This is a genomic window from Pseudomonas sp. B329 (assembly GCF_023127835.1).
Classification (GTDB): Bacteria; Pseudomonadota; Gammaproteobacteria; order Pseudomonadales; family Pseudomonadaceae; genus Aquipseudomonas; species Aquipseudomonas synxantha_A.
In genome coordinates, this window is the sequence record NZ_SPKP01000001.1 from 1 (window position 1) to 57,671 (window position 57,671).

The window sequence follows — 57,671 nt, forward strand, 5'->3', positions numbered from 1 at the left end:
GGCATTCCGGGCTCTTTTCCAAAAGTGACCCGCTGTAAAAGCGGAACCAATATCAGCCGTTACCGCAGCAATGGATATGTACTCGGTATAACTGTGTCGGCTGCCTGGCCGCCTTCGCGAGCAAGCCCCACATTTTGCCCCCGGAACATCAGGCAGAAAACGTTACGCCAGGCTCTTGCTGACCACCTCATACACATCGCTGGACAGCTCGCCACACGCAAGAATGCGCTCCAGCTGCGCCTTCATCAGCGCCTGGCGTGCGCTGTCATACTTGCGCCAGCGCGTCAGCGGCGCCAGTTGGCGCGAGGCGATCTGCGGGTTCAAGGTGTTGAGCTCGATCACCAGATCCGCCAGGAAGCGATAACCCGAGCCATCCGCCGCATGGAAGTTGACCAGATTCTGGCCGGCGAATGCGCCGATCAAGGCGCGCACCTTGTTCGGGTTCTTGATGGTGAACGCCGGGTGTCCCATCAACGCCTTGACCCGCGCCAGCCCGCCCGGCAACGTGCTGCCGGCCTGAACACTGAACCACTGGTCCATTACCAACGGGTTGTCCTTGAAGTTCTCGGCAAACACCGCCAGCGCCTGGGCCTTTTCCGCTTCGAACGGCGAGTTCACCAGCACCGCAAGGGCCGTCAGGCGTTCGGTCATGTTATCGCTGGTGTCGAACTGATCCAGGGTGGCCGCCAATACTTCTGGCTTGCCGCTGAGCATCAGGTACGACAACGCGATGTTCTGCAAGGCACGGCGGGCAAAGTGCTCGGCCTCTGCCACGTACGGCGTTTGCTTGGACAGCTCACGATTGGCCTGGTAGCGCAGCCACAAGCCTTCGAACAGGTTCTCGGCCAGTTGCTTGCGGGCATATTCACGGGCCGCGTGGATCGCATCCACATCCGCCACTTCGCTGATTTCCGTCAGGTAGGCTTCACTTGGCAGCGAGAGCATTTCCGCGACCATGGCCTGGTCGAGACTTTCGTCGCTCAATACCGTGCGCAGCGCATCGATCAGGCGCTGGTCCAGCTTCAGCGGCTGGCCTGCCTGATGCTGGGCGATCAGTTCCTGCAACACCTGCACCGACAGCTGCTGGCCGGCATCCCAGCGGTTGAAGCCGTCGCTGTCGTGCTGCATCAGGAACATCAACTGATCGCGGTTATACGGGAAGCTCAATTTCACCGGCGCCGAAAACCCACGCAACAGCGAAGGCAACGGCTTTTCAGCGACATCGACGAAGGTGAACGTCTGCTCGGCTTCAGTCACCGAGATCACTCGTGAGGTGCCTGCAGCTGTAGCCTCACCGGCCAGGCGCAAGTTGATTGCGGCGCCCTGCCCGTCCAGCAGGCCCAATTCCACCGGGATCACGAACGGCAGTTTTTCGACCTTGTCCGGCGTTGGCGGGCAGCTCTGGCGGAAGGTCAGGCTGTAGGTCCTGGCCGCCGCGTCGTAGGACTCGCTCACCGCCAAGCGTGGCGTACCCGCCTGGCTGTACCAGCGTTTGAACTGGCTGAGGTCGGCGCCATTGGCGTCTTCCATGGCCTTGATAAAGTCGTCGCAGGTCACGGCCTGACCGTCATGGCGTTCGAAGTACAGGTCACTGCCTTTGCGGAAGCCTTCGGCGCCGAGCAAGGTGTGGATCATGCCGACTACTTCCGAGCCCTTTTCGTAAACGGTCAGGGTGTAGAAGTTGGAGATCTCGATAAAGCTGTCCGGGCGCACCGCGTGGGCCATAGGGCCAGCGTCTTCGGCGAACTGGTGCGTACGCAGATAGGCCACATCCTGAATGCGCTTGACCGTGGCCGAGTTCATGTCGGCGGAGAAGCCCGAATCACGGAACACGGTGAAGCCTTCCTTGAGCGACAACTGGAACCAGTCGCGGCAGGTCACGCGGTTGCCCGACCAGTTGTGGAAGTATTCGTGGGCGACGATGGCTTCGACGCGCTGGTGGGCGGCGTCGGTAGCGGTTTCGGCGCGGGCCAGCACGGCGCTGGAGTTGAAGATATTGAGGCCCTTGTTCTCCATGGCGCCCATGTTGAAATCGTTGACCGCCACGATCATGAAGATATCCAGGTCGTACTCGCGGCCGTAGGTTTCTTCGTCCCAGCGCATGGATTTCTTCAGGCTGGTCATGGCGTGCTGGCACTTGTCGATGTTTTCCGGCTCGACGTAGATGCGCAACGCGACTTCGCGATGGGTCATGGTGGTGAAGCTGTCTTCGACGCACCACAGGTCACCGGCCACCAGCGCAAACAGGTACGCCGGCTTCTTGAACGGATCTTCCCAGGTCGCCCAGTGCCGGCCGTCTTCGCCAGGGCCACTGGCAATCGGATTGCCGTTGGACAACAGCACCGGGTAGCTGTGCTGCTCGGCGATCACCGTGGTGGTGAACACGCTCATTACGTCCGGGCGGTCGAGGTAGTAAGTGATCTTGCGAAAGCCCTCGGCCTCGCACTGGGTGCAGAACATACCGCTGGATTTGTACAAACCTTCCAGGGCAGTGTTGGTTTCCGGATGGATCTTGACCGTGGTGTCGAGGGTGAAGGTCTCACTCTTTGGCTGCACGGTCAGGTGGCTGTCGGTCAACTGGTAGTCAGCGTCCGTCAGCGGCTGGTCGGCCAGGTTGACGCTCAACAGTTCAAGTTGCTGGCCGTCGAGTACCAAGGGCGGCAAACCGGCGCCGCGCTCGGGGTTGCGGCGCATCACCAGCTGCGCGTGGACCAGGCTGTGGTCCTCGAACAACTCGAAGGTCAGGTGCGTCTCGTCGATCAGGTAGTCCGGCGCCTGATAGTCCTTAAGGTAAATCATCTTCGGTTGTTCGGTGCGCATGCTTGGGATCCTTCTACTGATGCACGGCGAGCTGGTAGGCCGTGTATTTACGAATATTGATGACGCCGGTATCGAAGATCAGGTATTGGCCCTTGATCCCCAGCAGCGTGCCTTCGGCAATCGGGTTCTTGTCCAGGTTGAAGCTGACGATCTTGGTCGGATACTGCTCGACCGGGTAGCGGATTTCAATCGGCTCGATGTCGGCAATGGTTTGGATGGCTTGCAGGCCAAAGCGTTCCTGCAAACCCAGCAAGCCTTCGGCGCAGGAGGCGAACAGCTCATCGCGCACCTGCTTGAGGTCCACCGATTGCGCGTCGCCCTTGAGCAAGGCGCGCCAGTTGGTCTTGTCGGCCACCTGGCTGCGGAACAGGTCTTCGACGAAGCCGGACTGCTGGCGAGTCGACACGCGCATGATCGGCAATGCCTGGCTGGCACCCTGGTCCAGCCAGCGGGTGGGCAGCTGGGTGGCACGCGTGATGCCGACCTTGACCCCCGACGAATTGGCCAGGTACACCACATGGTCGGTCATGCAGAATTTTTCGCCCCAGCCCGGATCACGGCAGGTGCCGGCGTCGTAATGGCAACGCTCGGGGCTCATGATGCACAGGTCACACTGGGCCAGCTTGGTCATGCACGGGTAGCAATACCCTTGACTGAAGCTGGTCTTGGTCTTGCGCCCGCAATGGCTGCAATGAATGGCACCCAGGTACTCCAGGCGCACATGGGTGCCGATCATCGGATTGACCGGCACCTCGACATCGCCCAGGCGAAACGCATATTGAACAGTCGGCTCACCAAGTTGCGCCGACATTTTGCTGACTGCACCGCGACCAATTTCAATCAATGGATCGCATCCGACTTGAACAGGATGTTCGCCACCGGCTCCGACTTGGACGCGCATTCCTGCGGGCCCATATAGCCGGTACGCTGCTCTTCGGGCAGGTTCTGGATCTCCCAGGCGATCATCGCTTGCAGGGACAATTCGCGCTGTTCGGCGGTGAGCTTGCGGCCATCGGACCATTTGCCGATTTCCACGGCGAGCTTGAGGCTTTCGTAGATATCGGGGGTGATGTTTTCGATCATTTCAGCAAAAGAGGACATTCGGCTCTTCCTTATCAAATAGACGATTTGCGACGGTTGTACAGCCCGCCGAGCAAACCGGTGAGGCAACCGATAACCAGGCCGCCGACATGGGCCGCGTTGGCGATTTGGCCGAAGCCGATCATCGAGACCAGCCCCGACAGGCAGAGCAGCAGCCACACCAGCATCATCACCAGCACCCCACGGGGCAGGCGATAGGCTGGGTTGGGTGACAATAGTTGAAAGATCCAGCAATGCCCGAGCAGGCCATACAACACACCGGACAAGCCACCGAACAGGCCAGGGCCGCCATAAGCGTATTGCGCGTAGTTGGAGACCAGGCTGAACAACAGGGTCAGCCCCAGCAAGTTGATACTGCCCTGGCGCGCTTCGATGCGCCGGCCCAACTCCCAGTACCACATGCCGTTCATGGCCAGGTGCAGGATGCCGAAGTGGATCAGCATCGGCGTGACCAATCGCCACCACTGCCCTGAAGCGAGCGTGTCGGCCAACGGCGTGAACTGGATGTACTCGCCCAGCACCCGGAACGGCAGGAACGTCAGCCAGGCCATGGCTTGCAGGTTTTCACCAAGCAGGGTCACGGCGCCGATAATCAGGCTGGCCAACAGCACCAGCGCCGTGACAGGGCTATGACGCAGCTGCTGGACGAAACCTGGCCGTGCAACTGGCGCCTGTTCAGGAATATCCAGCTGCTGGTCCGGGTCGCCGGCAGGAAAGCGTTGATACAACACGCGCACGTCATCGCTGATGGTTTCAGGCACCCACAACACTTGCTCACCCGCCTCTTCACTGACGCGATGGGGCACCTGCATGCGTTGCAGCAACTTGACGAAACCACCCAGGTCGACACTCAGGGGCAAGCGCAATACGGCTACGGTACTCATGGAATGGCCTCGGGTCGCTCAACGTCGACCCATACAAATTTACGCGGATCCAGTTGGGTTTCCTGGTCGAGTCGATACGCCACCAGCTTGCCGTACAGCACCGCGCTGTAGTCCAGGCAGGCCAGGTTCGGGCGGATCGGCGCCGGTTTGCCACTGCGCCAGTAATGGCCGACGAACAACAACGGCTCGTCGACGCCGTAGCGCAGCAGGGAATTCTTTTCGGTGGACGACAACGGCGTGCGCGCCACCGGCTCTGGCAAAGCGTCGGGCTGGAACACGATGTCACCGTAGGTCTTGGGGTCATCTTCCCAGAACTTGGTGCGGAAGAACGACCGCGTCAAGCCATCGCCGCCGGTCAGGGTCAGACCGTCGGGCAGGCGCATATCGGTGCCGCGCAACAGCCGATCGAAGGCGTTGCAGGCGAAGCTGCCCGGTACGGCGGCGGCTTGCAGGAAGTGCTGGTCGATGCAGCCATCCGGGAAGGTGGCGCGCAATGGCTGGATGAAGCCTTCATCCCAGCACGCGTGCACCACGCGAAAACGCCCGGCATCGACAAACAGCGGCATGTCGTAGAACCAGCCGAGGAAGTCGTGCCAGTCGGCCGGGTGGTGCTCGAACTGGGTCAGGGTCTCTTGGATCAACCGCGCATGACGTGGGTTGTGCTCGCGCACGAACTGCCTGCCGCTGCCGGGTGGTGCCGGGGTGGTCCAGCCCAGCGCATTGAACTCATGGTTGCCCATGATGCACAGCGCCTGGCCGGCCTCGGTCATATCATGGACGATATGCAGCGCCTCGCGGATGCGTGGGCCACGGTCGATGATATCGCCCAGGAACACCGCCATGCGCGACGGATGGCGCCAGGTGCCGCCCTGCTTGTGGTAACCCAATTGGTCGAGCAAGTGCTCAAGGGTATGAGCGCAACCGTGCACGTCACCAATCAGGTCGTAGCTACGCGCGGGATCGAGCATCAGTCGCCCCCACCCCCCAAGCGGCTGCCCCAGCCCAACTTGGTACGGCACACTTCGTAGTAGTTGTGATCCAGCGGGTGGATCAAGCGCAACTTCTGTGCCTTCTTGCTCACGGTGATGGTGTCACCGGGGGCGCAGGTGAAATGGTTCTGCCCGTCGCAGGAGACTTGCGGGTAGATCTGCATGTCTTTGGACACCACGATTTTCAGCTCGCTGTTGCCATCGACCACAATCGGTCTGCTGGACAACATATGGGGGTACATCGGCACGATCACAATGGCATCGAGCTTGGGATGCATGATCGGGCCACCGGCCGATAGCGCATACGCGGTGGAGCCGGTAGGCGTGGCGACAATCAGGCCGTCGGCCTTCTGGCTGCACACGAACTGGCCGTCGATATACAGCTCGAACTCGATCATCCGCGTGGATTTGCCCGGGTGCAGCACCACATCGTTGAGGGCATCGCCCTGGCCGATCGCCTCGCCATGGCGGCGCACTTCGGCTTGCAGCAGGAAGCGGTTTTCCACCAGGTAATGGCCGTCGAGCACCTTGGCCACTTCGACTTCCAGCTCATCGGGGCGGATGTCGGTCAGAAACCCCAGGCTGCCGCGGTTGATCCCCAGCACCGGCACGTTATGCCGCGCCAGCGCCCGGGCGGCGCCGAGCAGGCTGCCATCGCCGCCGACCACGATGACCATGTCGCAGACCTCGCCGAGCATCTTGCGCGACGAGGTCTGCAGGCCGTGGCCCGGGAGGATTTCGGCGATGGTGTCTTCGAGGATCACATGCAGGTGGCGCTCGAGCAGAAACTTCTTCAGCCGGCGGACGGTGTCCAACACCTGGGTACTGCCCAGGCGACCGATAATGCCGATATTGCGAAATTGCTCCATGGGGCTCCTGCGGGATTTGGGGTGCGGCAAAAAAGAACGATTATGGGCGAAAGGCCGCGTCAGGCAAAATCCTTTGTCGCCGCCGCGCCTTGATGACAATGGTTCTCAGGCACCTTCACCCGGCTGAAAAGGCTATGCTCGGACCATGACCGTGTTCCCTGACTTGCACAACTTGCCCCGCCAATTGCGCCACCCCGAGGTGCGCGACCTGGCGTGGGTGATCCTCGCCCCGCCCATGCTGGCGCAAACGCCGTGGCCGCAGCGCCACCCGCTGGCCGGCAGTGACTGGGCGCAGGCGCCACACCGGCTTGAGCATTGGCTGCGTGCGCTTGATCAGGACAGCAGCGCCCTGCAGCAGTGGCTCAGCCTGTCGCGCACACGGCGCCTGGGCCTCTATTACGAGCGCCTGTGGCAGTTTGCCGTGCAGCACGCGCCGGGTGTGGAATTGCTGGCCGCCAACCTGCCGATCCGCCGCGCCGGGCATACCCTGGGCGAACTGGACATGCTGTTGCGCGACCGCGATGGCGTGCACCATCTGGAACTGGCGATCAAACTCTATCTTGGCCCACAGGACGGCAATGGCCAGGACACCGCGCTATGGCTCGGGCCGGGCTGCCATGACCGGCTGGACCGCAAGCTGGCGCACCTGGCCGAACATCAACTGCCGATTTCTGCGCGGGCCGAGAGCCGCGACGCCTTGGCGGCGCTGGATATCCAGGTGTTCGATGCGCATTTGTGGCTGGGCGGTTATCTGCTCTATCCCTGGCCTGGCACGGCGCAACCCCCAATCGGCGCCCACCCGCAGCATCTGCGTGGTTGCTGGTTGCATCAGCGTGACTGGTCGGATTTTGTCAGCACCCGCCCACCCGGCCACTGGCAACCCCTGCCCCGCCACGCCTGGTTGGCACCTGCGCATTACACGGCGGATCAAGTGTGGAGTGAAGCGCAGATGCAAAGCTGGCTGAAGGACCTGGATCCGATGGCACCGGCGCAGTTACTGGTTCGGATGGTGCAGAACGGTGAGGACTGGGAGGAAGCGGAGCGGTTGTTTCTGGTGGCGGATCTTTGGCCGAATGTGCCGGGGGCAGGCTGATAAATCCTCGGTGTATTCAAGGCAGCCATCGGGGGCAAGCCCCCTTCCACAAGGTAGTGCGGCGCACTGAAAAATGTGGGAGGGGGCTTGCTCCCGATGTCGATTGCCCAGGCACTACACATCATCGATATGCTGATAATCCAACTGCAACCCCATCGCCAACTCCTGAGCCCGTCCCAACCTGATCGGCCCGCGCTCAATGTCTACCAGTAACCCCGGACACTCCAACGGCGGCAACCCATCAATGGCTTTGAGCCGACCATCAGTGATCACCAGCAATCGCTGTTGCTGCGCCGGGTAACGCTTGCGCCGCGCTTTGAGCCACTGCCCGGCCTCGCTCAAGGCGGCGAGCAATGGCGTACCGCCACCGGCGCCTAACTGCTCCAGCCAACCCGTCAATCCCTTTGCCGCCTTCAAGCCCTGCACCTGCCACTTCGGCGCTGATCCGCTGGCCGTCAACAGCGCCATGCGCGCCCGTTGCCGATAAGCGTCGTCGAACAGCTGAGCCAACAAACCCTTGGCATCGGTCAACGCCCGATGGCGCCGGGTGGACGCCGAGGCATCGACGATTACCAACCACAGTTCCGGCGCCGAACGGCTACGCAGGTGGAACAGCAGATCATCACGGCATTGCGGCCGTCCACCGAGCAACGTACCCGGCCAATTGATCCTGCCTTTCTGTGCGCTGCGCGCCTTGCCCTGCCTGCCGTTGTCCAGTCGCCCCGCCTGGGGCCGGGCATCCGCCCCCGCGTCAGGTCGGGGGCGAATGCCTAGGGCTTTTTTGGCCAGGCCGGCACATCGCGGCGGGCGCCCGTGGGCAAGGCCGGCGCAGGCATATCGCCCCATTGGCCTTGGCCGGGCGAGCTTTCAGACGGTTTCGACGACTGCCCTTGATTCGGCGGTGCGGCCGCGGGCGTTTGCTGCTGACGGCGATGGCGCAAGGCAAACTCGGCCACCGCTTCGATGTCTTGCTCGGCAATGGCTGACGCGCCTCGCCACGCCGCATGGGCCCGGGCACCACGCAGCCAGACCAGGTCGGCGCGCATACCGTCCACGCCTGCGGCAAAGCAGCGTTCGGTAATCTGCGCCAAGGCGTGATCGTCCAGGTCGATGCTGTCGAGTCGCGCCCGCGCCTGCGTGCAGCGTTCGCGCAACTCGGCTTGCGGCGCGGCCCACTGCGCGCAGAAGGCCGCCGGATCACTGTCGAAATCCAGACGACGACGAATGATCTGCCCACGTTCGGCGGGCAAGGTCTGCCCGCTCAGCGCCACATTGAAACCAAAGCGGTCGAGCAACTGCGGGCGCAACTCCCCCTCCTCCGGGTTCATGGTGCCGATCAGCACAAAGCGCGCCGAATGCCGATGGGAAATACCGTCGCGCTCGATCAGGTTGGTGCCGCTGGCGGCCACGTCCAACAGCAGGTCCACCAAATGGTCGGCCAGCAAGTTGACTTCATCCACATACAGCACGCCGCCGTCAGCCTTGGCCAACACGCCGGGGGAAAATTGTGCACGGCCTTCGCCCAGTGCGGCTTCCAGGTCCAACGTGCCGACCAGGCGTTCCTCGGTCGCGCCCAGGGGCAAAGTCACGAACTGGCCACTGGCGAGGAGGTCCGCCAGCCCACGGGCCAGGGTCGACTTGGCCATGCCTCGCGGGCCTTCGATCAGCACGCCGCCGATGCGGGGGTCGATGGCGGTCAGGCACAGCGCCAGTTTCAGGTCGTCAGCACCGACCACGGCGGACAGCGGAAAATGGGGAATCTCGGTCATCAGCTGTCTTCTTCTATATCCAGCAAGAGGTTTTCCAGTGCTTCGCGATAAGCCCCCGGCGCCTGCCACATGCCCCGCTGCTGGGCTTCGAGCATACGCTCGGTCATGTCGCGCAGGGCATCGGGGTTGTGCTGCTGCACAAACGCCCGGGTGTCAGGGTCCAGCAGGTAGGCATCGGCGAGCAGTGCATATTGATGGTCGTCGATCAACGCGGTGGTGGCGTCGAAAGCGAACAGGTTGTCCACGGTCGCGGCCATTTCAAACGCGCCTTTATAGCCATGGCGTTTCACGCCTTCGATCCACTTGGGGTTGGCGGCGCGGGCGCGGATCACCCGGTTCAGCTCTTCCTTCAAGGTGCGGATTCTGGGCAAGTCCGGCTGACTGTGGTCGCCATGATAACTGGCGGCCTTGTCACCGCTGAGGGTTTCCACGGCGGCGAGCATACCGCCCTGGAATTGGTAGTAATCATTGGAATCGAGCAAGTCGTGCTCGCGGTTGTCCTGGTTCTGCAACACCGCCTGCACTTGGCTCAGGCGCTGGGCAAACTGCTCGCGGGCGGCGGTGCCTTCATCGGAGCCCCCGTAGGCATAGCCACCCCAGTTGAGGTAGACCTCGGCCAAGTCCTCGCGGCTCTGCCACAGACGCCCGTCAACCGCGCCCTGCACGCCCGCGCCATAGGCGCCCGGTTTGGCACCGAAGATGCGCCAGCCGGCCTGCTTGGCCGCAGCCTCTGCATTCAGGCCCGACTCAACCAGCGCCTGGCGCTCGCTGCGCACCTTGGCGGCCAACGGGTTCATGTCGTCCGGTTCATCCAGGGCCGCCACCGCCTGCACCGCTGCGTCGAACAGGCGGATCAGGTTGGCGAAGGCATCGCGGAAGAAGCCGGATACGCGCAGGGTCACGTCGACACGCGGGCGATCCAGCAGGCTGATCGGCAGGATTTCAAAATCGTCGACCCGCTGGCTGCCGGTGGCCCATACCGGGCGCACGCCCATCAGCGCCATGGCCTGGGCGATATCATCACCGCCGGTGCGCATGGTGGCCGTGCCCCATACCGACAGGCCGAGTTGGCGCAAATGGTCGCCGTGATCCTGTAGATGGCGTTCCAGAATCAGGTTGGCCGATTGGAAACCGATGCGCCAGGCTGTGGTGGTTGGCAGGTTGCGTACGTCCACGGTAAAGAAGTTACGCCCGGTCGGCAGCACATCCAGGCGTCCGCGACTGGGCGCACCGCTGGGCCCTGCCGGGACGAAGCGCCCGCTCAAAGCATCGAGCAGGCCGCGCATTTCCGCCGGGCCGCAGGCGTCCAGGCGCGGTGCCACCACGATGCGCAGGCTTTCGACGACCGACTTGACATCCTCCCAGCCAGGCTCTTCCAACTGCTCGACAGGGCCTTCCAGCGCCTGCTCGATCAAGCGCGTTGCGTAAAGCTCCAGGCGTTCGCGGGTATCGCCGGCGGTGCGCCACAACTGCCCGTCGATCTTTTGCAGTACCTGGGGGCGCCGCCCCGTCCATGGTTCGGCCAAGGCGCAATCGAGCGGATCGAAGCCCAGTTCGAAGGCCTTGGCCAGCACCCGCAACAGGCTCGATTGTGGGCCACGGCCATCGCCACGCGGAATGCGCAGCAACGCCAGCAAGGTGTCGATGCGCAAGCGGCCCTCGGGCGACTCGCCAAAGACATGCAGGCCGTCGCGGATCTGCGACTCCTTCAAATCGCACAGGTAGGTGTCCAGGCGCGGCAACCAGATGTCGGCGTCAGTCTCGCTGTCCAGCTCCAGCTCCTGGTCGATGCGGGTTTCGCGCACCAGCTTGAGAATGTCTTTTTGCAACTCAAGGGCGCGGCGCGGGTCGAGCAATTGCGCCTCGTAATACTCGTCGGCCAACAACTCAAGGTTACGCAACGGGCCGTAGGTTTCGGCACGGGTCAACGGTGGCATCAGATGGTCGATGATCACGGCCTGGGTACGCCGCTTGGCCTGGGCACCCTCGCCCGGGTCGTTGACGATAAACGGGTAGATGTTCGGCAGCGGCCCCAGCAATGCATCCGGCCAGCAGTTTTCCGACAGGCCCACGCCCTTGCCCGGCAACCACTCCAGGTTGCCGTGCTTGCCCACATGAATCACGCCGTGTGCGCCGTAGGTGTGACGCAGCCAGAAATAGAACGCCAGGTACCCATGGGGCGGCACCAGGTCCGGGTCGTGGTACACGGCACTCGCGTCCACCTGGTAACCCCGGGCAGGCTGGATGCCGACGAAGGTCAGGCCCAGGCGCAGGCCGGCGATCATCATGCGGCCGTCGCGGAACATTGGATCGTTTTGTGGAGCACCCCAACGTTGCAGCACGGCCTGGCGATTGGACTCGGGCAGTCGATCGAACAACGCCTGGTACTCGGCCAGGCCCAGGCTTTGATGGCACGGGCGCTGGTCGAGGCTGTCGAGGTCGTTGGTGACACCGCCGAGCAGCTCGTGGATCAGTGCGGTGCCGCTGTCCGCAAGCGCCGGCGCCACCGGATAGCCTTCAACCTGCAAGGCCCGCAGGATATTCAGCGCCGCTGCTGGCGTGTCCAGGCCCACACCGTTACCGATGCGACCGTCACGGGTCGGGTAGTTGGCGAGGATCAGGGCGATGCGTTTGTCGGCATTCGGCACCCGGGCCAAGTCAACCCAACGCCGCGCCAGTTCAGCGACAAAATCCATGCGCTCGGGCGCTGCGCGGTAGCACACCACGTCAGACTGGCTGCGCTCGCTGCGCCAGGCCAGGTCCTTGAAGCTGATCGGCCGGCTGATGATGCGCCCATCCAGCTCGGGCAAGGCAATATGCATGGCCAGGTCGCGGGGGCCGAGCCCCTGTTCGTTGGCCTCCCAGCCGGGCTGGTTATCCTGGGCGCAGATCGCCTGGATCACCGGGACGTTGCGCCGAAACGGTCGCAGATGCGGCGCTTCGGGGCTGGATTGGGCAAAGCCTGTGGTGTTGAGGATCACCGCGACTTGCACGTCGTCCAACAGGTCCTCGACCACCGTGAGGCAACCGGGCTCTTTCAAACTGGCCACTGCGATGGGCAACGGGTTCAGGCCCGCTGCCTGCAAGCGCTGGCAGAACACATCGATAAACCCGGTATTGGCCGCCTGCAAGTGGGAGCGGTAGAACAGCACCGCGGCCACGGGGAAGTCGGCGCGCCAATCCGCCTGCCAGTCATTGAGGCGGGCATTGGCTTTGTGCGGGGGATAGATCGCCGTACGCGGCAAGGTTTGTGGCTCGGCCCAGGCATAGTCGCGGCCCAGATGGGCGCTGGCCAGGTAGTGATAAAAGTCCAATGCATTGCCCAGGCCACCCTGGCGCAAAAAGTGCCACAGACGCTCGCGCTGTTCAGCAGCGACGGTGCTCAGGCCGCTGAGTTCCGGATCTGGACGATCATCCCCCGGCACCAGGATCAACGTGGCGCCACGCTCGGCCAACTCCACCAGGCGCTCGATGCCGTAGCGCCAATAACCAATGCCGCCATGCAAGGAAATCAGGATGACCTTGGCGTGACGCAACACCTCATCGACGTACAGGTCGACCGAGGCGTGGTTCTGCACCTGCATCGGGTTGGCCAGCCGCAGGCTGGGGTAATCCTCGGGCAACTGCTGGGCGGCTTCGGCCAGCAGCGCCAGGCTGGAGTCACCGCTGCACAGGATCACCAGCTCGGCGGGGGTTTGGCCAAGGTCGGCAATATTGTCGTCCGCGACGAAACCACCGGGTTGGGTCCTGAGCAGGTGCATGGTTAAACGCTGAGGGCAGCGCGCAATTGCGCTTCAAGGCCAGCGGCGTCCAGCTCCTGACCGATCAGCACCAGGCGCGTGATACGCGCCTCATCGGCACCCCAGACACGGTCGAAGTGCTTGTCAAAGCGTGTGCCCACGCCCTGGATCAGCAGGCGCATCGGCTTGTTCGGGATAGCAGCAAAGCCTTTGACGCGCAAAATGCCGTGTTGCACCACCAATTGGGTCAGGGCGTCCAGCAACAGTGCTTCGTCGGCTTGAGGCAGGTCGATGGAGATGGAGTCGAAAGCATCGTGATCGTGGTCGTCTTCGCCTTCATGGTGATGATCGTGATGGCTGTGGCGAGCGTCGATATGCTCTTCGGAGCCGGCACCCAGGCCGATCAGCACGTCCAATGGCAGGCGACCGCTGCTGGCGTCGATGATCTTGACCGCCGGCGGCAGCTCCTCGGCCACTTCCAGGCGCACGCGGGCCAGGTCTTCGGTGCTGATCAGGTCGGCTTTGTTGAGGATCACCAGGTCGGCGCTGGCCAGTTGGTCGGCGAACAGCTCGTGCAAAGGCGACTCGTGGTCCAGGTTCGGGTCCAGTTTGCGCTGGGCGTCGACTTGATCCGGGAACGCAGCGAAAGTGCCGGCGGCCACGGCCGGGCTGTCGACCACGGTGATCACCGCGTCAACCGTGCAGGCGCTGCGGATTTCCGGCCACTGGAACGCTTGCACCAAGGGTTTTGGCAAGGCCAGCCCCGAGGTTTCGATCAGGATATGGTCAAGGTCACCACGACGGGCGACCAGTTCGCGCATCACCGGGAAGAACTCTTCCTGCACGGTGCAGCACAGGCAGCCGTTGGCCAGTTCGTACACGCGGCCGTTGGCTTCTTCTTCGGTACACCCGATGGAGCATTGCTTGAGGATTTCGCCGTCAATGCCCAGTTCGCCGAACTCGTTGACGATCACGGCTATGCGACGGCCCTGGGCGTTATCGAGCATGTGGCGCAGCAACGTGGTCTTGCCCGAGCCGAGGAAGCCGGTAACGATGGTGACGGGGAGTTTGGCCAGTGTTTTCATCGGATGCCCTTTGGGGCGGGCATACGGGACGACAGGCCCTGCGGCGCGCGCAGCAGCGGATTTCGTCACCGGATCACCCCGCCCGGTTGAATTGGAAAATCGGTGACGAGGCAGGTCTCCTGGCTTGGGGCGTGCAGGTCTTGTGACCAACGCTGACTGCGCCTTCCCGCCGTCTCGGCAGTGGCGTGGCAGTCAACTGAACCCTTCACAGTTGCGGGGGCAGCCGCGGCTTGAACCGCGTTCCCTTCTTAGCTTCGACCTGGGCCGAAGAACCTCGAGGGTGCAAGGCTACGCAGTGCAACGGAGCGGGTCAATGTCGCGCCGCCTAAAGCATAAACTTACCCAGCCTGTGCCTTGACCAACTCAGTCTTTGTAAGGCTTGCGCCGATCCCGCAAAAGCGCCCTGCAATATGATGTCATATTCAATACGGAACGGACGCGCAGAACGACACCACGCAGCAGTGCTCATTTCATACAGAGACTCCTGCCATTTCGCAATTAGCGGAGTGTTTTTGAAATGTGGCGAATTTTAATCCATTGGCTTCAGGAATGAATCATGCTGATATCGACTTCTAACGCGCCCACCCCCCTCGCTCTTTTTAACAATACGGGTGCAATCAATAACAAACAGCCCGTCAGTGCTGACGCTGTTGGGCGTGCGCCGCTGGATTCTCAGGACAACCCTCCCGCAGCCCTGAACGCTCGCGGCAACTTACCGCGATTCAAACGATCAGAGCCGCTTATGAGCAGCCTTGTGGAACAAGGGATCAGCAAACGTGGCCCCCTACTCCACTGCTTCCAAGACGATCTGATAAATGGGATAAAAAAGCACTTTCGTGAGTACGCCGCAGGCGAAAACGACCGATTTGTAAACTTTAACGAATTGAAAGAAGCGGCAGGTCAAATACCAACCACCAGAGCTTTTTCCGCCGAGGCAACCCTCTATGCCAAAATACTCCTGCAGAACCCTCGGGTACTTCGTGAGTTAGATATCGGAATTGGTGACCATGGCCGGCCCGGCGCGGAAGATGGGAGATTTGATATTGAAAACATCGAGCACATGTTAACAAAGCCAACTTATATGGGAGAGCACTTTGCGATTTTGCTGGATTACCGACTCACCTGATTAGTCCGGTCAGATACAACACAGTCGGCGGTGCTTGATACAAGATGGCAAGGTTTCGACAGGCAAGCTGCGTTCGTCACTACGTATCAGTTTGACGCACATCACTGCGTCATGCTCTCCTACACATCTTGTTTCGGGTGCCCCTCACAGGGTGAAACGGGAAACCGGTGCGTCATAGATTTATGGCCAGTCCGGTGCTGCCCCCGCAACGGTAAGCGAGCGAAGCGTCAAATCCACTGTGCTGTGCATGGGAAGGAGACGCTTGTCAGGATGGACTCTATCAAGAGCCGCCCCTCGCAAGCCCGGAGACCGGCCCGAAAATATCAGATAACAAACCCGCGGTGGGCGGGCGCTGTTCAGAACCCTGCGTGCCTGGCTCGCGGGGTTTTCATGCGCTCGTTTCACCCTGATACCTGAAAGGGACGCGCCATGTCGATCATCAGCAGCACTTCGCACTCCGCCAGCAGCACTGCCACCTTGAGCCAACGCCTGACCGCCGCCATCGGTGCGTCAATCCTTGGTGCGTGCCTAGTGTATTTCGCCGGTTTCTCCCATATCGAAGCCGTGCACAACGCGGCCCACGATACCCGCCACAGCGCCGCGTTCCCGTGCCACTGAGACCTGCCGACATGATCAAGCGTATTGCCCAAACCGCAGGGTTCACCGGCTTATTGGCCGCCCTGCTGCTGACCCTGCTGCAAAGCTTGTGGGTCGCGCCGTTGATTTTGCAGGCGGAGACCTTTGAAAAGGCTCCAGCTGTTGCCGAAGTCCCCCATGAACATGCTGCTGGCACCGCTGCCCACACCCACGACGCCGAAGCCTGGGAGCCGGAAGATGGCTGGCAGCGCGTGCTGTCGACCACCGGTGGCAACCTGGTCGTTGCGGTCGGGTTTGCGCTGATGCTGGCCGGCCTGTACACCCTGCGCGCACCAACCCGTACAGCTCAAGGGCTACTGTGGGGCCTGGCCGGTTACGCGACATTCGTACTTGCGCCGACCTTGGGCCTGCCGCCTGAACTGCCGGGCACCGCCGCCGCTGATCTGGCGCAACGGCAGATCTGGTGGATCGGCACTGCCGCGTCTACCGCTGCTGGCATTGCTTTGCTGGTGTTCGGTCGCGGCTGGTTGCTCAAAGTGCTGGGCGTGGCGATCGTCGCCGTACCCCACGTGATTGGCGCTCCGCAGCCGGAAGTCCACTCCATGCTGGCCCCGGAGGCCCTCGAAGCCCAGTTCAAGATCGCATCGCAGTTGACCAATGTGGCGTTCTGGCTGGCCCTTGGTCTGATCAGTGCCTGGCTGTTTCGCCGTAACCGCGACGAACACTACTCGGCATGACCCTCGTCGTCGGCCTGGGTTGCCAGCGGGGTTGTGATGTCCGAACCCTGCTGGAACTCCTTGATAGCGCCCTCGCTGAAGGCGGCATTGAACGCCAACGCATTACCGCGCTGGCGAGCATTGATCGCAAACAGGCTGAGCCGGGGTTGGTGGCCCTGGCCCAATTATTGAGCCTGCCCTTGCAGTGTTTCAGCGCCGAACAACTGGCCGGCTTTGAACATCGGCTGAGCCACAAATCAGACGTAGCATTTAGCCATACCGGCTGTTACGGCATCGCCGAAAGTGCCGCATTGGCCTTGGCCGAGCAACTCGCCCACGGCCCTGCCCACCTGCTCATCACCCGCAAGAAAACCATCCAGGCCACCCTTGCATTAGCCTGCGCCGGTTAAAATCCCGATAATTGCCGCTCTCGATCATGAGCAATCTTCATGCTCGCCCGTTTTTTCAACAGGAATTCCCCATGACCGTCTACTTCATCGGCGCAGGCCCCGGCGACCCGGAACTGATTACCGTCAAGGGCCAGCGGCTGATCCGCAGCTGCCCGGTGATCATCTACGCTGGCTCGCTGGTGCCTGCGGCAGTACTGGAAGGTCATCAGGCACGCCAGGTGGTCAACAGTGCCGAGCTGCACCTGGAACAGATCATCGACGTGATCAAAGCCGCCCATGCGCAAGGCCAGGATGTGGCGCGCGTGCACTCCGGCGACCCGAGCCTGTATGGGGCGATTGGTGAGCAAATCCGTCACTTGCGCGAGCTGGGCATTCCCTTTCAGATCATTCCCGGGGTCACGGCGGTGGCTGCCTGCGCGGCGTTGCTGGAAACCGAACTGACCCTGCCGGACATTGCCCAGAGTGTGATCCTGACCCGTTATGCGGATAAAACCAGCATGCCGGCGGGTGAGGACTTCGACAGCCTGGCCCGGCACGGCACGACAATGGCCATTCACTTGGGGGTCAATCATCTGGACAGGATCGTCGCTGAGCTGCTGCCGCACTATGGTGCAGATTGCCCGATCGCCGTGGTGCACCGCGCGACATGGCCGGACCAGGATTGGGTGGTGGGTTCGTTGAGTGATATTGCCCAGAAGGTCGCGACTAAAGGCTTTCGGCGTACGGCGCTGATTGTGGTCGGGCGGGTGTTGGCAAATGATAGCTTTGGCGAATCCTCGCTGTACCGCGCAGGTCACGCCCACCTCTATCGTCCTTGAAGATATGGACTGAACCACAGCCAATCCAAACTATCAGACAATCATCATAGCTGGCTGAATTTAGAGCATAAAAAAACGGCGCTCACGGGGCGCCGTCTTTTAAGCTCGCAGTGAACACCTTACTCAGTAGTAGGCGTTTTCTTTCTGCGTGTGATCAGTCACGTCGCGCACACCCTTGAGCTCAGGAATACGCTCAAGCAAGGTGCGCTCGATGCCCTCGCGCAGAGTCACGTCCGCCTGGCCGCAACCCTGGCAGCCGCCGCCGAACTTCAATACCGCGATACCGTCATCCACTACGTCGATCAGGCTCACCTGACCGCCGTGGCTGGCCAGCCCCGGGTTGATCTCGGTTTGCAGGTAGTAGTTGATCCGCTCATTGACCGGGCTGTCGGCGTTAACGTTGGGCACCTTGGCGTTGGGCGCCTTGATAGTCAACTGGCCGCCCATGCGATCGGTGGCGTAGTCGACTACAGCGTCGTCAAGGAAAGCTTCGCTGAAGGCATCGATGTACGCGGTGAAGCTTTTCAGCCCCAGGGCGGTGTCTTCAGGCTTCTCTTCACCAGGCTTGCAGTAGGCAATGCAGGTCTCGGCGTACTGGGTGCCGGGCTGGGTGATAAAGACGCGGATGCCGATACCCGGGGTGTTCTGCTTGGACAGCAGGTCAGCCAGGTAATCGTGGGCGGCGTCGGTAATGGTTATGGCAGTCATGGAAACTCCTCACAGGCTTGCCGGCAGTTTACGCCAAATTATTACGCAGGTACAAAGTCCGAGCATTTTTGTCGGAAAAGCCCCCTATCCCCCTGACCGATGGCGAACAACCGCCCCATTGCCCCTGAAAACAGATCGATCACCAACGCCTGCCTTGCATCACCACTGCCTGGGTCAACTTCAGAAGCGGTTTCCTTTTGGCCGAAGCGCTGGCACTAGGCTCATCGCGCCACATGACCTTCGAACAATTGCTCAACCTGCCAGCGGCACACTTTCACGCCAACGCCGACAACCCCGAGCAGCAGGCGCTGATAGCGGCCACGGCAACAGTAATACGCTGAGCCTGATCAATGCGGTCAAGGTACCGGGCATTACCGATGTCGGTATCGAGAACGTCGGCTCCCTGTGCGTAGGTAAATACATGGTATTCATTGTCGCGTGGCGGGATATTCCGGCCGGGACCGAGTTATTGATGGACTATGGCAAAAGCTATTGGAAGTACTTGAAGCCCTGAGACCGGCCACTTGTAAAGCGCTTCGCCGACCAGATCCCTGGTCACCGAGGCGCTGTCGAAAGGGGTGCTGGAGCATCAACGCCAAACCAGCGTGTGAGCATGCGGTAGGCAGGCCTCTCCAGCCATTGGTAACTCACAAATGCGCCCAGTCCGATGATGACGATACATCCAGGCAATATGGCGTAAGGGTCGATCCCCGTGCGGTCGGCGATCCAACGCCCGGCGCTGAGCACCAACACGTGGAGTAGATAGACCGAGTAGGAGCAATCCCCGAGCACCTTCAACAAGCGCGCGCCCTGGAAGTAAGGTTCCAGTGCCACGCAACTGAAGACCACTATCGCGCTGGGCACTCCCCACTCCAGGGCTCGGGGTATGTCCGCGCCATGATCAATAGCCACCAGGGCCGCTGCGATACCCAACAATGCCAGCCACGGCTTGGCCCGGCATAGGCCGCGCCGATACAGCATGCCGATCACCACGCCCATCAGGAACTCGAAAATAATGTCCTCATGGTAGAAGCCACTGGCCAGGTCAACGGCGGGAGTGATGATGTAGCACACCAGATACAGCAGCGCTGCTACCACCCACAAGCGATAGGCCGCGGGCACCAGCAAGGCAAAGGCAAACAGGCAATAAAACAGCATCTCGAAATTCAGTGTCCACCCGACATCGAGCAGTGGGTAGACGCCGAAGCCTCCCGGGTTTTGGGCCGGTATAAAGAGCATCGACATGAGTACATGACCGGGTTCGAGCCGAGCCTCTGGAAAGATCGCAGGCACAACGGCAACCACGAGAATCATGAGCAGGGTATAGAACCAATACGCCGGAACAATCCTCGCCACGCGCATCAGCATGAAACGCCCGGGGTTCAGCGCTTTGTCGGCAGTCGCCAGGTAAATCACCAAGCCACTGATGACAAAGAACACATCCACCCCTATGGCGCCTTTTTCGACAAACAGAGACTCCAGCGCGTTGCTGGCTTCAAAGTTGAAAAAACCTTGCATGAAATGGTGGCCCACCACACTCCATGCCGCCAAGGCGCGTAGAAACTGCACTGAAATCAACATCGGTGTCCCCTGTCCAGTCCGTAGGTAGGTATCCGACTGCTTCAGCGCTCACTTGGAGAAATGACCGGACCAATACAGTAGTTATAGATTCTCGTAGCGGTTCATGTCCAATACACCCTCTTCCACTGGCGTGGTTTCACGAATGTACCGCGACAAATCGTGGAAGTATTGCCAGAACTGCGGATGACTGCGGCGTACCCCCCAGCGATCGACTATTTTCTCAAACCGCTTGGCATCCTTGGCCTGCTCCATTTGCGTGACGAATTGCGGCACCTCTTGAGCTGGAATGTTGAACATGAAGTTCGGGTAACTGCTCATCACCCCCGGATAGATGGTCAGTGTGTCGAGGCCCGGCTGGTAGCGATAAGCCTCACCCAACAGGAAAGCCACGTTACTGTGGGCACGGTTACGCAGCATGCTGTAGACCACGCGCTGGCCACTCTGGGTTTCGATGCGCAGCATGGTGGCTTCGGGCAACTGGTCGATCACCTTGAGCCCCGCCGCCGGGCGCGACGTCAGGCGGCTAAGCGCCTGTTCGGCGTCCTGCAAGGCCCGGTCGATACCGGTGCGCGAGCAATAGGCCCCGGTGCAGCGGTTGATCGGGTCCGGGCTGACGTTCAAACCGCCGTAACGCGTCAGCAGTTGGTTGGCAAAATCGCGCTTGGGATCTTTCTCGTCCAGATGCAGCCCCGTGGGCTTGTCGTCATCAATGGCTTCATAGTCCAGCCACAACTTGAGCTTGCCACTGTTCTGGTACCAGTCATCAAGGAAGTCCTCGCGGGTGTCGGCCGGCATCAGACGCAGGAAGTTCTGTTCGGCGCCGTTGCGGATCAGGTCGAAGTACAAGCGCGTCTGGGCCTGGTGCGACACATTGCCGAACACGTCGAAGTTGACTGCCAACTGGTAATAAGTGCGCTCCAGCAGTGGGTAATCGAACAGCCACATCGTCTGCGGCACCTCACCGATCAGGCCCTTGGTCACCGAGGCGCTGTCGAAATGGCGAAAGATGGTCAGCAAGGCATTGTCATTACCCGCCCACAAGCTCGACCAACTCGGCGGCGGCACATCTGCGTAGCTATCGCGGCGCAACGCCTCATACTGATTACGCTTGTCGCGATAGGCCAGCCACAGGCCCAGCACACTGCCCACATCATCGTTTTGCCCAGGCATGGCCAACAATGGCGTGGCCTGGCCGCGGTAACGGGCATCGGTGATGTACAGGTCATGGTCCGGCTTCTGGAACAGTGTCCAGAAGTTGTCACGGATCACGTCCGTGGCGATCTGGCCACGGCATACAGGACCGCGGATGAAGGTGCGCACGAAGTATTCGGCGTTATCCAACATGAACTGATAACGCGCCTTGGCCGGTATGGCTTCGAAGGTTTCGAACGGGTTGGCACGGCGCCCCGGTCCGTAGCCCGGCAAGGCGCTCACCTGCCAGTCACCGGAATAGAAGAGGTCTTTGATCCGCGCCATTTTCGCCGCGCTGAACGGGTAAGTGATGTGGGTTTTATGCACGATCACGCCTTGTACCGGCCACAGGCGGTAATAGACCTGAGTGCCTGGGTCATCGTTAGGACGACGGGTCGCGATCAGATCGATCGGCTGCCCGCTCGGCGTACGCGAACGCACCCACTGGAAGTAATGCCCCGGCTCGCCGTTCTCGAAGTAAATGTGGGCGAGGAACAAATGCTCGTACAACCAGCGCGCCACCAGGCTTTGCCGGGCGCCCGGCTGGTTGAACAGGGTTTCCCATTGCTGCACCTGCAAGGCTTCCCTGGTGCTGGGAGCCAGACTCTGCTCATCAATCGGCGCACCGGAGGCCAGCCAGCGTTGCAGGGTCTGGTATTGCTGGTCGGTCAGGCCGGTAACGGCCAGCGGCATGCCCTCCTTGGGATGGGCGCCGGCATAGGCGTTGAATTCGCCGGGCGTCGCGCACATGTTTTGGCGGTTCAGGCCCAATACAATCTCGTCGGGCAGTTTGGCATTGGGTGGCAATGGCGCGTTATGCCCCAGCTCCAGCATACGTGCCATCAACGCAGCCTGGCTGCCCTGGGCATCCAGTACCGAATAGAAGCCCTTCTGCTGCCAGGCTTGTTTGCCGAACGCGTCATAGAACAGCCGTGTAGTCGGTGTGGCCTGGCTACGCTCGCCATCGTACACCGGCATCTTGCTCGCGCCGCGGGCCGCGCCCTCTGCGCTGCCAAGGTTGAGCTGGCAAGCAGAGTCGTAGCAGGCATGGCAGGCCACGCACTTCTCGGTGAAGATCGGTTGGATATCGCGGGTATAGGAAATCGCCGAAGCAGGGCCATCAGCCTGCGCAGTACTGGCTATCAAGGCCAGGGCGGCGCTGACGATCAAACGAAGTGACATGTATCGGGTCCCGATTCAAGGCGTGCGGTCTGTGAAGTGGCGGTGATTCTACCGGGCCATGACTGCCAACAACATGAGCGATATTCATGCAGAACCCTGACATACTCCAAATCGGCACAGGTTTGCTATGATCCACGCCCTCCGTAATGCCTGACCAGAGTAGTCCCATGTCCGATCGTAGCGCTCGCCTGCAAGCCCTTCACCAAGCCCTCAAGGACCGTATCCTGATCCTCGACGGTGGCATGGGCACGATGATCCAGAGCTATAAGCTTGAGGAGCAGGACTACCGAGGCAAACGCTTCGCCGACTGGCCAAGCGACGTGAAGGGCAACAACGACCTGCTGGTCCTCACTCGCCCCGACGTGATCGGCGGAATCGAGAAGGCCTACCTGGACGCCGGCGCCGACATCCTTGAAACCAACACCTTCAACGCCACGCGGATCTCCATGGCCGACTACGGCATGGAAGAGCTGGCCTATGAACTGAACGTGGAAGGCGCCCGCCTGGCGCGCAAGGTGGCCGACGCCAAAACCCATGAGAACCCGGCCAAGCCGCGTTTTGTCGCCGGTGTACTGGGCCCGACCAGCCGTACTTGCTCGCTGTCCCCGGACGTGAACAACCCCGGCTACCGCAACGTGACTTTCGACGAACTGGTGGAAAACTACACCGAGGCCACCAAAGGTCTGATCGAAGGCGGTGCCGACCTGATCCTGATCGAAACCATCTTCGATACCCTCAACGCCAAGGCGGCGATCTTCGCCGTGCAAGGCGTGTTTGAAGAACTGAATATCGAACTGCCGATCATGATCTCCGGCACCATCACCGATGCCTCCGGCCGTACCCTGTCGGGCCAGACCACCGAAGCGTTCTGGAACTCCGTGGCTCACGCCAAGCCGATTTCGGTCGGCCTCAACTGCGCCCTCGGCGCCAGCGAACTGCGCCCCTACCTGGAAGAGCTGTCGAACAAAGCCAACACCCACGTTTCGGCGCACCCCAACGCCGGCCTGCCCAACGAATTCGGCGAATACGACGAACTGCCGTCACAAACCGCCAAGGTCATCGAAGAGTTCGCCCAGAGCGGTTTCCTGAATATCGTCGGCGGCTGCTGCGGCACCACACCGGGCCATATCGAAGCCATTGCCAAGGCCGTGGCCGGTTATGCGCCCCGCCCGATCCCGGACATTCCCAAGGCCTGTCGCCTGTCCGGCCTGGAGCCGTTCACCATCGATCGCAGCTCGTTGTTCGTCAACGTCGGCGAGCGTACCAACATTACCGGCTCGGCCAAGTTCGCTCGGCTGATCCGCGAAGACAACTACACCGAAGCCCTGGAAGTCGCCCTGCAGCAGGTGGAAGCCGGCGCCCAGGTGATCGACATCAACATGGATGAAGGCATGTTGGATTCGAAGAAGGCCATGGTCACCTTCCTCAATCTGATTGCCGGAGAGCCGGACATATCCCGTGTGCCGATCATGATCGACTCCTCCAAGTGGGAAGTGATCGAGGCCGGCCTCAAATGCATCCAGGGCAAGGGCATCGTCAACTCCATCAGCATGAAGGAAGGCGTCGAGCAGTTCATTCATCACGCCAAACTGTGCAAGCGTTACGGCGCTGCGGTGGTGGTGATGGCCTTCGACGAAGCCGGGCAGGCCGACACCGAAGCGCGCAAAAAAGAGATCTGCAAACGCTCCTACGACATTCTGGTGAATGAAGTCGGCTTCCCGCCGGAAGACATCATCTTCGACCCGAACATCTTCGCCGTCGCCACCGGTATCGAGGAGCACAACAACTACGCCGTCGATTTCATCAACGCCTGTGCCTATATCCGCGACGAACTGCCGTATGCGCTGACCTCCGGCGGCGTATCCAACGTGTCATTCTCGTTCCGCGGCAACAACCCGGTGCGTGAGGCGATCCACTCGGTGTTCCTGCTGTATGCGATCCGCAACGGCCTGACCATGGGTATCGTCAACGCCGGCCAGTTGGAGATCTACGACCAGATCCCGGCCGAGCTGCGTGACGCCGTGGAAGACGTGGTGCTTAACCGCACGCCGGAAGGCACCGACGCCCTGCTGGCGATTGCCGACAAGTACAAAGGCGACGGCAGCGTCAAGGAAGCCGAGACCGAGGAATGGCGTGGCTGGGACGTCAACAAGCGTCTGGAACATGCGCTGGTCAAGGGCATCACCACGCATATCGTCGAAGACACCGAAGAGTCGCGCCTGTCGTTCGCACGTCCGATCGAAGTGATCGAAGGCCCGCTGATGTCCGGCATGAACATCGTCGGCGACCTGTTCGGCGCCGGCAAAATGTTCCTGCCCCAGGTGGTGAAATCCGCCCGCGTAATGAAGCAGGCCGTGGCCCACTTGATCCCGTTTATCGAGCTGGAAAAAGGCGACAAGCCGGAGGCCAAGGGCAAGATCCTGATGGCCACGGTCAAAGGCGACGTGCATGACATCGGCAAGAACATCGTCGGCGTGGTGCTCGGGTGCAACGGCTATGACATCGTGGATTTGGGTGTAATGGTGCCTGCCGAGAAGATCCTGCAGGTGGCCAAGGAGCAGAAGTGCGACATCATCGGCCTGTCCGGCCTGATCACGCCGTCCCTGGATGAAATGGTGCATGTGGCCCGCGAGATGCAGCGCCAGGACTTCCACCTGCCGTTGATGATCGGTGGCGCGACCACCTCCAAGGCGCACACGGCAGTGAAAATCGAGCCCAAGTACAGCAATGACGCCGTGATCTACGTGACCGACGCCTCGCGCGCCGTGGGTGTGGCCACGCAGTTGCTGTCCAAGGAACTGAAGGCCGGTTTCGTCGAGAAAACCCGCCTGGAATACATCGACGTGCGTGAACGCACCTCCAACCGCAGTGCGCGTACCGAACGCCTGAGCTACCCGGCGGCCATCGCCAAGAAGCCGCAGTTCGACTGGAGCAGCTACACCCCGGTCAAACCGACCTTTACCGGCGCCAAGGTGCTGGACAATATCGACCTCAACGTCCTGGCCGAGTACATCGACTGGACGCCGTTCTTTATCTCCTGGGACCTGGCCGGCAAGTTCCCGCGCATCCTCGAAGACGAGGTGGTCGGTGAAGCCGCCACTGCGCTGTACGCCGATGCCCAGGAAATGCTCAAGAAGCTGATCGACGAGAAACTCATCAGCGCCCGCGCGGTGTTCGGTTTCTGGCCGACCAATCAGGTGCAGGACGATGACCTGGAAGTCTACGGCGACGACGGCCAGCCCATCGCCAAACTGCATCACCTGCGCCAACAAATCATCAAGACCGACGGCAAGCCGAATTTTTCCCTGGCCGACTTCGTCGCGCCCAAGGACAGCGGCGTGACCGACTACGTCGGTGGTTTCATCACCACCGCCGGCATCGGTGCCGAGGAAGTGGCCAAGGCTTACCAGGACGCTGGCGACGACTACAACTCGATCATGGTCAAGGCCCTCGCCGACCGCCTGGCCGAAGCCTGCGCCGAATGGCTGCACCAGCAAGTGCGCAAAGAACACTGGGGCTATGCCAAGGATGAACAACTGGACAACGAGGCGCTGATCAAGGAGCAGTACAGCGGCATCCGCCCTGCCCCCGGCTACCCGGCGTGCCCGGATCACACCGAGAAAGCCCAGCTGTTCCAACTGCTGGACCCCGAGGCCCGTGAAATGCACGCCGGGCGCAGCGGGGTGTTCCTCACCGAGCACTATGCGATGTTCCCCGCAGCAGCAGTCAGCGGCTGGTACTTCGCCCACCCGCAGGCGCAGTACTTTGCCGTGGGTAAGGTCGACAAGGACCAGGTCGCCAGCTACACCGCGCGCAAAGGCCAGGACCTCAGCGTGACGGAGCGCTGGCTGGCGCCGAACCTGGGGTATGACAACTGAGGTTAAACCCCGACCACCCGGTGCGGCGCTCTTAAATTGCCGCTTCAGGGACGCCAGGACGGACCGGGCTGGGGTGACGACGGAGCGGGCGTGGCAGGTTCCATGCCCGATAACCGTTGTATCTCCGCCCGGGACAGCTCCATGCGTTTCTGAGTACGGGCGGCGGCCCGTTCGATCTCCAACTGGCCTATGGCTTGCTCATAGCGCGCCATGCTCTGGGCATCGCCCCGATCGCTGTGTGCGTCCTCCAAGGCTTCATAACGGCGGGCCAGTTCGTCCTCAAGGGCCTCGAACTGTTCGGCGTAACGCTCATCCAGATAACGCAACCAGTACTCACGTTGAATCAGGCTTTCGACAAACGCATCGGTACTTTCAGTTGCCAGGATTTGTGCGCGTAACTGTGCCTGTAGCTCGGCATTGATCGGGTTTGCGAACGCCATGTAGGTCGGCTGTCCAGGCAGCTCCAGGCCGTCGAGCCAGCCGCGGGTCAAGCCGATCCGGTAACTCAAGCGCACCTCGGCCCGGTCCATGCCCACCGCGGCGGCTTCTGCGAGTTGATCGGCCCTGCTCAACCGAAACAACTGCCGCGACAGGTTCAGCAGCGCCCGGCCCCTGAGGTCGAGCCGCTGCTGTGGGATATCGCGCAAGGCGCGGTATTCGAACACCCGCACTTCCATCTCACTGAACGTGAGGATGCGGCCATCGATACAGGTGCCATGGGTTTCGGCTTCGATGAACAGGGTACCGCGCAACTCGGCATTTTCTGCGGCCCCCGCGATAACGCCCCATACCCGTTGCGTGAGGCTTGGACGATTGAGGTTGAATTCCGAGGTCAGGCGCAACAGCGAAATGAGGTGGAAAAACCGATCATGATCCTGCGCCTGTGCCAGTTGATTCCACAGCGCTGTTCGTTGCGTCGCCAACTCCGCGGACGTATCGGCCAACCAGGGGTCAAGTGCCGGCTGCGCGGTATTTTGCAGCGGGTTTTCAATGCTCTCAGCCGGCAGGTAGCCGGCGTCCGAATCACTATCATCGTCGTCAGAACCAGAGCCCGAATCAGCATCGGAGTCGGAGTCCGGGTCCGACTCAGTGTCGGACCCGCCATAATTGCGACGATGGGCGCGGTCGAGTTCTGCTCGCGAAAAGCCCATGACCTCATTGGCCTCATGCGCCTCGGCGTAATTGCGCATTTGTTCAAGGGCTTGCGCGGTCAGGTTATGGTTATCGGACAGGTCCGTACCTGACACCAAGCCGTCGTGCGCGCCTTCGAGTAAAGACTGCGGGAAGGACACCAGCGCATTGCCGCTCAGGTTCAGCCGGGTCAGGTGCTGCGACTCCAACGCACCCTCGGGCCAGCTTGCGATGTCGTTGTAGCTCACGTCCAATGTCTCCAGGCGACTGAAGTCCCGCATATCAAAGGCCTGCAGGTTGTTATGATTCAAGTCCAACCAACGCAAGCGCTCACTGCGCAATCGAGCAGGCAACGACGGCGCTTGCGTGAAGGCGTTGTAGGCCAGTTCCAGACGCTCAAGCTGCTCCATGCGTTGAACGGCTTCGGGCAGTGCTGTCAGCTCATTACCACTGAGTATCAACCGGTTCAATGGGCCAAAGGCGGCTAAAAACCCGTTGCTGCCTTGCGCAGTGAGCTTGACCCCCGTCAGATTGAGGCTGCGCACATGGGTAAACGGCACGGAGAGCGCGGGAAAATCACCAGGTTGGGTCGCCTGCAAGCTCAACGTCTCGACCTCGCCAGCCGGGCGCCCTTCTACCACAGCCCGAACCCAGGATTCGCGGATCGCCTGCGCGGGGGTTACTCGCTTCAGACTGTCGAGACTGTCGCCAAAAGCGCGCGCCTCGCGGGTAAACAACCAACCATTCAACTCACGCGTCAGCACGTCGTGGATCTGATACCACCGAGCGACCTGCGTATCTATTTGCAGGTCGCTCAGCCCCGTCTCGCGCAGTTGCCTGACCCTGGCCATGGCTTGCTCTTGCGTCAAGAGCGGGCTTAACGCCCTTATCGCATTTTCCGGAACCCCCTCAAAGTGTCCACTACCCGATGGCAAGGGCAGCAAATAGTGCGCTACCGAACCTGCGGTGTGCTTCGGGGGAAACACCAGGGGTTCCTGATCCAGCGCAAACCGACTCAACGCTCCCTCAGGCAATCCTTTGGTCGTCTCGACCCGACGCCGCGCTGCATTGAGTACCGTCGTGCCTTCGACGCTCAACGGGTTGCCTGCCAACTCAGTGCGCATCAACACATCTGAATCATCAATCGCAAGCGGTGCAAGGCTCGTCAACTGATTGTCACGTAAGTCCAGGCAAGCCAATTGCGCGAGGTGTTCAGCGCCTTGCGGCCATTCCCGTAGCATCGATTCGCGCAGGTTCAGCGCCGTCAGGCGGGTCAGTGCGCTGACGTCGAGGGTGCCCAGCCGGTTGTATTGCAGGCTCAGCACTTGCAGCCTGTTCAACCCATTGAATTGAGCCTGTACTGCCGGGGTCACTGCGATCTGGTTGTCGGACAAGTCCAGGTGTGTCAATTCCGGCAGGATGTCCGCACTGATCGGTACCTCAGTGAGGCGACTGAAGCGCAGTTCAAGGCTTTGCGTTCCGGCGAACGCCTGGATGAAACCACTGAGCTGATCAGGCGGCACATCCTCCAGCCAATTCACCTTTAACGTTTTGACATGCGAAAAGGTACCGGCCGGCAACACTGGCAATTCGCGGATTTTTTCAGCGACCAGGGGATTGGTCGGCGACATCTTTGGATCCGGCAGTTCAAACATCGAAATATCGATATCGGTCGGCAGGCCATAGCGTTGGCATACCGCCCCGCGCCAGCTTTTCTTCAGCAACGCCAGGATGCTTGCATTCTGCCCGTCCCTCCAGCGCACCCGGAGTACGGGGACCAAAGAGGGTTCGTAGAACGGCTTGAAAATGCCGAGGTGTTCTTCACGCAGCGCTTGCACGGCGTTCATCCGCGTTTGTGGTGTGTTCCACAGGCCCATGACCACGTCCGTCATTCGACGGCCGACAGGGACCTCGCCCATCAGCAGGCTCAGTTCTCCGCGCGCAAAGCCTCTGACCATTTCGTCCAGGTTCGCCAGGTGTGGCCCGAACGACCCCGCATAATTCCTGACGTGCTCATAGGCTGGCTTGAAGTCTTCATAGCTGAACGTCGACCAGTCCAGCGATAACCCGCTCCATAACCGCTCGTACCCGCTATAGAGCTCGGCAGGCAACGTGGCAATGGCGGTCTGGGCCAGATCCAGTCGCTCCAGAAGCGGCAGTTTCTGCACATAGGCGGGCCATTGCATTGGCACGTTGGGCGCCACGATCTTCAAGCGTTTCAAGCGTTGCAAGGGGCTTAAATCCAGGCCGTTGAGGACGTGGCCGTCGTAGGCGAAATAACCGAGCTCCAGGTGTTCAAGGCCGGCCAGTGCCGTCAATTGCGACGATAACTGCGCGGTCAACTGATGTGCATCGAAGCTGACTGCCAAATGTTTGAGCCCTGTGAACTGTGCCAACACCTGGGGCACGCGGGTCAACTTCGGGCTGGCATCCGTGGTTTCTACGGTTGGGAAATAGGGCGGCCGCAAGGTCAGTTTTTCGAGAGAGGGAAACTGGCTCAGAAACCCATCGATATTGGTGTCATGCAGGGCCGTACCGAGAACAGATAGTTCACGCACGTATGAAAAGTTCGCCGTCAATGAAGGCAACGGTTCATTGAGGGTCAACGCCAAGGCATCGGCACTCGGCACTTTCCCGGCCAACCAAGAACGGCCCCAGCTACGCTTGAGCGCTTCCCCGGCGAGGAAATTGCTCTGACGATTGGCTACCGACGAGCGATTGACCCAATGATTGAGCGCGTCATGCAGCGCCTGGCGCTCTTCAAACAGTGCTTTCAACCTGCTGACGATTGCTCGGCCATCGTTCCCCGCCCGTACCAGCTCAAGGAAAAACGCATTGATCTGCACCTCATCCAAATCCGGATAGATTATGCGCACCTGATGAGCCAGCAGCGGGCTCACACTCGGCCCCCGCCCACTGGCCTGATAACCTATCAGTGTGTCGTTGATGCGCACCGGCGGCTTGAACCTGGGCACTTTCGGCTCCAGCCACGCCGAGGCCTCCAGACGATGCGCATCGGCTTGCTCGATCAGTTTGCGTTGCAACACGGCGTGTTGGCTGACCTGCGGCACTCCCAGGCTCTGGCGCGCCTCATCGGGCAAGGCATGCATCAGCGAGGCGAAAAAGTTGTCGCCCTCCGGTGCCAGACTGTTGAGTGCTTCGCCCCGCTCATCGAACGCCTGGTAGCTGGGGCCGTGCTTGACCAAGTATTTTTTCTGCGCCGCGGTGGATGCACCAATGCTGTCGATCAGCGTGCCACGCGTGTGGGTGCTGCGCACTTCCAGGCGCAACGTATCCGGCCAGCCCGGCAGCGTTTGAAGGGCATGCAGCGCCAGCCGTCGGCTGTCGGCCGCGGCAATCGTCTCGCTACGCAGCCCGGCGTAGGCTCGGGCCAACCGTCCTTGTCGCGCATACCAGCGAGCTTCCTCGAGCATGTTCAAGGGTACGCGCGCGATGGCGGCTAGCCGTTCAAGCTCATCGACACGGGCGTGGTCGAGCACCGTTTGCGCTGCCGCCTTGCTGAGCCCCGGGCAGGTGTGCTGCAGCAGGCTGATACGCTTGTCCAGCGGCTCGGTGCCGCCGTAGATACTGTCGAAAATCGCCGGCCTGCGCTGGCGCGCATAGTCGGCCAGTCGCTGGTTGAACCTCGCCTTGCGCGCGTCGAGGCTGCCTGGGCCGTCGGTGCCGAGCAACTGCACCCGCTCTGAATCGTCCAACGCCAATAGAATCCGCGCAGGCACTTCGCCGCCGAGAATATCGCTGCGCCCCACCTTGATCGGCAGCGCTGCGCGCCCTCCTTTAAACGAGCGGTGAGCACCATACTTGACCGACCGGCCGAAGGTACCGGCCCCCTCGAACACTTCCAGTACGCGCCCTCGCGGCCAACCGGGCATTTCAACGATCAACGGCAGCGCATACAGGTACAGGTCATCAATATCACGGGTACCCTCTAGTTGCTCGATCACCCGTGACACATCTGCATCCGCCTTGAACAGGCGCAGCGTATCAATCAGCTCGGGCGGCGCAAGCGTATGGTCCATATGCATCTTGCGCAGCGTGTTGTCGCTGACGCCGCTGACATCGGCGATCTTGAGCAACTCCTGGTCAGTGAATACCTCGGTTTGATGCCCCATGCGCCGCAACAGCGTCAACCGATCCCACTCCAGCGGGCGCTCCAGGGTATGCCGCCAGGCGCCGTGACCGTTGTGCTCAAGCACCGGTTGGTAGGCCTGGGGGTCGGAGGGGTGCTTGATCCGCCACTTCTGAATTGACTCGTCAAAGTATTGCTCGTAAACCTGAGGGCCTTGGCGGATATAGGTCCTGCCCTCTTTCACATACTGCCCTTGGGCGTTGGGGTAGGCGGCGCGGTCCAGGGTCACGGGGTGTTCATAACCACTCAGGCTCGGCTTCCACAAGCGTACCTGGCCATCGGGCCGCTTAACCTCGCTCAGTGCCTCGATCACCGGCTCGGCCTTGGCCGCTCGCCAGCGACTGACGCCCGCCCCCACACCGGCCATCACGGCGATCTGTGCCAGGTTATCGGCCACGTCAATCAAGTGCGCCTTGGCCGCCTGGCGGTCACCTTCGCCCCATTCAATCGCACCTTCCAGGGTTTCATAGAGCAACTGCCCGGCCATCACCCCCATCATGACCTCGCCCAGCACCGGTACGAACATCGACACCATGTTCAACCCCAGCATGCCGATTTCCAGCAGGTGCGCCAGTTTGGCGTCACGGGCCTTGGCATCCACGTCCGCGGTGGGCACGGCATGGGCCCGTGCATCTGCGATTACCTGCTCGCGGTGTTGCTCGTAGAAGTACTGCCAAGGGTCGATGTTCGCCGCCCAGATCCCTTTACCGCGCCGCGTGCGCGTTGAGGGATCAAGGAAAGGGTCGGGGTTGGGTTCAAGCTTGGCAGGCGCCTCGGGCGGCAACTCCTTGATGCCGGTGATGAAGTGCGGCGTGGTGAAATCCAGCAATTTCTTCCACGGTGAGCGCCAGATGTCGGTGGGTGAGTCGGCGGCTTTCTGGGTGAACTGGCTGAAGTAGTAGGGCCGCTTGTCGTAGGGCACGAAGCGGCTGAAAAACTGCTGGTACGGCGTCGGCGAGGGATCATTGGCCTTGGCCGGGTCGCGGGCGGTGAACAGGCGCTTGAATTCAGCCTGCATTTGCCGCCAGCGGTAGCGCTTGAGCGGATGCTCAGGGTCCTGGGGCACATAGATGATCAGCTCGTCCGGATAGCTGTATTTCTTGCAGATCGAGAACACCATGCAGCCGGTCATCCGCAGCCGCATCAGGCCCAGGGTCCTGAACCAGACCTGCTTGTCGCCCATCCAGGGATGAATTTCACCCTCGATCACCGACAGCAGCATGCGGTGATCGGCCGGCTCGATATCGCCGGTCAACAGTGCCTGCTCGGCGGCGGCCCTGACGGCGGCCTTCTGATTGGCGATGAACTGGTCACGTAGGGTGACTTGCGCGCTGGCGTCTTCGGGGTAGAAAAATGATTGCAGGTAGGCCTGGTATTTGGCGCCGATATTGAGGTTTCGACACAGCGTCAAAAACTGGCTGACCTTCAGGTTGATCGCCACCGAGTGGTAGGTGCCGGAGGTGCCGGTGGCTTGCATGAACCCGGAGGTCTTGTGGTAAGCGCCCTCCTTGCACTCGTAGGCCTCAAAGTTGTGCAAGGCCGCTTCCAGCAGGGGCAGTTTCAAAAACTCGAAATCCCCCGCCTCGACTTCGGCAATCCCCACCGCCAGCGGGCGGCGCAGGCACAACAGGGTTTTGTCGACATCGAGGTCCAGTCGGTACTGATCCTTCAGGGCTGTGAGCAGCAAGGGCCGGGCGAAGTCGTCGATGCCCTGGAAGGAGGCCATCGTCTTGTCCAGTTGCGTCTGGGTGGTGAGGTTGGCAAGAAAACGGCCGGTCACCTCATTGCGTTGCTCAGGCGTGGCGTTCGCGAGCCACGCTGGCATGACCGTGCTGGCGTCCTTGAGCGCCTGCTTGCGGGCCGGCGTCGCGCTGATCAGCCAATCAGGACTGCTGCGCTCCAGGAAGTCACCGTGCAGGCTTTGGGTGGCGTTGAGCTTTTTCACCGGCTCAGGTACGTCGTTGGTTGGCACGCCCGGCGAAGAAAGCTGGGATGAAGAGTCCATCGTGTCACTCCTTTGAAATGGACTGACAGCACATCACGGCGCCCGCTAGGCCAGGCGGTGCATATATGACGTCGTGCGCGTTCGGGGCGGGGCGCCGGCAGTGGTATTCCTGTACCGCCTGCGGGGTCACCACATTCGATTTCCTGTCGCTTCTCTCAAACAGGTAAAAGGATTTCATCATGCCCACCCCGAGCACCCCCACGACCCTGAGCCAACTGCCCGCCCAGGCCATCCATGCGCATTTCGCTACGCGCCCGGCCTTGTATTCCGTGGTGTTCAATGCCCTGCGCGACCGTATCCTGGAGCGCTATCCGTCGCTCAAGCTGGACTTGGCTACCGTCAAGCTGGCCATCCCGCACCCCGATGGGGTGTACACCTACCGGTCGTTGATGGAAGTTGCCATCGCCCATGTGCTCAACCCACAGCTGCTCGACCTGCAGCCAAAACGCGAGCTGGCGTACTACTTGACGCAACAGATCCCCACGATCCTCAAGCCTGATGCCACGCCGCTGATCGACATGCAGGCAATCGCAAGCATCATTGATGAACTGCCCGAATCGATTCACCTGTATTTCCAGGCTGCGCTGGCCGACTACTGGAGCGAAACCGACAGCCATGGCAGCAGCCGTTGGCAGTGGCTGGGCGAATTTCTCAACGGCCGGATGACGGCAATAGCCGCCAGCCAATCGAGCTTGAACCCGACCCAGCGGGACATGCTCAGGGTCGTCGCTACCTGGCCGGTGCAAGCCGCGCGCCTGCCCCAATCCTCACCCGCCACCTATGTTTATTTGATTGAGAACACATTCACCCATGCCGGCGAACAGGTCAGCCTGCTAACCCCCGACCTGCTGCTGGTGCGCGACAAGCAGGTGCTGCTGTACAGCGTGGCCGGGGATACCCAGGCGTTTGACGGCCTCGATGACTTCGGTGTTGCCTGGGGAGCCAGGATGCAGGCGCGCTTCCAGTTCGACAGCCTTACGTGGCGGCGCAACGAACCGGACGGCAATGTGTTCGAGCAACAGGCCGGCCTGATCCTCAATCAGCAACTGGAAGACCTGGCGACGTTGAAATTTCAGGGCCAGGACGAAAGAACGCTTGAACGACGCCTGGAAAAACTCACCGATCCGGCGCTGCTGTTTACCCAGGTGCCGACAGCCGCTGAGCCGACCTTGCAAAAGGTCAATGAGCAACTGCCGCCATGGCTCGCCCAGGCCAGCGCCACCGACCGTTTTGCCTACCATCGCCACGTACAGGACATGGCGCAGGTGCTGCAACGCAACCAGGGCCGCTCGTTCAACGAGGGCATTGAAAACATCTACGGTTTCAGCCGCGCCGCGCTGCGCAAGCAGATGCAAGCCGATCATGGCGACTGCGACCCTGACGAAGTGGTGCTGGACTTTGCCGTGGCCGCCGGTTATCCAGGCGGCGCCGGTATTATCGAGCATGTGCGCATGTCGCTGACGGAGTTGGCGCTGAAGAACCTGGCCGGCAAACCTAAAGGCACACTGACGCTCTCAGCCAAAGGCTCCCAGGCGCTGCCGACCTGGCTGGACGAAGACTACCTGCTGGGCAGTACCGGGCTGATCCAGCGTGTCGATATCGGCGCCACCTATCCACAAACAGTCAAAGACACCTTGTTGTCCGACACGGTTGACGCGCGCCGCCGGGAAACCCTGTTTACCCGCGAACTCAAGGTCAAGCTGCCGATGCAGGCACTGGAATACAAGATTCGCGGGCAGCATGGCGTCACCGTCACCGGTTATCGCTACGTCAAAGCGTTGATGGGTGAAATGCCCTCGGACCGAATCGTCGACGAACAGGAGATTGTTCTGCGCCCATTGGCCCTGTGCCGCAAGCACGGGGCCGCACCGGATGAAGTCAACAACGCGTTCATTATCGAGCCGCGTGATACGAGTGTCGGCCCGCACCTGCTGTACCAGCCGCTGTATGCCGAGGCCCTGCATGAATACCCGACCCGCCAGGCCTTGCTCGACGCACTGGCCGCGCCCGGTGCGTTGCAAGACACGGTGCTGGCGTGGCTGAGCGACACGGCCCGCCCCATCTATGACCATGGCGGCATCAAGGAACCGCACATCATTCGTTTCCTGCCCGGGGATGAATTCAGCATCCCTGAAAAGCCAGCACCTGCGACGCTCGCCGTCGATGAAGGCGCGGGCGAATGGCTGCAATCGCAAGTCAACGGTCAACTGCTCAATCATCTGTTCGGCAGCACGGCACGGGCCTTGGTCGACCTGGCGGACCGCGAGTCGGTGTCCAACCACGAAAGCCGCTGGGCCGTCGTGATGGAAGGCGCGTGGTTGCTGTTCAATACCCTACTGTTACCGCTGGTACAGGGCCCGGCCATGCTGGCTGGTTGGTTCATGGTGCTGGTCAGCAGCCTGGAGCAGGATCTGGCCGGCCTGGACAGCAACGATCCCACCACCCGTGAGCTGGCCCTGATCGATCTTTTGCTCAACACCGCCATGGTGCTGCTGCACGCCACTGCCCCTTCCGATCGGTCTCGACAGCCGTTGTCGGAGCCCTCCGCGCAGGAGCATGCCCTGCACCTGGAAACGTGGCGACGCCCGGTGGGCCTGCCCGCTGCGCAAGAAGCGCCCATAGTGCGCCATGGCCCAGTATCGCTGCCCGGTGAACCACCGGCGACCGGCCACACGGCCCTGGACTTCGGTCACTCGATTGCCAGCCCTCAAGCCGGCGCGAAGTTGCTCAAGGCGCTGCTCGATGTGCAAGTTCCGTGGCCCACTCCGCTACCCTCCCCTCTAACACACGGTGTTCTCAAAGGGCTGTACTGGATTGACGGCAAGTGGCACGCCAGCATCGGCGGGTTGTTGTTTCAGGCGAACGTGGTGCCGGGTTTCAACGAGGTCTACCTGGTGCATCCGGACCATCCCCAGCATCCCGGCTTCAAGCTGGTCAGCGATGGCCAAGGGCATTGGCGGCTGGACCGGCGTGCCAGGCTGGAGGGTGGCATGCCCAGGGACAGCTTGAGTGGGTGGAAGTCAAAGCGTGACCAGCGTATTCGCACGTTAAAACAAGAATTTGACGCGCTCTTGATAGAGATGAATTCAGAAGTGATCTCTACCGCGGTGTTGGAGTCCATCTTGAATACGACCCGCGCCAATCTGGCCGACCAGGCAACACTTCTGAGAAAGGACTGGCTACTCCTCGGCACCTCAGCCAGCATCCCGCAGCTCCACGCCCAGGTCGCCAGGCGCCACGCGGCCAGGCGAGTCGATACAGCACATGCCAGGGCCCAGTGGGAAACAGCACTCGACAACTACCAACAAAACGGCCGGACATTGATCCCTGTGATGCAACGAATCGAAGCCAAGGCCGATGAACTGATGCAAGCCGACCGCACAGATTCCACACGCAGGCAAACACGAGATAAGGCCACAAGAATCATCTATAGCTACTGGAGTTCGGTCTTTGCGTGTCTGGCGCAAAAAATGGCCGACACTCTGGTAAGCGACAACGGCGAAAACTCCGACGAGCTCGGTGAGCGCGCCAATCGAGAATTACCGGAAAACATCACCCATGCCTACGATGAGTACATCAACACCAAAAAGCGCCAAGTAGCGGCCCTCAATCAAATGATCGAGCCGGCAGAACAGATCGAGACCTTCCTCAAGCAAGCCGACCCTGCACTGCGCCCATTACTGTTGGAAGGAGACCCTTCCGATCAAAACATCTCCTCAGTGGCGATCAAACAGCATGCACTGCTAGTGTTCACTGATTTGGTGTTCAATCGAACCCATCGCCCAATGGGGGTGATGGAGTTTCCGTTCATCCGTGTACTCCACGACCCCCAAATCGTCAGCATTGTGCTCGCACATACAGAAATGCGCACCACCTCAGGCTACTCGACGGTGGAGCAAATCAATGTCCTCAAGGGTGCCCTTGAGCGCTATGAGCAACTGGAGAATGCCGTTAAGTCGTTGTACGAAATGAACTCCGGTTTCGTGCGGGAGGCTTATCGCGTGTCGTACCTGGAACACCTGGGTGAGGCACGTTCAAGCCTTGAGGCGCAACTGGCCAACTTGATCCTCGTTGAAGAAAAGATTGCCCCCAGGCCGGCTCTCGACAAAACCAAACGACAAAAATCCACCACCCGGCGGGTGATCAAAACCGCAGACAAGAAGAGTCTGGTGGGCGACATGCGTACGCACCAGCCCAATGAACCGGGCAATTATGTCGACATTGCCGACCCACTCACCGGCGCAATCATCGCCTCTTACCACGAACATCCCAGCGAAGGCGTTTGGAAAATCGTCAAGCCCGAGAGTGTGCCGGCAAAAACGCCCGCGCCTGTGGTTCGCTCATTGAAAAGAATCAAAGCGGATGCACAAACCATCGAAAACGAGCGAACCAGTATCAATGAACGTATTAGCTTCCAACAGCGCAAACTCCAGGAGCCCAGTCAACGCGAGACAGTCAACCCCAGGGATTGGGAGGAGATGCTGAGTCAACATGCGGCAAAATTTTCAGCATTGGCCAAGGAGCTTGAGAGCGCGACTGGCGAAGAAGCCGCTGCCCTGCGCAAGCGCTACGATGACGCGGCAAAAGCTGCCTCTAAACAGGCTCACAAGGTGTGCGCCGAAGGGTATCTGTTACAGCGCCCCAAAGCCTACAAGGTCGATTATTTACACACACATGGTTTTGTTGATATCAACCTGGTGAAGAAAAAAAAACGTATTCCACTGAAGGCCGGTGACTTTCTCACCGAATATGTCATACGTGACAAACGTAAAATCAAACCAGGAATAAAGTGGGAGGAAGCTAACCTGTGGTACGCGCACTTCCATTACACCTCCGTCGACTCTCCCGTCTCACCGCCTAATTACGGCCACCTGAAGACCCCAGCAGAACGCCTGTTTACGCGCAAAGAACTGATGGAGCGGGACAAGGCCAATAACCGCGTCGTGATCTATCTGGATGACGCACGGATCGATGCGCCGCTTGATCAGAAGCTGTTCCTGCACCTGGAGGTGTACGGTCGTTCTTGATCGTTTCCACTCGTGGGAACGATCAAGAAGCAGGGTTCAGAGGGCTGATACAAGCCAGCCGCGTGCTGCCCAATTGTCTATGCTCTGTAGGACAGCCTTGCGCACGAGGGTTTTATGAACGATCCAGCCAACAACAAGCCGCCAACCTTCTGGCAAATGCTCCACAGCGTCCTGGCAGCGGCCTTTGGTGTTCAGAGCGGCAAGAACCGCACCCGTGACTTTACCCACGGCAAGCCCAGCCACTTTGTGATCCTGGGCCTGCTTTTCACGGCGGTATTTGCCTTGACGTTGTTCGGCATCGTCAAGCTTGTGCTGCACTTGGCCGGGGTTTAACGCAGCAGTAATTGCAGGCTGAACGGGTACCGGTAGGATGCCGGCTTGCCTACGGCCGACAGTGCGCGAAAATCCACCGACGGCGTCGACGCCTGCAACTGTCGCGCCTGGTCGGCATCGATCAGTTGGAACAATGCTTGTTGACGGTCGCGCGTGCCGGTCGCGCCGATATCGATACCCTTGGCATGGTCATTGATCAACACCATCGCCCATCCGCCCAAAGTGAAGTGCCCTGCCACCAAGGTACTCAGGCGCCCATCCAAGCGTGCCCTGAGGATTTCTGGCGAGCTATTGAGCGCACTGAACAACACGTCTTTACCCGGCACCCGCCCGCTGTCTTGCAGGGCCTGCATGGCACCCAGTGCCATTTCATCATTGGCCGACCACACCAATGCGGCCTGCGGGTAGCGTTTGAATAACAGTGTGGCCTGCTCAAAGGCACGCTGGCGGTTCCACTCACCGTAGACAAGCTGACGCAGACGCACTTGGGGGTGCTCGGCCAACGCACGGCGCAAACCTTTTTCACGCAACTGCGCAGCCGGGGTGTTCTTGGCTCCGGAAAACGCCAACAGCTCAAGGGATGCCCCTGGCGCGAGCGGGGCATGGTTGCCTAGCAGGTCGATGAGCATCAGGTAACCGGCCTGCTCATCGTCGGCCACCAGGCTGCCGATCCACTCAGCGTCTTTATGGGCATCCAGCAATTGCACCTGATCGCTGGTCAGTGCGTTATTCACAATCAGTAGCTTGACCCCACTGCCCCGGGCCATGCGCAAGATCGGCGGGGCTACATATTGCTCATTGACCAGCACCAGATAGTCGGGCCGCTGACTGCCCTGCAGCGTCTCACGGGCTTGTGCCAGGGTGTTATCGGCGTTCCGCTCGGAATAGCGCACGCGCAAATCCAGGCCGAGGTCCTTGGCGGCGGCCTGCATGAATTGCGCATAACTGACCCAAAAGGTTTCCGTGGACGAGCCTGGGTTAAGAAAAACCACCGACGCCGCCCGGGCCATCGCCCCGTACGTCGATCCTGCTAACCACATACACGTAATCAGAACCTTCAACATGGTTGTTTCGAGCCTGGAATATTGATCGCCATAATAGTGGCAATGCGACAGCAAATCGAGGCTCAGTCAACGCTCTTTTACTGGTGGCTGACCCAGAACACGGCCGTCCCGACCACCAAGATGATCAGGAACAGAATGGCCCAAGCATCCACGGTACTGTCAGGTTTACGGACTTTGGTGGAATTGCTCATTGCATCGCCTCTTGTCAGTTTTATAGGTGACGGCACTAAGACTCGACCACAGTAAAGACCAGAGTTGCCCCTATGACAAATGTGGGTATGGCGATAACAGTTCTCATTAGTCAGTTTGGTTATTTACATATACCCAAACATCACTTTTGCGCATATACGCAAACTGGTATCGTGCGCCGGCTCCGTTGGGAGTGCGCGGCCGTGCGCGCAGATTTGCCGAGAACAGGACCTATATGTACGTATACGACGAATACGATCAGCGCATCATCGAGGACCGCGTCAAGCAGTTCCGTGATCAGACCCGACGCTACTTAGCAGGTGAACTGAGCGAAGAAGAGTTCCGCCCTCTGCGCCTGCAAAATGGCCTTTATGTTCAGCGCTTTGCGCCGATGCTGCGGGTCGCCGTGCCCTATGGCCAGCTGACTTCGCGCCAGACGCGAATGATGGCCAGGATTGCCCGCGACTTCGACAAAGGCTATGCCCACATCAGTACCCGCCAGAATGTGCAGTTCAACTGGCCGGCCCTGGAAGACGTGCCGGACATCCTGGCTGAACTGGCCACTGTGCAAATGCACGCCATTCAGACCAGCGGTAACTGCCTGCGCAACGTGACCACCGATCAGTTTGCCGGCGTCGCTGCCGACGAGTTGATCGACCCACGGCCGTGGTGCGAGATCGTGCGCCAGTGGACTACCTTCCACCCTGAGTTCGCCTACCTGCCGCGCAAGTTCAAGATCGCCATCAATGGCTCGACCTCGGACCGCGCCGCCATCGAAGTGCACGATATCGGCCTGGAGCCGGTGTACAACGCTGCCGGTGAGCTGGGTTTCCGCGTGCTGGTGGGTGGTGGATTGGGCCGTACCCCGGTGGTCGGCGCGTTCATCAACGAGTTCCTGCCGTGGCAGGACCTGCTGAGTTACCTCGACGCCATCCTGCGGGTCTACAACCGCTACGGCCGTCGTGACAACAAGTACAAAGCCCGGATCAAGATCCTGGTCAAAGCGCTGACCCCTGAGGTGTTTGCCCAGAAAGTCGATGCCGAAATGGAACACCTGCGCGGCGGCCAGACCACCCTGACCGAAGCCGAAGTGCACCGCGTCGCCAAGCATTTTGTCGATCCTGAATATAAAGCCCTGAGCAACCAGGACGCCGAACTGGCCGCCCTTGACCAGCAACACCCAGGTTTCGCCCGCTGGCGCACGCGCAACACCCTGGCGCACAAGAAGCCAGGCTATGTGGCGGTGACCCTGTCGCTCAAGCCCACCGGCGTTGCCCCAGGCGATATCACCGACAAGCAGCTGGACGCCGTTGCCGACCTGGCCGAGCGCTACAGCTTTGGCCAACTGCGTACCTCCCACGAGCAGAACATCATTCTTGCGGACGTCGAGCAGAGCCAACTGTTCACCCTGTGGGGCGAGTTGCGCGAAGGCGGTTTTGCCACGCCGAACATTGGCCTGTTGACCGACATCATCTGCTGCCCGGGCGGCGACTTCTGCTCCCTGGCCAACGCCAAGTCGATCCCGATTGCCGAATCCATCCAGCGCCGTTTCGACGACCTGGACTACCTGTTCGACATCGGCGAGCTGGACCTGAACATCTCCGGTTGCATGAACGCCTGTGGTCACCACCACGTCGGCCACATCGGCATCCTGGGCGTGGACAAGAAAGGCGAAGAATTCTACCAAGTGTCCCTGGGTGGCAGCGCCAGCCGCGATGCGAGCCTGGGCAAGATCCTTGGCCCATCCTTCGCCCAGGAAGCCATGCCCGAGGTGATCGGCAAGCTGATCGACGTCTACATCGAACAGCGCACCGAAGATGAACGTTTCATCGACACCTACCAGCGCATTGGCATCGACCTGTTCAAGGAGCGCGTCTATGCAGCGAATCATTAAGAACAACGAAGTCGTCGACGAAACCTGGCACCTGCTGCCCAAGGACGCGAGCTTCGACGGCATCTCCAACTGCGACGACCTGATCGTGCCGCTGGCCCTGTGGCGCGAACACGGCCATGCGCTCAAGGCCCGTGATGGCGGCCTGGGCGTGTGGCTGGACGCCGATGAAGAAGCCGAGGAAATCGGTGACGACGTGGAACACTTCCAGGTCATCGCCCTGAACTTCCCGGCGTTCACCGATGGCCGCAACTACTCGAACGCCCGCCTGCTACGTGACCGTTATGGCTACAAGGGCGAACTGCGGGCGATTGGCGATGTGCTGCGTGACCAGTTGTTCTACCTGCACCGCTGCGGGTTCGATGCCTTCGCCTTGCGCGCCGACAAAGACCCGTACGAAGCGCTGGAAAGCCTCAAGGATTTCTCGGTGACCTATCAGGCGGCCACTGACGAGCCGCTGCCGCTGTTCCGTCGACGCTGAGTATCAAAATGTGGGAGGGGGCTTGCCCCCGATAACGGAGTACCAGTCAACAGATTCGTTGCCTGATCCACCGCTATCGGGAGCAAGCCCCCTCCCACATTTGGTTCTGCTTGGCTCTGCAAATTTGGGTGGGCAGACCAAGGCCAACGTCGCCCCGTGCATTGCGCTGGTACGTGACCAGTGGTTCACCCCCCGGCGCCCCCGCCAATACCGCGTGGCCATGAAGCAATCTTCACACTATAGGGTGAGCATTCGCTGTAATCGAACTGTCCTCTACTGATCAGCAGTTTTTAACCTCACTGACGACTGGAGTTCCTTATGGCGAAAATCAACCTGGCCCAGCAACTGGCGACCACCCTTGAACAGGCGGGTATCAAGCGCATCTGGGGCCTGACCGGTGACAGTCTCAATGGCCTGACCGACGCACTGCGCAGCATGGACAGTATCGAGTGGATGCATGTGCGCCACGAAGAAGTCGCCGCCTTTGCCGCCGGTGCCGAAGCCGCCGCCACGGGGGAGTTGACGGTGTGTGCCGGCAGTTGCGGGCCGGGCAACCTGCATTTGATCAATGGTTTGTTCGACTGCCATCGCAACCATGTGCCGGTGCTGGCGATTGCTGCGCAAATTCCGTCGTCGGAGATCGGCCTCAACTATTTCCAGGAAACCCATCCCCAGGAACTGTTCAAGGAGTGCAGCCATTTCATCGAGCTGGTGAGCAACCCCGAGCAGATGCCCCAGGTACTGCACCGTGCCATGCGCTCGGCAATCCTCAACCGCGGCGTAGCGGTGGTGGTGATTCCGGGGGATGTGTCGTTGCTTGAAGTGGAAGATAAACTCAAGCCCTGGCCAGCTCTGCACGCACCGCGCACCTTACCGGCTGAGCAGGACTTGCAACGCCTCAGCGAGATCCTTCAGGGCAGTGAAAAGGTCACCCTGCTGTGCGGCAGCGGCTGTGCCGGTGCCCACGACCAAGTCGTAGCGCTGGCCGATGCGCTCGGCGCGCCGGTGGTGCACGCGTTGCGCGGCAAGGAACATGTGGAGTGGGATAACCCGTTTGACGTGGGCATGACCGGCCTGATCGGTTTCAGTTCCGGTTACCACGCCATGCTCGACTGCGACACTTTGATCATGCTCGGCACCGACTTCCCCTACCGCCAGTTCTACCCCACCGATGCCAAGATCATTCAGGTTGATCGCGACCCGCAAGCCCTGGGACGACGCGCCACGCTGGATCTGGGCATCGCCGCCGATGTCAGGGAGACCATCGATGCCCTGCTGCCGCGCCTGACCCGCAAGACCGATCGCAGCTTTCTTGAGACCTCGTTGAAGCACTACGAGAAGGCCCGTCAGGGGCTGGATGACTTGGCGCAACCCTCCAAGGCGAATCGACCGATCCACCCCCAGTACGTCGCACGCTTGCTCAGCGAGCTGGCCGACGATGATGCGATCTTCACCGCCGACGTCGGCTCACCCACGGTGTGGGCGGCGCGTTATTTGAAGATGAATGGCAGACGCCGGCTGATCGGCTCGTTCAATCATGGCTCTATGGCCAACGCCATGCCCCAGGCCATCGGCGCCCAGGCGGCATTCCCTGGGCGCCAGGTGATTTCAATGTCGGGCGATGGCGGGTTTACCATGTTGATGGGGGATTTCATTTCACTGGCGCAGTTGAATCTGCCGGTCAAACTCATTGTGTTCAATAACTCGTCCCTGGGGTTTGTGGCCATGGAAATGAAGGCTGCCGGGTACCTGGACACTGGTACCGAGTTGAAAAACCCGGACTTCGCGGCCATGTCCAATGCCATGGGCATCCTGGGGATTCGTGTGGAGCAATCCGAAGACCTCGAGCCGGCTTTGCGCCGCGCATTGGCCCATGATGGCCCGGTGCTGGTAGACGTGGTGACCGCCACTCAGGAACTGGTGATGCCGCCAAGTATCAAGCTGGAACAGGCCAAAGGGTTCAGCTTGTATATGCTCAAAGCGGTGATGAGTGGGCGCGGGGATGAGGTGATTGAACTGGCCCGGACCAACTGGCTGCGTTAAACGAAAAGGTGGGAGGGGCTTGCTCCTCCCACACCTGAGCGCATTGCCCGATCAAGCCTTCTGTTTTTCTACCCATTTGCCGTAGGCATCGATAAATGCTTGCAAGAATGGTTTGGTCTTTTCCGACACCTTGCCCGCCTCATCGAACACACTGCCCGCCCCACCCAGGTAAGCTTCCGGCTGCTGCATGCACCACACATCCAGGAACACCAGTGACTGGCGCAGGTGATGATTGGCGCCGAAACCACCAATGGCACCCGGCGACACACTGATGATCGCACCAGGCTTGCCGCTCCAGGCGCTTTGCCCATATGGACGAGAACCTACGTCGATAGCGTTCTTCAACGCTGCCGGTACGGAGCGGTTGTATTCCGGGGTCACGAACAGCACCGCGTCGGATGAACTCACCTGTTGGCGGAAAGTACTGTAGGCTGCGGGCGGTGTTGCACCGTCGATGTCCTCGTTGTAGAGCGGCAAGTCGCCGATTTCAACAATGTTCAACTTGAGATTGGCAGGCGCCAGCTCGGCCAAGGCCAGGGCGACCTTGCGGTTGATCGACGCTTTTCTCAAGCTGCCCACCAGGACGGCAATCGTGTAGACCTTGCTCATTGAGGTTTCCCGACTTCTGAATAAAGGAGCTTGTAGTTATAAAGGCTTAGCGGCGTGTTCACCAGAGGGTTTCGATGATTACCGGGGCGTTTTCCTTGCAGTAACCTGCGTAGGAAGTGTCTGAAAATATCAGCGAATAGTATTTTTTTCTTATAGGTAAACTACCCCGCTCCCTGACGGTCTACAGAACCGCAAATCGAGCGTTTATCTCCAGAGGTTCTAAACAGATGGCAGCAGTACTAGTCGGACAGTTCCATGCCAGAGACGCGGAAGGCCGCGTATATTCGGTGCATGAGTTCCAGGAATCCAACCCGGCGCAAGGCGACCTGGCTGGCTCGACGCCCACCACCACCTACAAGCTGGCCATTGGCGACCGTGTAGAGAAACTGGAAGGCGATGAATTCAAACTGATCCAGTCGGGGACCATTCTCGTCCGCGAATCGAAAACTACCCTGGCATCATAAGGCTCCCCGTTTGTACACCCGCTCAGTCCTGGCCATCGATGGCGTTGACTGGGCCGGGGCCATCAAGGACTGCGGATCTGCGTCACTTCGATGCCCTGCTCACTTTGTTTGAGCGTCACCACCAGTTGCCCTCTCTCCCCCTCCACCGCGTACATCGAGCGCTTGTAGCCCGACCGGTTGGACGCGGGGTACGCCTCCACTTGCTTGATCAAGGTAACCGCCAACACAGTGCCGACCTGCTCGTTCACTTTTTCCTGGGAACGGATGAACGTTTCAAGTGCAAGGCCTTCGGATGGGTGTTCCGTGGGGTCGTTGAAGAGGTAAGCCGCCACGCATCCCACGGTCACAAGAACCACGAGTTGCTTGGCCGTCACCCCGAAGAACGTCGAGGGTAGAGGCATTTGAGACCAGACCTGTTTTTTGTTGTAAGTACCGGCAAGCCGGCATTGGTCGTTGCTGATCAGACGCACCATTCTAATGAGGTCATGGCCGAGCGCCATAGGCCGGGGCGACCCGCGCAGTCTTTTTTGCGCCTGAGGGCTTGCACCATTGAATACCCATCGCGCTGCACATAGACTCCGGCCATGCGTTTACGTCATATCGAAGTGATTCAGGCCATCTTGCAAACCGGACACCTGGGCACGGCCGCCGAATGGTTGCAACTCTCTGTGGGTGAAGTAGACGCAATCCTGAAGGACGCCGAGTTGCAGCTGGGGTTCATGCTGTTTGCCAGCGTGCGCGGTCGGCTCCAGGCAACACGGGAAACGCTGGAGTTGCAGACGCACATTGCCCAACTGTACGAAGCCTTTGAGCCAGTACAGCGATTGGCCAGCCGTTTGAAACACCATCACGCTCCAACCCTGCGTGCCCTTTGCACCCCGCCCCTGGCCAACCAGCTGTTGCCGCACAGCATCGCCGTGCTGCGCAGACGTTTCCAGGATACGCCGTGCAATCTGTCGAGCCAGCCGACCCGGGATATCGTCAGGAGCCTGCTGCTGCACGAAGCGGATGTGGGCCTGAGCCTGCATGACCCGGAACATGCGCAAATCCAAAGCACGGTGCTGGCCCAGGGCAAGCTGCAATTGCTCGCGCCCCATGGCTGGCTCAAACCCAGGCAGAAGTACATTGCGCTGCAAGACCTGGCCGGGCAGTCGCTGATCGGGCTTGAGGGGCATGACCCGCTCAGCCGCCTGCTGGATGCCAAGCTGCAAGCCCTGCGCCCGCTGCCGGTGGTGCAAACGCGGGTGCAGACGTACCAGATGATGCGCAGTATGGTCGAGGCCGGAGAAGGCTTGGCGATTGTCGACCCCTTTACCGCCTTTGGTGCAAGGGAGGCCGGGCTGGATGTATGCCCGGTGTCGCCCCCCATACTGGTCAGCCTCTATGCACTGACCCTGAAGGACGGTGCGACATCACCAGCCTTGAATGCGCTGCTGGAAATAGTCACCCAGAAAGCCGAAAGCCTGGCTTGCAACGACACCAAACCCTTGTAGAAGCGAGTTCAGACTGCTTCCACCTCGGTCTTGAACAACCGATACCAGAAAATCGCCACCTCGCGTGTTTGTGGATCAATCCCGCGATAACGCAGTTGGTCTATCCCGCCCATCACGTACCCGCAGCGCTCATACAGGCGGCAGGCACCCAGATTATTGTTCTGGGTTTCCAGCATCATGCCCGGTAGGTTTTTCTTGCGCGCCCAGAACTGCGCCACATCCAGCAGCGCCTTGGCCACGCCATGGCGTCGCGCCGGCAACACCACGGCCAACTCATCAACATGCGCAAAACCGTTCCAGTTGGTGCTGACCACAATGTGCCCTACCGCACGGTCATCCAGGTAGGCCATGAAGATCGCACTGTCGGCGGCATCGCGAAAGCTGGCGAACTCTTCCGGGTCGATGCCATAGCATTTGCGATACGGCAGGACGCGCTCAACCGGCCATTGCTCGACGCGCTGGCCCATCTGCGGTATGCCATAGGCGCTGACCTCGAAGCTGAAGTCATTGCCCCATACGTATGCGTCGAAGCCTTCGTCGGCGACGCGCACACTGAGCCCTGGGTACTTCGGGTTCATCACAGCTTGCTGCATAAACATTCTTAACCCTTGATGCAATCGACGGTGTAACGACGGCCACTGCCGTCATCTTCGTGTTGCAGCCCATGAACATCGGCGACAAAACCGGGGAAACTGCTATCGAACGTGCGGGCAAATGCCAGGTAGTCGATGATTGACCGCGTTGATTCGGTAAAGCGCTCGCCGGGCATGATCAATGGAATGCCCGGTGGATAAGGCACCAGCATTACGGCTGCGATGCGTCCTGGCAAGGCATCGATGGATACCGCTTCAACTTCGCCCCTGACCAGTTGGTCGTAGGCATCGGCGGGTTTCATCGCAATCTGCGGCAATACCGTGTACATGCGCTTGAGATGCTTGGCGGTGGCGTTGCTACGGTAACAGCTGTGCAACTGGTCGCAAAGATCGCGCAGGCCCAAGCCCTGATAACGTATCGGCCCCTGGGCGTACACCGAGGGCAAGCAACTGGCCAGGCTGACGTTGGCATCGTAACTGCGCTTGAACTCCAGCAACTCGGTGAGCAAGGTGCTCCACTTGCCTTTGGTGATCCCCATGGAAAACAACACGAGGAACGAATAAAGCCCGGTTTTTTCCACCACGAGGCCGCGCTCCCAGAGAAACTTGCTGACCACCGCGGCGGGAATCCCACAATCGCTCAAGGCGCCACCTGCATTGAGGCCAGGCATCACCAGGGTGACTTTGATCGGGTCCAGCAAGACATAATCTTCAGCCACATCGCCAAAGCCGTGCCAATCATCCTGGGGATGCAATAGCCAGTCCGCCGTGGCAACGCGGTCGATACCCGCCACCGACTGTGGCTGCCAGATCGAAAACCACCAATCCTCGGCAGCAATATGCTGGCGCAGATTGGCCAGCGCGCGGCGGAAACTCAGGGCCTCGTCGAACATTTCCTGCAACAGCGAGCGCCCGGCGGGGCCTTCCATCATCGCCGAAGCGACATCCAGCGAAGCGATGATGCTGTATTGCGGTGAAGTCGAGATGTGCATCATGAAGGCTTCGTTGAAACGGTCACGGTCCAGCTGCCGTGCGCCGCCATCCTGCACATGAATCATCGATGCCTGGCTGAATGCGGCCAGCAGTTTGTGGGTGGAGTGGGTGGTAAATACCAGCGGGCTGTCCGGTGTGCGCGAGGTGCCCATGCCATAGCGCCCGGCGAAAAACTCGTGAAATGCCGCATAGGCATACCAGGCTTCATCGAAGTGCAGCACCTCTACGCTATTACCCAATTGCTGCTTGATCAGTTCGGCGTTGTAGCACAGGCCGTCGTAGGTGGAATTGGTCACCACCGCCAGCTTCACCTTGGGTGGCCGGCCATATGCCAACGGGCTGGCGTCGATCTTGGCGCGGATTGACTCGGGGCTGAATTCGCTCAGGGGGATCGGGCCGATGATCCCCAGTTCGTTGCGCTCCGGGCACAGGTACAGCGGGATAGCGCCGGTCATGATGATCGAGTGCAACACCGATTTGTGGCAGTTGCGGTCCACCAACACCAGGTCGTCGCGACCGACCATGGAATGCCAGACGATCTTGTTGGCGGTGGAGGTGCCATTGATGACGAAGAACGTATGGTCGGCGCCAAAGTTGCGCGCGGCGCGGGCCTCGGCTTCGGCCAGGGGCCCGGTATGATCGAGCAGCGAGCCCAGTTCAGGGACAGAAACAGACAAGTCCGAGCGCAGGGTGTTCTCCCCGAAGAACTGGTGAAACGCCTGCCCCACCGGGCTTTTACGATACGCCACGCCACCGCCATGGCCAGGGGTGTGCCAGGAATAATTGGAATCGGCGGTGTGCTGCACCAAGGCCTTGAAGAACGGCGGTAACAGGCCGTCCAGGTAAGTGCGTGCAGAGCGGGCGACCTGGCGCGCCAGGAACGGCACGGTGTCTTCGAACAGATAAAGAATGCCGCGTAGCTGGTTAAGCTCGCTCATCGCATCGGCCGGCGCGTTTTCCAGGGTGACTTGCTCACCCAGGGCAAAGATCGGCAGGTTGGGTGCCCTCACCCGCGCCAGGCGGATTAGCTCGACCATGTTTTGCAGCAGGTGGGTATTTTCCCCGGCGCCTTCTGCTGCGATCAACATGCACGCCAAACCGTGATGGGTGGAAGCCACCAACCGCCCTTCGGCGTAGTCCACCGCAGAAAATATACTGAAGCCCTCTTGTTCCAACTCCCTGGCGATGCCTCGAACCCGGTCACCGGCAACGGTGTCGGCCTTGATGTCACGGTGCACGATAAGAATAGGGAACTTGAGGTCTTTGTACATGAGCGCTCTTACTCCGGAGGGCTTTGCACTCAGGGTAGAAGCTGGAAGCGAATGTGGCGAATGAAGATTTGGCAGCCCATCAAGATCAACTGCACTGCCCCGTGCTTATTGTTGTGTCAATTGAGTCCACAACGCCGGCGCACCCGCCGCCTTGGCAATCGCTTCCAACCGCGCCACGTGCTCGGCCAGGTCCTGCTCGCTGGCGCGGATGATCGGCGTAGGCTTGCGATCGGCCGGCAGGCGGCGGATTTCCGAAGGGCGATTGCCGGAGCCTTCTGCCGAGCCGCTGCCATCAGAGGCATTACCAGCCAGGGACAGGCTGGTTTGCCCGCCGGTCATAGTCAGGTAAACGTCGGCCAGGATCTCGGAGTCGAGCAAGGCGCCGTGCAGTTCACGGCCGGAGTTATCGACACCATAACGCTTGCACAAGGCATCCAGGCTGTTGCGTTGGCCCGGGTGACGCTCACGGGCCATCATCAAGGTATCGAGGATCGTGCAGTGCTGGGAAATGTCCGCACGGTCCGTCTGCCCCATCAGGGCAAATTCGTTGTTGATGAAGCCGATGTCGAACGCCGCGTTATGGATGATCAACTGGGCGCCGTTGATGAACTCGAAGAACTCATCAGCGACTTCGGCAAAGCGTGGCTTGCCCTTGAGGAATTCATCGGTGATGCCGTGGACGCCGATCGCGCCTTCGTCACTGTCACGGTCCGGTTGCAGGTAAACGTGGAAGTGGCGGCCGGTCAGCCGGCGCCCCATCAGTTCGACGCAACCGATTTCGATGATCCGGTGACCATCGGTCACCGGCATGCCGGTGGTTTCGGTATCGAGTACAACAGATCGGATGGCCATCAGGGTTCAGCTCTCAACGGTGTGGTGTGCAATGTGATGTGGTGAATCAAAGGGCGCGATGTTAACACGTGAGCTGATTCAGCTCTGCTTGTAGCCGCGCACTTCATCCACGCCACGATTGGCCAACTGGTCGGCGCGTTCGTTGCCAGGGTGGCCGATGTGCCCACGCACCCATTTCCAGGTGATGTCGTGACGGTTGCATTGCTCGTCGAGCAACTGCCACAAGTCAGCATTCTTGACCGGCTCCTTGGCCGCCGTCTTCCAACCGCGCTTCTTCCAGTTGACCATCCACTCGTTGATGCCCTTCATCACGTATTGCGAGTCGGTCACCAGCAGCACGTTGCAGCGCCGCTTGAGTTCTTCCAGGCCACGAATAGCGCCCATCAGCTCCATGCGGTTATTGGTGGTGTTGGCTTCACCGCCCCACAGTTCCTTCTCCACGCCCTTGCACACCAGCAAGGCGCCCCAACCGCCAGGGCCGGGATTGCCCTTGCAGGCGCCATCGGTGAAGAGTTCTACGCTATCGGTCATCGGTTGTATCCATCAAAACGGGCTGGCGGTAATCGACCGACAGTATCCCGAGGCCGGACAAACCGGCCTGAAATCAAAAAAGGGTTCAGCGTTCGCTTTGCTTGCGGTTGACCTTGGCCATCGGCATCGGCACGAGCTTGCCAATGGGCTGGCGCGCAACCTGACGCACCGGCCGCAAACCGACCACGATCTTGCGCGCTACCAGTAGATAGAAGCCGCCGCCGGATAATTGCCAGGTACCTGCACGGCGTTCCCAGCCCGCCAGGCGGCCCTGCCACTTGGCTGTCGCAAGCGGCGGACGATAGCACCCGAAGCGACGTTTCTCCAGCGCAAAGCCCAGCAGGTTCAGCCAGTCTCCCACCCGCGATGGCGAGATGCAGCGCGCCTGACGCAGGCCATCACGGGCGAACACACGGCGCAAGCCCCAACTGCTCCAGGGGTTGATACCGACAATCAGCAAATGGCCACCTGGGCGCACGCTGCTCGCGGCTTCGCGCAGCAACCCATGGGGCGACAGGCAGAAATCCAGGCCATGCTGCAGCACCACCACATCAGCGGCGTGCTCGCTCAAGGGCCAGGCCTGTTCCTCACAGACGATTTCCACCCCCGGCAGCGGCGCGCCCAGGCGAACATTGCGTTGCACCTGGGGCGCCGAAGGCGGCGTCTGGGCCGAGGGGCCGTAATGCACCAGATAGCCGCCAAAGAACCGGCCCAGCTCGTCGTCGAGCATACGCCGCTCTTCGTCCAGCAGAAATTGTCCAATCGGCCCGGACAACCATTCGCGGGCCGCGCTGATCAGGGCCAGCCACTCAGGATCGGCCTGGGCGAACGCTTTATCAGTCATTGCATTCTCCAACTCGCCTAGACGTTCTAAGATGCACCAATGTGTTCAGCTTGGCGAATCGAAGAATGATACAGATCAGTGCCCTACCCGCCTTCACCGACAACTACATCTGGTTGTTACAAGACCCTTCCACCCTGCGCTGCGCCGTGGTCGACCCCGGCGATGCCGCGCCGGTGCTGGCCTGGCTCAAGCAGAACACCGAGTGGACCCTCAGCGACATTCTGGTCACCCACCATCACCATGATCATGTGGGCGGTGTCGAGCAACTGAAAAATATTACCGGCGCCAAGGTCTACGGCCCGGCCAATGAAAAGATTCCGGCGCGGGATGTAGCCCTGCACGACAATGACCGCATCAACGTGCTGGGCTGGGACTTCGACGTGTACGCCGTGCCGGGGCACACGCTGGGGCATATCGCCTTTTACCATCAGGGCGTGTTGTTGTGTGGCGATACGCTGTTCGCTGCCGGTTGCGGCCGCCTGTTCGAGGGCACGCCGGAGCAGATGCATGCCTCCCTGCAGCGCCTGGCTGCCCTGCCTGCCGATACACTTGTGTACTGCACCCATGAATACACACAAAGCAACCTCAAGTTTGCCCAGGCCGTTGAACCGGACAACATCGATATCGCCGAACGGGTGGAAAATGTTGCCCAACTTCGCGCCCGTGGCGAGATCACGCTGCCTTCGAGCCTGGCGCTGGAAAAACTCACGAATCCCTTTTTGCGCACCGCTGAAACATCCGTTAAACAAAAAGCGGACGAACGGAACGGCCGCGATAACCGCTCTGGGGCCGAGGTGTTTGCTAGCTTGAGGGCTTGGAAAGATAAGTTCTAAGAGGATGCAATCTGATACGTAATTTCTGAATGGTTGACCGGAACCAAAGCGCTTTCTAGAATCGCCCGACATTTTTGCCCGGAACTTACTTCCAGCCAATGTCGTCATCTATTCGTAAATCCATTTCTTCAGACGCATTGACCCGCCTGGCTCAAGCCGTGGCGGTGGCCGTTTCCGCAACTCTGGCGGGCTGCCAATCGACCAATTACGCTGCACAATCCACCGTGCAACCCAAACCCAATCTTGCTGCCAAGATCAAGCAAAAACCTATTTGGCTATCAGAGAAGCCCAGCCCCGAAGTACCCCAGGATGTCTGGGAACGCATGCGTCGGGGCTTTCAATTGCAGGACGGTGTCGGCGTCAACCCACGCATCGAGCAACAGCGTCTGTGGTTCGCCAGCAACCCGTCCTTTCTGGAGAACGCCGGTGAACGCGGCAGCCTCTACATTCATTACATCGTCGAACGCCTTGAAGAACGCAACATGCCTCTGGAGCTGGCCCTGCTGCCAGTGATTGAAAGTGCCTACAACCCGATGGCTTATTCGCGCAGCGATGCGGTCGGCTTGTGGCAGTTCATTCCCTCCACCGGGCGCTACTTCAACCTGCGCCAGACCCGTGCCTACGACGGCCGCCGCGACATTACCGCCTCCACCACCGCCGCCCTGGACTATCTGACACGTCTGCATGACATGTTCAACGGCGACTGGCTGCTGGCATTGGCGGCTTATAACGCCGGCGAAGGTACGGTCAGCCGGGCGATCGAGCGCAACGAAAAGCTCGGCCTGCCTACCGATTACTGGAACCTGCCCCTGCCCCAGGAAACCAAGGACTATGTGCCCAAGTTCCTGGCCCTGTCCCAGGTGGTTCTGGCGCCAGAGGCCTACGGCGTCAACCTGAACCCGATTGCCAACACGCCGTACTTCGAAGTGGTTGAAGTCAAGCAAAGCATGGACCTGTCACGGGTTGCCGCGTTGGCCGAAATCGACGAAGACGAACTGTTCCAGCTCAACCCGGCCCTGAAACAACGCACCACCCTGGACGGCCCCCAGCATTTGCTGGTGCCGACCTCCAAGGCGCAGCTGCTCACCAGCACCCTTTCGACGATGAAGCCGGAAGAATTGCTGAGCATGCGCCCCAAGAAGCCGGTGTTCGACGAAGTCGAGACCAAGTCGGTGGCCGGGCGTACCCGCAGCTACAAGGTGCGCAGTGGCGATAACCTTACCTTGATCGCCAAGGCCAACAAGGTCGACGTGCATGACCTGCAACGCTGGAACAAGCTCAACGGCCAGGCACTCAAGGTCGGCCAGACCCTGGTGATGCAGGACACCCGCAAGGCCGCAGCGAAAAAACCGGTGCAGTACAAGGTCAAGAAAGGCGACTCGTTGTACATGGTCGCCAAGCGTTTCAACGTTGAGATGCAACATCTCAAGCGTTGGAACCCGCGCACCGGCCAGGCGTTAAAGCCAGGGCAGATGCTGGTGGTTTCCGGGCCAAGATAAAGCCCTCAAGAACACCGGAGGCTAATGTGAGAGGGGGCTTGCTCCCGATAGCAGTGGGTCAGTCAGCCTATGTATTGGCTGACATGCCGCTATCGGGAGCAAGCCCCCTCCCACATTGGATCGCCATCGCCCTAACTGGCTTTTTCCAACCGGAACAAGCTGTTACTGTACCGATCATAAAGCCCAAGCCGCCTGGATCGGATCTCTGACTTGAAGCGTCCTCTCCTTCTACTAACAAGTCTGGCCTTGAGCTTTGCTGCGAACGCGACGATTACCGAGAGCCACGGTTACGCGCAGTTCGGCTCACTCAAGTACCCGGCCAAATTCACCCATTACGATTGGGTAAACCCTGCAGCGCCCAAAGGCGGCACGCTGCGGGTTATGGCCTTTGGCACCTTCGACACGCTCAACCCCTATACCTTCAAGGGCACCAGCCCGGTTTCCACCGGCAATTTCCTGCAATACGGCGTCAATGAGCTGAACGAACCCTTGATGGTCGGCACCGGCCAGTACGCGCCGTCGGGCGACGAGCCCACTTCCAGCTATGGCCTGATTGCCCAGTCGGTGGAATACAGCGAGGACCGCAGTTGGGTGGTGTTCAACCTGCGCCCCGAAGCGCGCTTTCACGACGGCAAGCCGATCACCGCCGCAGACGTGGCGTTTTCCTATCGCACGCTGTTGACCGAAGGCCATCCGCAATACCGTACGAGCCTGCAGGAAGTGGCCCGGGTCGATATTCTCAACCGCCACCGCATCCGTTTTGTATTCAAACGTGCGGGCAACCCGTTGCTGATCCTGCGCCTGGGCGAATTGCCGGTGCTGCCCCTGCACTACTGGAAGAACCGCGATTTCAAGGCCACCACCTTCGAGCCGCCGCTGGGCAGTGGACCGTACCGCATCACCAAGGTCGCCCCTGGGCGGCAGTTGGTGTTTGAACGGGTCAAGAATTACTGGGGCAAGGACCTGCCGGTCAACCGAGGCTTCTACAACTACGACAAGGTCGAGGTGGAGTTCTATCGCGACAGCGACGTGGCTTTTGAAGCCTTCAAGGCTGGTGAATTCGACATTTATATCGAGCATCAGGCCAAGAACTGGGCCACGGGCTACAACTTCCCCGCGGTCAATCGTGGCGATGTGATCAAGGCGCAGATTGCCCACCAGATCCCCACCCAGAGCCAGGGCCTGTTCATGAATACCCGGCGGCCCGCCTTCAGCCAGGCCAAGGTCCGCGAAGCCCTGGGGTTGATGTTCGACTTCGAGTGGACCAACCGCACCCTGTTCAGCAGCGCCTACAAGCGTTCGGTGAGCTATTACCCCAACAGCGAATTCTCGGCCACCGGCCTGCCCGTGGGCCATGAGTGGCTGATGCTCTCGCCCTATCGCGACCAACTGCCGGCCGCACTGTTTACCCAGCCGTTCAGCCTGCCGCAGACCGACGGTCGCGGTATCCCCCGCGACACGCTGCGTCGCGCCCTGGCACTGCTCGGCGAAGCCGGCTGGAAACTGTCGGGCCAACGCCTGCTCAACAAGGATGGGCAACCGCTGCGCCTGGAGATCCTGCTGGTCAACCCGAACCTTGAGCGCATCCTGCAACCTTATGTCGAAAATCTGACCCGCATCGGCATCGACGCCCGCTTGCGTACCGTCGACCGGGCACAGTACAAACAGCGCCTCGATCAATTCGATTTCGACATGATTCTGATGACCCTCAACCAGACCTTGAGCCCGGGTCTGGAGCAGTGGCAGTACTTTCACTCCAGCCAGGCCACGATCAAAGGCAGCAAGAACTACGCCGGCATCGCCAACCCGGTGGTCGACCACCTGTTGGATCAACTGCTGGCGGCGCAGACCCGCGAAGAACAACTGGCGGCCGGCCGCGCCCTGGACCGCGTGCTGCTGTGGCAGCACTACAGCATTCCCAACTGGTACCTCAACTATCATCGCCTGGCGTACCGCAACCGGTTCGCCTTCGTTACCACGCCGCCCTATAGCCTGGGCCTGAGTGCGTGGTGGCTGAAAGCTTCGGAGAAAGCCCAATGATGTCTTTGCGTACTACCCTGCTCGCCAGCCTGTTGCTGTGCACCGCGGCCCAAGCCGCCCCGCAACACGCGCTGACCCTCTACAACGAGCCCCCCAAGTACCCCGCCGACTTCAAGCATTTCGACTACGTCAACCCCGACGCCCCCAAAGGCGGCACCTTCCGCGAGTCGGCCATGGGCGGCTTCGACAGCCTCAACCCCTACATCAGCAAGGGTGTGCCGGCGGATAACCTGCCGTTGATCTACGACACCCTGGCCATGCAAAGCCTGGACGAGCCCATTACCGAATACGGGCTGGTGGCGGGCAAGATCGAAAAAGCCCCGGACAACAGTTGGGTGCGTTTCTACCTGCGCCCCGAAGCGCGCTTCCACGATGGCCATCCGATGCGCGCCGAGGACGTGGTGTTTACCTTCCAGACCCTGATCAAGGACGGTAACCCGCTTTACCGCAACTACTACGCCGATGTCGACGAAGTCGTGGCCGAAGACCCGTTGCGTGTGCTGTTCAAGTTCAAGCGCACCAACAACCGCGAATTGCCGCTGATACTCGGGCAGTTGCCAGTGCTGCCCAAGCACTGGTGGGCGACTCGCGACTTCTCCAAGGGCAACCTGGAAGCGCCCCTGGGCAGCGGGCCGTACCAGGTGTCGGAGGTCAAGCCCGGACGCATGATTCGCTACGAGCGGGTCAAGGACTACTGGGCCAGGGACCTGCCGGTGAACAAGGGCTTCTACAATTTCGACACCCGCATCACTGATTACTACCGTGACAGCACCGTGTC

General features: G+C 60.4%; 40 protein-coding genes and 2 riboswitches (1 of these 42 running past the window's edge). Of the genes, 18 read left to right on the plus strand and 22 right to left on the minus strand.

Features of this window, described 5'->3' with window-relative positions; all coding sequences use genetic code 11:
• Positions 1-162 precede the first annotated feature (162 nt).
• Genes pepN through E4P00_RS00030 form a run of 6 tightly spaced genes read right to left on the minus strand, consistent with a single transcriptional unit; the run spans position 163 to position 6,663 of the window.
• Positions 163-2,820, minus strand: coding sequence for an aminopeptidase N (pepN, locus tag E4P00_RS00005; protein ID WP_078821504.1), 2,658 nt, complete (start codon positions 2,818-2,820; stop codon positions 163-165).
• A gap of 13 nt (positions 2,821-2,833) precedes the next feature.
• Entirely contained in the window at positions 2,834-3,664 is an 831-nt protein-coding gene (locus tag E4P00_RS00010) for a DUF2797 domain-containing protein (RefSeq protein ID WP_005788687.1), read from the minus strand.
• A complete protein-coding gene (locus tag E4P00_RS00015) occupies positions 3,661-3,921 on the minus strand; it encodes a DUF1315 family protein (protein WP_005788688.1) in 261 nt (86 codons plus the stop codon). The genes E4P00_RS00010 and E4P00_RS00015 overlap by 4 nt, the downstream gene beginning before the upstream one ends.
• 14 nt (positions 3,922-3,935) lie before the next feature.
• On the minus strand, positions 3,936-4,805 hold the full coding sequence (locus tag E4P00_RS00020; protein WP_248130459.1) for a rhomboid family intramembrane serine protease: 870 nt from the start codon (positions 4,803-4,805) through the stop codon (positions 3,936-3,938).
• Positions 4,802-5,776 (minus strand): metallophosphoesterase, encoded by a 975-nt coding sequence (locus E4P00_RS00025; RefSeq protein WP_164699547.1) that lies wholly within the window; start codon positions 5,774-5,776, stop codon positions 4,802-4,804. The genes E4P00_RS00020 and E4P00_RS00025 overlap by 4 nt, the downstream gene beginning before the upstream one ends.
• Positions 5,773-6,663 carry an NAD(+) kinase gene (locus E4P00_RS00030; RefSeq protein WP_003217892.1) on the minus strand — a complete coding sequence of 297 codons (891 nt, stop codon included), beginning with the start codon at positions 6,661-6,663 and terminating at the stop codon, positions 5,773-5,775. Before E4P00_RS00030 ends, E4P00_RS00025 begins: the two co-directional genes overlap by 4 nt.
• A gap of 145 nt (positions 6,664-6,808) precedes the next feature.
• Here E4P00_RS00030 and E4P00_RS00035 point away from each other — a divergent pair, with 145 nt between their 5' ends.
• Positions 6,809-7,756: a DUF1853 family protein gene (locus E4P00_RS00035; RefSeq protein WP_078821505.1), complete on the plus strand. Its 948-nt coding sequence runs from the start codon at positions 6,809-6,811 to the stop codon at positions 7,754-7,756.
• A 114-nt stretch (positions 7,757-7,870) separates the two neighbouring features.
• Here E4P00_RS00035 and E4P00_RS00040 read toward each other — a convergent pair whose 3' ends face one another.
• The 4 genes from E4P00_RS00040 to cobW are packed head-to-tail and all read right to left on the minus strand — an operon-like array spanning position 7,871 to position 14,350.
• Complete coding sequence (locus tag E4P00_RS00040; protein ID WP_032880973.1) at positions 7,871-8,473, minus strand: VWA domain-containing protein; 603 nt, start codon at positions 8,471-8,473, stop codon at positions 7,871-7,873.
• Between the two features lie 53 nt (positions 8,474-8,526).
• Positions 8,527-9,525, minus strand: a complete 999-nt coding sequence (locus E4P00_RS00045) for an AAA family ATPase (protein WP_078821506.1) — start codon at positions 9,523-9,525, stop codon at positions 8,527-8,529.
• Positions 9,525-13,286 carry a cobaltochelatase subunit CobN gene (gene cobN, locus E4P00_RS00050; protein WP_248130460.1) on the minus strand — a complete coding sequence of 1,254 codons (3,762 nt, stop codon included), beginning with the start codon at positions 13,284-13,286 and terminating at the stop codon, positions 9,525-9,527. The genes E4P00_RS00045 and cobN overlap by 1 nt, the downstream gene beginning before the upstream one ends.
• 2 nt (positions 13,287-13,288) lie before the next feature.
• A complete protein-coding gene (gene cobW, locus E4P00_RS00055; protein WP_282443147.1) occupies positions 13,289-14,350 on the minus strand; it encodes a cobalamin biosynthesis protein CobW in 1,062 nt (353 codons plus the stop codon).
• 91 nt (positions 14,351-14,441) lie between these two features.
• Positions 14,442-14,642: riboswitch (cobalamin riboswitch) on the minus strand.
• 264 nt (positions 14,643-14,906) lie between these two features.
• Here cobW and E4P00_RS00060 point away from each other — a divergent pair.
• The 5 genes from E4P00_RS00060 to cobM all read left to right on the plus strand — a co-directional run bounded on the left by E4P00_RS00060 (position 14,907) and on the right by cobM (position 18,017).
• The gene (locus E4P00_RS00060) at positions 14,907-15,476 is read left to right on the plus strand and encodes a hypothetical protein (protein WP_179119832.1); all 570 of its coding nucleotides are present in this window, start codon (positions 14,907-14,909) and stop codon (positions 15,474-15,476) included.
• A gap of 118 nt (positions 15,477-15,594) precedes the next feature.
• Positions 15,595-15,809, plus strand: a riboswitch (cobalamin riboswitch).
• A gap of 96 nt (positions 15,810-15,905) precedes the next feature.
• On the plus strand, positions 15,906-16,094 hold the full coding sequence (locus tag E4P00_RS00065) for a CbtB-domain containing protein (RefSeq protein WP_032875937.1): 189 nt from the start codon (positions 15,906-15,908) through the stop codon (positions 16,092-16,094).
• A gap of 11 nt (positions 16,095-16,105) precedes the next feature.
• A complete protein-coding gene (locus E4P00_RS00070) occupies positions 16,106-16,810 on the plus strand; it encodes a CbtA family protein (protein ID WP_032875940.1) in 705 nt (234 codons plus the stop codon).
• A complete protein-coding gene (locus E4P00_RS00075) occupies positions 16,807-17,199 on the plus strand; it encodes a cobalamin biosynthesis protein (RefSeq protein ID WP_032875943.1) in 393 nt (130 codons plus the stop codon). Before E4P00_RS00070 ends, E4P00_RS00075 begins: the two co-directional genes overlap by 4 nt.
• Before the next feature lie 71 nt (positions 17,200-17,270).
• Positions 17,271-18,017: a precorrin-4 C(11)-methyltransferase gene (gene cobM, locus E4P00_RS00080; RefSeq protein WP_078821508.1), complete on the plus strand. Its 747-nt coding sequence runs from the start codon at positions 17,271-17,273 to the stop codon at positions 18,015-18,017.
• Between the two features lie 123 nt (positions 18,018-18,140).
• Here cobM and nfuA read toward each other — a convergent pair whose 3' ends face one another.
• From nfuA to E4P00_RS00095, 3 genes are all read right to left on the minus strand, one after another.
• Positions 18,141-18,725: a Fe-S biogenesis protein NfuA gene (nfuA, locus tag E4P00_RS00085; RefSeq protein ID WP_003190728.1), complete on the minus strand. Its 585-nt coding sequence runs from the start codon at positions 18,723-18,725 to the stop codon at positions 18,141-18,143.
• 555 nt (positions 18,726-19,280) lie between these two features.
• Positions 19,281-20,306, minus strand: coding sequence for an acyltransferase (locus E4P00_RS00090; protein ID WP_078821509.1), 1,026 nt, complete (start codon positions 20,304-20,306; stop codon positions 19,281-19,283).
• 81 nt (positions 20,307-20,387) lie between these two features.
• On the minus strand, positions 20,388-22,679 hold the full coding sequence (locus E4P00_RS00095) for a fatty acid cis/trans isomerase (RefSeq protein ID WP_248130462.1): 2,292 nt from the start codon (positions 22,677-22,679) through the stop codon (positions 20,388-20,390).
• A gap of 167 nt (positions 22,680-22,846) precedes the next feature.
• Between E4P00_RS00095 and metH the strand changes: the two genes are divergently transcribed.
• On the plus strand, positions 22,847-26,557 hold the full coding sequence (metH, locus tag E4P00_RS00100; protein ID WP_248130463.1) for a methionine synthase: 3,711 nt from the start codon (positions 22,847-22,849) through the stop codon (positions 26,555-26,557).
• A 44-nt stretch (positions 26,558-26,601) separates the two neighbouring features.
• On the opposite strand, the gene E4P00_RS00105 is transcribed toward metH, so the two are convergent.
• A complete protein-coding gene (locus tag E4P00_RS00105; protein WP_248130464.1) occupies positions 26,602-33,843 on the minus strand; it encodes an NEL-type E3 ubiquitin ligase domain-containing protein in 7,242 nt (2,413 codons plus the stop codon).
• A 179-nt stretch (positions 33,844-34,022) separates the two neighbouring features.
• Here E4P00_RS00105 and E4P00_RS00110 point away from each other — a divergent pair, with 179 nt between their 5' ends.
• Both E4P00_RS00110 and E4P00_RS00115 read left to right on the plus strand, forming a co-directional pair.
• Positions 34,023-38,870, plus strand: a complete 4,848-nt coding sequence (locus E4P00_RS00110) for a DUF6543 domain-containing protein (RefSeq protein ID WP_248130465.1) — start codon at positions 34,023-34,025, stop codon at positions 38,868-38,870.
• 114 nt (positions 38,871-38,984) lie between these two features.
• A complete protein-coding gene (locus E4P00_RS00115; protein ID WP_032875959.1) occupies positions 38,985-39,203 on the plus strand; it encodes a DUF2970 domain-containing protein in 219 nt (72 codons plus the stop codon).
• On the opposite strand, the gene E4P00_RS00120 is transcribed toward E4P00_RS00115, so the two are convergent.
• The gene (locus E4P00_RS00120) at positions 39,200-40,267 is read right to left on the minus strand and encodes an ABC transporter substrate-binding protein (RefSeq protein ID WP_216091543.1); all 1,068 of its coding nucleotides are present in this window, start codon (positions 40,265-40,267) and stop codon (positions 39,200-39,202) included. The genes E4P00_RS00115 and E4P00_RS00120 overlap by 4 nt on opposite strands.
• 424 nt (positions 40,268-40,691) lie before the next feature.
• Here E4P00_RS00120 and E4P00_RS00125 point away from each other — a divergent pair, with 424 nt between their 5' ends.
• From E4P00_RS00125 to poxB, 3 genes are all read left to right on the plus strand, one after another.
• Positions 40,692-42,350 carry a nitrite/sulfite reductase gene (locus tag E4P00_RS00125; protein WP_032875965.1) on the plus strand — a complete coding sequence of 553 codons (1,659 nt, stop codon included), beginning with the start codon at positions 40,692-40,694 and terminating at the stop codon, positions 42,348-42,350.
• Positions 42,334-42,828, plus strand: a complete 495-nt coding sequence (locus tag E4P00_RS00130; RefSeq protein ID WP_005788729.1) for a DUF934 domain-containing protein — start codon at positions 42,334-42,336, stop codon at positions 42,826-42,828. The genes E4P00_RS00125 and E4P00_RS00130 overlap by 17 nt, the downstream gene beginning before the upstream one ends.
• Before the next feature lie 318 nt (positions 42,829-43,146).
• Positions 43,147-44,871, plus strand: a complete 1,725-nt coding sequence (gene poxB / locus E4P00_RS00135; protein WP_248130466.1) for a ubiquinone-dependent pyruvate dehydrogenase — start codon at positions 43,147-43,149, stop codon at positions 44,869-44,871.
• Positions 44,872-44,922: 51 nt separating this feature from the next.
• Here the strand turns inward: poxB and E4P00_RS00140 are convergent, their stop codons facing one another.
• Positions 44,923-45,480 carry an NAD(P)H-dependent oxidoreductase gene (locus E4P00_RS00140; protein ID WP_005788734.1) on the minus strand — a complete coding sequence of 186 codons (558 nt, stop codon included), beginning with the start codon at positions 45,478-45,480 and terminating at the stop codon, positions 44,923-44,925.
• Between the two features lie 227 nt (positions 45,481-45,707).
• Between E4P00_RS00140 and E4P00_RS00145 the strand changes: the two genes are divergently transcribed.
• Complete coding sequence (locus E4P00_RS00145; protein ID WP_032875971.1) at positions 45,708-45,944, plus strand: hypothetical protein; 237 nt, start codon at positions 45,708-45,710, stop codon at positions 45,942-45,944.
• Between the two features lie 62 nt (positions 45,945-46,006).
• On the opposite strand, the gene E4P00_RS00150 is transcribed toward E4P00_RS00145, so the two are convergent.
• Positions 46,007-46,345, minus strand: a complete 339-nt coding sequence (locus E4P00_RS00150) for a hypothetical protein (protein ID WP_032880976.1) — start codon at positions 46,343-46,345, stop codon at positions 46,007-46,009.
• 183 nt (positions 46,346-46,528) lie between these two features.
• On the opposite strand from E4P00_RS00150, the gene E4P00_RS00155 reads away from it, so the two are divergent.
• Positions 46,529-47,437 carry a LysR substrate-binding domain-containing protein gene (locus E4P00_RS00155; protein ID WP_032875974.1) on the plus strand — a complete coding sequence of 303 codons (909 nt, stop codon included), beginning with the start codon at positions 46,529-46,531 and terminating at the stop codon, positions 47,435-47,437.
• An 8-nt stretch (positions 47,438-47,445) separates the two neighbouring features.
• Here the strand turns inward: E4P00_RS00155 and E4P00_RS00160 are convergent, their stop codons facing one another.
• From E4P00_RS00160 to E4P00_RS00180, 5 genes are all read right to left on the minus strand, one after another.
• Positions 47,446-48,015, minus strand: a complete 570-nt coding sequence (locus E4P00_RS00160; RefSeq protein WP_078821556.1) for a GNAT family N-acetyltransferase — start codon at positions 48,013-48,015, stop codon at positions 47,446-47,448.
• 23 nt (positions 48,016-48,038) lie between these two features.
• Positions 48,039-50,294 carry an Orn/Lys/Arg decarboxylase N-terminal domain-containing protein gene (locus E4P00_RS00165; RefSeq protein WP_078821517.1) on the minus strand — a complete coding sequence of 752 codons (2,256 nt, stop codon included), beginning with the start codon at positions 50,292-50,294 and terminating at the stop codon, positions 48,039-48,041.
• Positions 50,295-50,399: 105 nt separating this feature from the next.
• On the minus strand, positions 50,400-51,140 hold the full coding sequence (dnaQ, locus tag E4P00_RS00170; protein ID WP_164699548.1) for a DNA polymerase III subunit epsilon: 741 nt from the start codon (positions 51,138-51,140) through the stop codon (positions 50,400-50,402).
• 84 nt (positions 51,141-51,224) lie between these two features.
• A complete protein-coding gene (rnhA, locus tag E4P00_RS00175; RefSeq protein WP_003173571.1) occupies positions 51,225-51,677 on the minus strand; it encodes a ribonuclease HI in 453 nt (150 codons plus the stop codon).
• A gap of 85 nt (positions 51,678-51,762) precedes the next feature.
• The gene (locus E4P00_RS00180; protein WP_216091545.1) at positions 51,763-52,521 is read right to left on the minus strand and encodes a methyltransferase domain-containing protein; all 759 of its coding nucleotides are present in this window, start codon (positions 52,519-52,521) and stop codon (positions 51,763-51,765) included.
• A gap of 65 nt (positions 52,522-52,586) precedes the next feature.
• Between E4P00_RS00180 and gloB the strand changes: the two genes are divergently transcribed.
• From gloB to E4P00_RS00200, 4 genes are all read left to right on the plus strand, one after another.
• Positions 52,587-53,354, plus strand: coding sequence for a hydroxyacylglutathione hydrolase (gene gloB / locus E4P00_RS00185; protein ID WP_032875982.1), 768 nt, complete (start codon positions 52,587-52,589; stop codon positions 53,352-53,354).
• Between the two features lie 98 nt (positions 53,355-53,452).
• Positions 53,453-54,853, plus strand: coding sequence for a transglycosylase SLT domain-containing protein (locus tag E4P00_RS00190; protein WP_216091547.1), 1,401 nt, complete (start codon positions 53,453-53,455; stop codon positions 54,851-54,853).
• A 210-nt stretch (positions 54,854-55,063) separates the two neighbouring features.
• Positions 55,064-56,893, plus strand: a complete 1,830-nt coding sequence (locus E4P00_RS00195; protein WP_078821521.1) for an extracellular solute-binding protein — start codon at positions 55,064-55,066, stop codon at positions 56,891-56,893.
• Positions 56,890-57,671: the start of an extracellular solute-binding protein gene (locus E4P00_RS00200; protein WP_248130467.1), read on the plus strand. 1,057 nt of this gene lie beyond the right edge of the window; 782 of the gene's 1,839 nt are visible here — the first part of the coding sequence; the start codon lies at positions 56,890-56,892; its stop codon lies beyond the right edge, outside the window. Before E4P00_RS00195 ends, E4P00_RS00200 begins: the two co-directional genes overlap by 4 nt.

Excerpts from the sequence above, each read along its gene's own strand:
- pepN (WP_078821504.1), bottom strand. The coding sequence starts at position 2,820 with ATGCGCACCGAACAACCGAAGATGATTTACCTTAAGGACTATCAGGCG.
- E4P00_RS00015 (WP_005788688.1), bottom strand. The coding sequence starts at position 3,921 with ATGTCCTCTTTTGCTGAAATGATCGAAAACATCACCCCCGATATCTAC.
- E4P00_RS00020 (WP_248130459.1), bottom strand. The coding sequence starts at position 4,805 with ATGAGTACCGTAGCCGTATTGCGCTTGCCCCTGAGTGTCGACCTGGGT.
- E4P00_RS00030 (WP_003217892.1), bottom strand. The coding sequence starts at position 6,663 with ATGGAGCAATTTCGCAATATCGGCATTATCGGTCGCCTGGGCAGTACC.
- E4P00_RS00035 (WP_078821505.1), top strand. The coding sequence starts at position 6,809 with ATGACCGTGTTCCCTGACTTGCACAACTTGCCCCGCCAATTGCGCCAC.
- E4P00_RS00045 (WP_078821506.1), bottom strand. The coding sequence starts at position 9,525 with ATGACCGAGATTCCCCATTTTCCGCTGTCCGCCGTGGTCGGTGCTGAC.
- cobN (WP_248130460.1), bottom strand. The coding sequence starts at position 13,286 with ATGCACCTGCTCAGGACCCAACCCGGTGGTTTCGTCGCGGACGACAAT.
- cobW (WP_282443147.1), bottom strand. The coding sequence starts at position 14,350 with ATGAAAACACTGGCCAAACTCCCCGTCACCATCGTTACCGGCTTCCTC.
- E4P00_RS00060 (WP_179119832.1), top strand. The coding sequence starts at position 14,907 with ATGCTGATATCGACTTCTAACGCGCCCACCCCCCTCGCTCTTTTTAAC.
- E4P00_RS00065 (WP_032875937.1), top strand. The coding sequence starts at position 15,906 with ATGTCGATCATCAGCAGCACTTCGCACTCCGCCAGCAGCACTGCCACC.
- E4P00_RS00070 (WP_032875940.1), top strand. The coding sequence starts at position 16,106 with ATGATCAAGCGTATTGCCCAAACCGCAGGGTTCACCGGCTTATTGGCC.
- E4P00_RS00075 (WP_032875943.1), top strand. The coding sequence starts at position 16,807 with ATGACCCTCGTCGTCGGCCTGGGTTGCCAGCGGGGTTGTGATGTCCGA.
- cobM (WP_078821508.1), top strand. The coding sequence starts at position 17,271 with ATGACCGTCTACTTCATCGGCGCAGGCCCCGGCGACCCGGAACTGATT.
- nfuA (WP_003190728.1), bottom strand. The coding sequence starts at position 18,725 with ATGACTGCCATAACCATTACCGACGCCGCCCACGATTACCTGGCTGAC.
- E4P00_RS00090 (WP_078821509.1), bottom strand. The coding sequence starts at position 20,306 with ATGTTGATTTCAGTGCAGTTTCTACGCGCCTTGGCGGCATGGAGTGTG.
- E4P00_RS00095 (WP_248130462.1), bottom strand. The coding sequence starts at position 22,679 with ATGTCACTTCGTTTGATCGTCAGCGCCGCCCTGGCCTTGATAGCCAGT.
- metH (WP_248130463.1), top strand. The coding sequence starts at position 22,847 with ATGTCCGATCGTAGCGCTCGCCTGCAAGCCCTTCACCAAGCCCTCAAG.
- E4P00_RS00105 (WP_248130464.1), bottom strand. The coding sequence starts at position 33,843 with ATGGACTCTTCATCCCAGCTTTCTTCGCCGGGCGTGCCAACCAACGAC.
- E4P00_RS00110 (WP_248130465.1), top strand. The coding sequence starts at position 34,023 with ATGCCCACCCCGAGCACCCCCACGACCCTGAGCCAACTGCCCGCCCAG.
- E4P00_RS00115 (WP_032875959.1), top strand. The coding sequence starts at position 38,985 with ATGAACGATCCAGCCAACAACAAGCCGCCAACCTTCTGGCAAATGCTC.
- E4P00_RS00120 (WP_216091543.1), bottom strand. The coding sequence starts at position 40,267 with ATGTTGAAGGTTCTGATTACGTGTATGTGGTTAGCAGGATCGACGTAC.
- E4P00_RS00125 (WP_032875965.1), top strand. The coding sequence starts at position 40,692 with ATGTACGTATACGACGAATACGATCAGCGCATCATCGAGGACCGCGTC.
- E4P00_RS00130 (WP_005788729.1), top strand. The coding sequence starts at position 42,334 with ATGCAGCGAATCATTAAGAACAACGAAGTCGTCGACGAAACCTGGCAC.
- poxB (WP_248130466.1), top strand. The coding sequence starts at position 43,147 with ATGGCGAAAATCAACCTGGCCCAGCAACTGGCGACCACCCTTGAACAG.
- E4P00_RS00140 (WP_005788734.1), bottom strand. The coding sequence starts at position 45,480 with ATGAGCAAGGTCTACACGATTGCCGTCCTGGTGGGCAGCTTGAGAAAA.
- E4P00_RS00145 (WP_032875971.1), top strand. The coding sequence starts at position 45,708 with ATGGCAGCAGTACTAGTCGGACAGTTCCATGCCAGAGACGCGGAAGGC.
- E4P00_RS00150 (WP_032880976.1), bottom strand. The coding sequence starts at position 46,345 with ATGCCTCTACCCTCGACGTTCTTCGGGGTGACGGCCAAGCAACTCGTG.
- E4P00_RS00155 (WP_032875974.1), top strand. The coding sequence starts at position 46,529 with ATGCGTTTACGTCATATCGAAGTGATTCAGGCCATCTTGCAAACCGGA.
- E4P00_RS00160 (WP_078821556.1), bottom strand. The coding sequence starts at position 48,015 with ATGAACCCGAAGTACCCAGGGCTCAGTGTGCGCGTCGCCGACGAAGGC.
- E4P00_RS00165 (WP_078821517.1), bottom strand. The coding sequence starts at position 50,294 with ATGTACAAAGACCTCAAGTTCCCTATTCTTATCGTGCACCGTGACATC.
- rnhA (WP_003173571.1), bottom strand. The coding sequence starts at position 51,677 with ATGACCGATAGCGTAGAACTCTTCACCGATGGCGCCTGCAAGGGCAAT.
- E4P00_RS00180 (WP_216091545.1), bottom strand. The coding sequence starts at position 52,521 with ATGACTGATAAAGCGTTCGCCCAGGCCGATCCTGAGTGGCTGGCCCTG.
- gloB (WP_032875982.1), top strand. The coding sequence starts at position 52,587 with ATGATACAGATCAGTGCCCTACCCGCCTTCACCGACAACTACATCTGG.
- E4P00_RS00190 (WP_216091547.1), top strand. The coding sequence starts at position 53,453 with ATGTCGTCATCTATTCGTAAATCCATTTCTTCAGACGCATTGACCCGC.